The 56,281-nt window shown below is 71.6% G+C and carries 53 protein-coding genes and 2 pseudogenes (1 of these 55 cut by a window edge); 30 read left to right on the top strand and 25 right to left on the bottom strand.

The window, feature by feature from the left end:
- Positions 1–702, top strand: partial view of an enoyl-CoA hydratase/isomerase family protein gene (locus OO52_RS39115; protein WP_030655429.1) — the 3' portion only. It extends 99 nt beyond the left edge of the window; the window shows 702 of its 801 coding nt (coding positions 100–801); its start codon lies off the left edge, out of view; the stop codon is at positions 700–702.
- 113 nt (positions 703–815) lie between these two features.
- Here OO52_RS39115 and OO52_RS39110 read toward each other — a convergent pair whose 3' ends face one another.
- The 3 genes from OO52_RS39110 to OO52_RS39100 all read right to left on the bottom strand — a co-directional run bounded on the left by OO52_RS39110 (position 816) and on the right by OO52_RS39100 (position 3,539).
- A complete protein-coding gene (locus OO52_RS39110; RefSeq protein WP_030655427.1) occupies positions 816–1,715 on the bottom strand; it encodes an alpha/beta hydrolase in 900 nt (299 codons plus the stop codon).
- 39 nt (positions 1,716–1,754) lie between these two features.
- Positions 1,755–2,573 carry an enoyl-CoA hydratase/isomerase family protein gene (locus OO52_RS39105; protein WP_030655425.1) on the bottom strand — a complete coding sequence of 273 codons (819 nt, stop codon included), beginning with the start codon at positions 2,571–2,573 and terminating at the stop codon, positions 1,755–1,757.
- A 132-nt stretch (positions 2,574–2,705) separates the two neighbouring features.
- On the bottom strand, positions 2,706–3,539 hold the full coding sequence (locus OO52_RS39100) for an enoyl-CoA hydratase/isomerase family protein (protein ID WP_051818936.1): 834 nt from the start codon (positions 3,537–3,539) through the stop codon (positions 2,706–2,708).
- Between the two features lie 111 nt (positions 3,540–3,650).
- Here OO52_RS39100 and OO52_RS39095 point away from each other — a divergent pair, with 111 nt between their 5' ends.
- Positions 3,651–4,136: a winged helix-turn-helix transcriptional regulator gene (locus OO52_RS39095; protein WP_030655418.1), complete on the top strand. Its 486-nt coding sequence runs from the start codon at positions 3,651–3,653 to the stop codon at positions 4,134–4,136.
- A 62-nt stretch (positions 4,137–4,198) separates the two neighbouring features.
- On the opposite strand, the gene OO52_RS39090 is transcribed toward OO52_RS39095, so the two are convergent.
- Both OO52_RS39090 and OO52_RS39085 read right to left on the bottom strand, forming a co-directional pair.
- Positions 4,199–4,876 carry a response regulator gene (locus OO52_RS39090; RefSeq protein WP_030655416.1) on the bottom strand — a complete coding sequence of 226 codons (678 nt, stop codon included), beginning with the start codon at positions 4,874–4,876 and terminating at the stop codon, positions 4,199–4,201.
- A 40-nt stretch (positions 4,877–4,916) separates the two neighbouring features.
- Entirely contained in the window at positions 4,917–6,092 is a 1,176-nt protein-coding gene (locus tag OO52_RS39085; RefSeq protein WP_106972140.1) for a sensor histidine kinase, read from the bottom strand.
- A 172-nt stretch (positions 6,093–6,264) separates the two neighbouring features.
- On the opposite strand from OO52_RS39085, the gene OO52_RS39080 reads away from it, so the two are divergent.
- Positions 6,265–6,534 carry a hypothetical protein gene (locus OO52_RS39080; RefSeq protein ID WP_030655410.1) on the top strand — a complete coding sequence of 90 codons (270 nt, stop codon included), beginning with the start codon at positions 6,265–6,267 and terminating at the stop codon, positions 6,532–6,534.
- A gap of 111 nt (positions 6,535–6,645) precedes the next feature.
- Here the strand turns inward: OO52_RS39080 and OO52_RS39075 are convergent, their stop codons facing one another.
- The 3 genes from OO52_RS39075 to OO52_RS39065 form a co-directional block, all read right to left on the bottom strand.
- Positions 6,646–7,461, bottom strand: coding sequence for an alpha/beta fold hydrolase (locus OO52_RS39075; RefSeq protein WP_048910401.1), 816 nt, complete (start codon positions 7,459–7,461; stop codon positions 6,646–6,648).
- A 177-nt stretch (positions 7,462–7,638) separates the two neighbouring features.
- Positions 7,639–8,007, bottom strand: a complete 369-nt coding sequence (locus OO52_RS39070) for a DoxX family protein (protein WP_030655404.1) — start codon at positions 8,005–8,007, stop codon at positions 7,639–7,641.
- Positions 8,008–8,190: 183 nt separating this feature from the next.
- Positions 8,191–8,667: a MarR family winged helix-turn-helix transcriptional regulator gene (locus OO52_RS39065; RefSeq protein ID WP_030655401.1), complete on the bottom strand. Its 477-nt coding sequence runs from the start codon at positions 8,665–8,667 to the stop codon at positions 8,191–8,193.
- Positions 8,668–8,944: 277 nt separating this feature from the next.
- Here OO52_RS39065 and OO52_RS39060 point away from each other — a divergent pair, with 277 nt between their 5' ends.
- The 3 genes from OO52_RS39060 (at position 8,945) to OO52_RS39045 (ending at position 11,876) form a co-directional block, all read left to right on the top strand.
- Entirely contained in the window at positions 8,945–9,412 is a 468-nt protein-coding gene (locus OO52_RS39060) for a MarR family winged helix-turn-helix transcriptional regulator (protein WP_030655399.1), read from the top strand.
- A gap of 749 nt (positions 9,413–10,161) precedes the next feature.
- On the top strand, positions 10,162–11,259 hold the full coding sequence (locus tag OO52_RS39050; RefSeq protein ID WP_030655395.1) for a CE1758 family FMN-dependent luciferase-like monooxygenase: 1,098 nt from the start codon (positions 10,162–10,164) through the stop codon (positions 11,257–11,259).
- The gene (locus OO52_RS39045) at positions 11,256–11,876 is read left to right on the top strand and encodes an FMN reductase (RefSeq protein WP_030655391.1); all 621 of its coding nucleotides are present in this window, start codon (positions 11,256–11,258) and stop codon (positions 11,874–11,876) included. Before OO52_RS39050 ends, OO52_RS39045 begins: the two co-directional genes overlap by 4 nt.
- A 426-nt stretch (positions 11,877–12,302) precedes the next feature.
- Here the strand turns inward: OO52_RS39045 and OO52_RS39040 are convergent, their stop codons facing one another.
- On the bottom strand, positions 12,303–13,067 hold the full coding sequence (locus OO52_RS39040; RefSeq protein ID WP_030655388.1) for an SDR family NAD(P)-dependent oxidoreductase: 765 nt from the start codon (positions 13,065–13,067) through the stop codon (positions 12,303–12,305).
- 764 nt (positions 13,068–13,831) lie between these two features.
- Between OO52_RS39040 and OO52_RS39035 the strand changes: the two genes are divergently transcribed.
- From OO52_RS39035 to OO52_RS38985, 11 genes are all read left to right on the top strand, one after another.
- Entirely contained in the window at positions 13,832–14,731 is a 900-nt protein-coding gene (locus OO52_RS39035; protein WP_030655386.1) for a VOC family protein, read from the top strand.
- A gap of 185 nt (positions 14,732–14,916) precedes the next feature.
- A complete protein-coding gene (locus OO52_RS39030) occupies positions 14,917–15,624 on the top strand; it encodes an alpha/beta fold hydrolase (RefSeq protein WP_030655384.1) in 708 nt (235 codons plus the stop codon).
- A gap of 140 nt (positions 15,625–15,764) precedes the next feature.
- A complete protein-coding gene (locus tag OO52_RS39025) occupies positions 15,765–16,163 on the top strand; it encodes a Zn-ribbon domain-containing OB-fold protein (RefSeq protein ID WP_030655381.1) in 399 nt (132 codons plus the stop codon).
- Positions 16,164–16,176: 13 nt separating this feature from the next.
- Positions 16,177–16,971 carry a crotonase/enoyl-CoA hydratase family protein gene (locus tag OO52_RS39020; RefSeq protein WP_030655379.1) on the top strand — a complete coding sequence of 265 codons (795 nt, stop codon included), beginning with the start codon at positions 16,177–16,179 and terminating at the stop codon, positions 16,969–16,971.
- Between the two features lie 47 nt (positions 16,972–17,018).
- On the top strand, positions 17,019–17,801 hold the full coding sequence (locus OO52_RS39015) for an enoyl-CoA hydratase (RefSeq protein WP_030655378.1): 783 nt from the start codon (positions 17,019–17,021) through the stop codon (positions 17,799–17,801).
- A 345-nt stretch (positions 17,802–18,146) separates the two neighbouring features.
- On the top strand, positions 18,147–19,946 hold the full coding sequence (locus tag OO52_RS39010; RefSeq protein ID WP_037630594.1) for an FAD-dependent monooxygenase: 1,800 nt from the start codon (positions 18,147–18,149) through the stop codon (positions 19,944–19,946).
- Positions 19,946–20,788, top strand: a complete 843-nt coding sequence (locus OO52_RS39005; RefSeq protein ID WP_030655372.1) for a fumarylacetoacetate hydrolase family protein — start codon at positions 19,946–19,948, stop codon at positions 20,786–20,788. Before OO52_RS39010 ends, OO52_RS39005 begins: the two co-directional genes overlap by 1 nt.
- 192 nt (positions 20,789–20,980) lie before the next feature.
- Positions 20,981–22,144, top strand: coding sequence for a steroid 3-ketoacyl-CoA thiolase (locus tag OO52_RS39000; RefSeq protein WP_030655369.1), 1,164 nt, complete (start codon positions 20,981–20,983; stop codon positions 22,142–22,144).
- A 94-nt stretch (positions 22,145–22,238) separates the two neighbouring features.
- A complete protein-coding gene (locus tag OO52_RS38995) occupies positions 22,239–23,855 on the top strand; it encodes an AMP-binding protein (RefSeq protein WP_037630592.1) in 1,617 nt (538 codons plus the stop codon).
- Positions 23,856–24,078: 223 nt separating this feature from the next.
- On the top strand, positions 24,079–25,533 hold the full coding sequence (locus tag OO52_RS38990) for an MFS transporter (RefSeq protein WP_030655362.1): 1,455 nt from the start codon (positions 24,079–24,081) through the stop codon (positions 25,531–25,533).
- A gap of 111 nt (positions 25,534–25,644) precedes the next feature.
- Positions 25,645–26,832, top strand: coding sequence for a thiolase family protein (locus tag OO52_RS38985; protein WP_030655359.1), 1,188 nt, complete (start codon positions 25,645–25,647; stop codon positions 26,830–26,832).
- Between the two features lie 56 nt (positions 26,833–26,888).
- Here OO52_RS38985 and OO52_RS38980 read toward each other — a convergent pair whose 3' ends face one another.
- The 5 genes from OO52_RS38980 to OO52_RS38960 all read right to left on the bottom strand — a co-directional run bounded on the left by OO52_RS38980 (position 26,889) and on the right by OO52_RS38960 (position 32,378).
- A complete protein-coding gene (locus OO52_RS38980; protein WP_030655357.1) occupies positions 26,889–27,797 on the bottom strand; it encodes a LysR substrate-binding domain-containing protein in 909 nt (302 codons plus the stop codon).
- Between the two features lie 326 nt (positions 27,798–28,123).
- Complete coding sequence (locus OO52_RS38975; RefSeq protein WP_030655354.1) at positions 28,124–28,888, bottom strand: SDR family NAD(P)-dependent oxidoreductase; 765 nt, start codon at positions 28,886–28,888, stop codon at positions 28,124–28,126.
- Positions 28,889–29,570: 682 nt separating this feature from the next.
- Positions 29,571–30,056: a lipocalin-like domain-containing protein gene (locus OO52_RS38970; protein ID WP_051848671.1), complete on the bottom strand. Its 486-nt coding sequence runs from the start codon at positions 30,054–30,056 to the stop codon at positions 29,571–29,573.
- 85 nt (positions 30,057–30,141) lie between these two features.
- Positions 30,142–31,719, bottom strand: a complete 1,578-nt coding sequence (locus OO52_RS38965) for an aldehyde dehydrogenase (NADP(+)) (RefSeq protein WP_030655348.1) — start codon at positions 31,717–31,719, stop codon at positions 30,142–30,144.
- Entirely contained in the window at positions 31,716–32,378 is a 663-nt protein-coding gene (locus OO52_RS38960) for an isochorismatase family cysteine hydrolase (protein WP_234339906.1), read from the bottom strand. The genes OO52_RS38965 and OO52_RS38960 overlap by 4 nt, the downstream gene beginning before the upstream one ends.
- Before the next feature lie 138 nt (positions 32,379–32,516).
- Here OO52_RS38960 and OO52_RS38955 point away from each other — a divergent pair, with 138 nt between their 5' ends.
- Positions 32,517–33,116: a TetR/AcrR family transcriptional regulator gene (locus tag OO52_RS38955; RefSeq protein WP_030655342.1), complete on the top strand. Its 600-nt coding sequence runs from the start codon at positions 32,517–32,519 to the stop codon at positions 33,114–33,116.
- Positions 33,117–33,524: 408 nt separating this feature from the next.
- On the opposite strand, the gene OO52_RS54790 is transcribed toward OO52_RS38955, so the two are convergent.
- The 5 genes from OO52_RS54790 to OO52_RS54090 form a co-directional block, all read right to left on the bottom strand.
- Positions 33,525–34,211, bottom strand: coding sequence for a PEP-utilizing enzyme (locus OO52_RS54790; protein ID WP_158712620.1), 687 nt, complete (start codon positions 34,209–34,211; stop codon positions 33,525–33,527).
- Positions 34,212–34,219: 8 nt separating this feature from the next.
- Positions 34,220–34,912, bottom strand: coding sequence for a DedA family protein (locus OO52_RS38950; RefSeq protein WP_051818934.1), 693 nt, complete (start codon positions 34,910–34,912; stop codon positions 34,220–34,222).
- Positions 34,913–34,917: 5 nt separating this feature from the next.
- Positions 34,918–35,691 (bottom strand): hypothetical protein, encoded by a 774-nt coding sequence (locus OO52_RS38945; RefSeq protein ID WP_030655336.1) that lies wholly within the window; start codon positions 35,689–35,691, stop codon positions 34,918–34,920.
- Positions 35,692–35,782: 91 nt separating this feature from the next.
- Positions 35,783–36,025, bottom strand: coding sequence for a hypothetical protein (locus OO52_RS54095; RefSeq protein ID WP_267885035.1), 243 nt, complete (start codon positions 36,023–36,025; stop codon positions 35,783–35,785).
- A 127-nt stretch (positions 36,026–36,152) separates the two neighbouring features.
- Positions 36,153–36,518 (bottom strand): S8 family peptidase, encoded by a 366-nt coding sequence (locus OO52_RS54090; protein WP_280923309.1) that lies wholly within the window; start codon positions 36,516–36,518, stop codon positions 36,153–36,155.
- 738 nt (positions 36,519–37,256) lie between these two features.
- Here OO52_RS54090 and OO52_RS38930 point away from each other — a divergent pair.
- The 3 genes from OO52_RS38930 to OO52_RS51165 all read left to right on the top strand — a co-directional run bounded on the left by OO52_RS38930 (position 37,257) and on the right by OO52_RS51165 (position 39,902).
- Complete coding sequence (locus tag OO52_RS38930; RefSeq protein WP_051818932.1) at positions 37,257–38,285, top strand: hypothetical protein; 1,029 nt, start codon at positions 37,257–37,259, stop codon at positions 38,283–38,285.
- 16 nt (positions 38,286–38,301) lie between these two features.
- Positions 38,302–39,564 carry an ATP-grasp domain-containing protein gene (locus tag OO52_RS38925; protein ID WP_030655326.1) on the top strand — a complete coding sequence of 421 codons (1,263 nt, stop codon included), beginning with the start codon at positions 38,302–38,304 and terminating at the stop codon, positions 39,562–39,564.
- Positions 39,565–39,764: 200 nt separating this feature from the next.
- Positions 39,765–39,902, top strand: coding sequence for a hypothetical protein (locus OO52_RS51165; protein ID WP_158712619.1), 138 nt, complete (start codon positions 39,765–39,767; stop codon positions 39,900–39,902).
- A 286-nt stretch (positions 39,903–40,188) separates the two neighbouring features.
- Here the strand turns inward: OO52_RS51165 and OO52_RS38920 are convergent, their stop codons facing one another.
- Positions 40,189–40,842, bottom strand: a complete 654-nt coding sequence (locus tag OO52_RS38920; RefSeq protein WP_030655323.1) for a DsbA family oxidoreductase — start codon at positions 40,840–40,842, stop codon at positions 40,189–40,191.
- A gap of 369 nt (positions 40,843–41,211) precedes the next feature.
- Here OO52_RS38920 and OO52_RS38915 point away from each other — a divergent pair, with 369 nt between their 5' ends.
- The 3 genes from OO52_RS38915 (at position 41,212) to OO52_RS38905 (ending at position 43,154) form a co-directional block, all read left to right on the top strand.
- Positions 41,212–41,604, top strand: coding sequence for a hypothetical protein (locus tag OO52_RS38915; protein ID WP_030655314.1), 393 nt, complete (start codon positions 41,212–41,214; stop codon positions 41,602–41,604).
- A 110-nt stretch (positions 41,605–41,714) separates the two neighbouring features.
- Positions 41,715–42,203, top strand: coding sequence for an SsgA family sporulation/cell division regulator (locus tag OO52_RS38910; RefSeq protein WP_048910399.1), 489 nt, complete (start codon positions 41,715–41,717; stop codon positions 42,201–42,203).
- Between the two features lie 636 nt (positions 42,204–42,839).
- Entirely contained in the window at positions 42,840–43,154 is a 315-nt protein-coding gene (locus tag OO52_RS38905; RefSeq protein WP_037671276.1) for a hypothetical protein, read from the top strand.
- A gap of 375 nt (positions 43,155–43,529) precedes the next feature.
- On the opposite strand, the gene OO52_RS38900 is transcribed toward OO52_RS38905, so the two are convergent.
- Complete coding sequence (locus OO52_RS38900; RefSeq protein WP_030655308.1) at positions 43,530–44,648, bottom strand: NAD(P)/FAD-dependent oxidoreductase; 1,119 nt, start codon at positions 44,646–44,648, stop codon at positions 43,530–43,532.
- A gap of 197 nt (positions 44,649–44,845) precedes the next feature.
- Positions 44,846–45,745, bottom strand: a complete 900-nt coding sequence (locus OO52_RS38895) for an NAD(P)-dependent oxidoreductase (RefSeq protein WP_030655305.1) — start codon at positions 45,743–45,745, stop codon at positions 44,846–44,848.
- A gap of 190 nt (positions 45,746–45,935) precedes the next feature.
- Between OO52_RS38895 and OO52_RS54375 the strand changes: the two are divergent.
- The 3 genes and pseudogenes from OO52_RS54375 to OO52_RS38885 form a co-directional block, all read left to right on the top strand.
- A pseudogene (locus tag OO52_RS54375) lies at positions 45,936–46,295 on the top strand (LLM class flavin-dependent oxidoreductase); the annotation flags it as partial.
- Positions 46,296–46,446: 151 nt separating this feature from the next.
- Complete coding sequence (locus OO52_RS54370) at positions 46,447–46,743, top strand: hypothetical protein (RefSeq protein WP_051847933.1); 297 nt, start codon at positions 46,447–46,449, stop codon at positions 46,741–46,743.
- Between the two features lie 59 nt (positions 46,744–46,802).
- A complete protein-coding gene (locus tag OO52_RS38885) occupies positions 46,803–47,486 on the top strand; it encodes an NADPH-dependent F420 reductase (protein ID WP_030655300.1) in 684 nt (227 codons plus the stop codon).
- A gap of 343 nt (positions 47,487–47,829) precedes the next feature.
- On the opposite strand, the gene OO52_RS38880 is transcribed toward OO52_RS38885, so the two are convergent.
- Positions 47,830–49,194, bottom strand: a complete 1,365-nt coding sequence (locus OO52_RS38880) for an epoxide hydrolase family protein (protein WP_030655298.1) — start codon at positions 49,192–49,194, stop codon at positions 47,830–47,832.
- Positions 49,195–49,401: 207 nt separating this feature from the next.
- On the opposite strand from OO52_RS38880, the gene OO52_RS38875 reads away from it, so the two are divergent.
- The 3 genes from OO52_RS38875 to OO52_RS38865 all read left to right on the top strand — a co-directional run bounded on the left by OO52_RS38875 (position 49,402) and on the right by OO52_RS38865 (position 54,946).
- Positions 49,402–50,985: a class I adenylate-forming enzyme family protein gene (locus tag OO52_RS38875; RefSeq protein ID WP_078877371.1), complete on the top strand. Its 1,584-nt coding sequence runs from the start codon at positions 49,402–49,404 to the stop codon at positions 50,983–50,985.
- Positions 50,969–52,471, top strand: coding sequence for a flavin-containing monooxygenase (locus OO52_RS38870; protein ID WP_030655294.1), 1,503 nt, complete (start codon positions 50,969–50,971; stop codon positions 52,469–52,471). The genes OO52_RS38875 and OO52_RS38870 overlap by 17 nt, the downstream gene beginning before the upstream one ends.
- Positions 52,472–53,020: 549 nt before the next feature.
- Complete coding sequence (locus tag OO52_RS38865; RefSeq protein ID WP_030655292.1) at positions 53,021–54,946, top strand: peptidoglycan recognition protein family protein; 1,926 nt, start codon at positions 53,021–53,023, stop codon at positions 54,944–54,946.
- 148 nt (positions 54,947–55,094) lie between these two features.
- Here OO52_RS38865 and OO52_RS38860 read toward each other — a convergent pair whose 3' ends face one another.
- On the bottom strand, positions 55,095–55,739 hold the full coding sequence (locus tag OO52_RS38860) for a DsbA family oxidoreductase (protein ID WP_030655290.1): 645 nt from the start codon (positions 55,737–55,739) through the stop codon (positions 55,095–55,097).
- A 229-nt stretch (positions 55,740–55,968) separates the two neighbouring features.
- Positions 55,969–56,281: pseudogene (locus OO52_RS53335) on the bottom strand (hypothetical protein); the annotation flags it as partial.

Genomic DNA, 56,281 nt, shown 5'->3' with positions numbered 1-56,281 from the left:
TTCGCCGCGCTGGGGGATCTCCTCGATCGCATGGAGGCGGACGACGACCTCAAGGTCGTCGTCTTCGACAGCGCGGACCCCGACTTCTTCCTCGCTCATTTCGACATGCTCCCGCGCAGTGAGCCGTACACGGGCCCCACTTGGCTGGAGGTCGCGGGACGCATGGCCCGGTCCCGCGTCATCAGCATCGCCTCCCTCCGCGGCCGGGCGCGCGGGGTGGGCAACGAGTTCGCCCTGGCGTGTGACATGCGCTTCGCCGCCAGGGAGAACGCCGTGCTGGGACAGCCCGAGGTGGGAGTGGGTGTCACACCCGGGGGCGGGGCCCCGGAACGGCTGCCGCTGCTGGTCGGACGGGGACGCGCACTGGAGATCATCGCGGGCGCCGACGACTTCGACGCCGAGACGGCGGAGCGGTACGGCTGGATCAACCGGGCGCTCCCCGACGCCGAACTGGACGCCTACGTGGACCGCCTCGCCACCCGGATCGCGTCCTTCGACCGCCGGCCGCTCTCCGAGGTGAAGACCCTGATCAACCGGTCCACCCTGCCGTCCGAAGCGGACCTGACGGCTGGTCAGGACACCTTCCGCACCTCGTTGACCTGGCCGGAGGCCCACGACAGGATCGGCCGGCTGCTCCAGCGGGGCCTGCAGCGACGCGGCGACGTCGAGTACGACCTCGGCGACCACGTCGCCGGGCTGTGACCGTCCGCCGACCTGCACCACCGCTCCCACGTTCGTGACACGACAGAGGCCCACCGGACGCCCGGTGGGCCCCTGCGTGGCGTCCCGGCCGGTCACCGCCGGCCGTCGCACCCTCAGGACAGGTGCCGCGCGAACCAGTCGACGGCCGCGCTGCTGGCCGCGTCGAACTCCTCCAGGTACGGCGAGAAGTGTCCGCCCGGGATCAGCTCCAGCCGCTTGGGCTCCAGCGCGCGCTCGTACGCGGCGAGTGCCATGTCGGTCGGCGTCATGGTGTCCTCACGGCCGACGATCATCAGCAGGGGCGTGGGGGAGATCCGGTTGATGTACACCTCGGGTTCGTACATACGGCTGTTGCGGCTCGATCGCAGTGTCAGCCTGTTCTCCCACGGGACGTCGGAGTCGTACGGCCGGAGGTAGAAGTCGACGACGTCGGGAGCGTGGTACAGAGCGGGAACGGCCGGGTCCTTGCTGACGATGGTGACCGTCGCCGGGTCGTTCCCCCGCAACTGCGCGCGCTCGTCGTCGTCGTAACGCCGTTCGATCTGCGCCTGGTGCTCCGGCAGGACGCGGCGCAGGCCGATCTCCACGCCGCTGACGATGGGTACCTGCGCCACGACGGCACGCAGCCGGCGGTCGGTGGCGCCGAGCACCAGGGCGTGGCCGCCGGCGAAGCTGGTGCCCCACAGACCGATGCGGCCCGCGTCGACCTCCGGCCGTGCCTCCAGGTAGGAGATCGCCCGGCGCCAGTCCGCGACCTGCTGCCACGGGTTGACATCGTGGCGCGGCGTTCCGGTGCTGGAACCGAAGGTGCGGTGGTCGTGGGCCAGGACGACGAAACCTGCCTCGGCGAAGGCCCTGGCGAAGGGTTCGAGTCCCTGGTCCTTGATCCCGCCGAGCCCGATGGCCATGGTGATGGCCGGCAGCGGCGTGCCGGCTCGGTCGGGCACGAAGAGCCAAGCCCCGAGGGTCGCCCCCTCCGCCGGTATCTCGACGTCGTGACGGGTGAAGGTCATGCGCATACCTTTCCGGGTCCGTAACAGCCTGCGTGTGTCCTACTCGGCGACGTGGCGGCCGAGGTCGAGTTCCACGCCGTCGGGTCGCTGGAGCCCACGCTCGAACAGGGAGCGCACGCGGTGGGCGTTCTCGGGGCGTCCGGAGGTGTGGAAGAAGGCCTGCAGGCTGGCGCCGTAGGACTCCTCGGCGGGCAGGGACTCCGCGTCGACGAGGGCCTTGGTCCGGGTGATCGCCGTCTTGTCGAAGCCCGCGATGCGGCGGGCGAAGCCGTCGACGAACCGCTCCAGTTCGCCGTCCGGCAGGACGCGGTTGACGTAGCCGTACGCCGCCGCGAGGTCGGCGGGGAAGTCGTCGGCGCCGAGCAGGATCTCCAGGGCGCGCCCGCGGCCCACCAGGTGGGGCAGCCGGCCGCTGGGGTTTCCTCCGGGGACGGATCCGACGCCGACCTCGAACTGGCCGAGGACGGCGCCCGGTCCGGCGAAGCGGATGTCGGTCGCCAGGGCGAACTCGCTGCCGGCGCCACGGGCGCGGCCGTTGAGCTCGGTGATGGTGACGGCGGGAACCTTCCCGAGCCGGTACAGGTTGTCGGCGAACGGGTGAAGGCCGGAGGGGGCCGGCCGCATCGCGGCGACGCGGGACCGGTCGGCCAGCATGTCCCAGTGCGCCATGAAGAAGTCGGGGTTGGCGCTGCGGAAGACGACGGCGGTCAGCTCCGGGGCCTGCTCGATGCGGGTGACCAGCTCGGCCAGCTGCTCGATGGTGTCGGGGTCGATCAGGTTGATCTCTCCGTTGGAGAAGGTCACCCGCCAGTAGGACGGACTGACCTCTTCGACGGCGAACTGTTCGTGGGTACTCATGGGTGTCTCCTCGGTTGGGGTGTACGTGTGTTTCCGGAGCCGCGCCGTGCCGCGCCGCCCGTGCCGCGCCGGGCCGGGGCACGCGGGCAGGCGGGCAGGCGGGCAGGCGGGCAGGCGGGCAGGCAAGCGTGGTCACGACGATGGGCGGCCCTCGGGGTCGGCCGAGCGGTCGAGGCCCGGCAGGTGCCGCCCCATGCGCATCTCGAAGTCGCCGGGCCTGCCCAGTCCCTGTTCCCGCGCGGCGTCGAGCCGGCGCCGGCTGGCCGGGCGGGCCGCGGAGGTCCAGAACGCGCGGCCGGTCCGGGCCTGGAGGGCGTGGGCGGGGAGCGTGACCTCGCCGACGAAGTCCTTCACCTCGACGAGCGCGACCTTGTCGAAGGAGGCGACCCTCTCCGCGACGTCCGTGACGAAGCCGTCCAGGTCGGAGTCCGGAACCGCACGGTCGACATAGCCGTAGCGCTCGGCGAGGTCGGCGTCGTAGTCCTGGCCGGTGAGCATGATCTCCAGCGCCCGGCCGCGGCCGGTGAGGAAGGGCAGACGGTGCGTGGGGGCGCCGCCCGCGACGAGTCCCAGACCGATCTCGGGCTGGGACAGCACCGCGTTCTCCCGGCCGGCGTACCTCATGTCGCACGCCAGGACGAACTCGCTGCCCGCGCCACGGGCGCGTCCCCGGATCTTGGCGATGGAGACGAACGGGCCCTCGGCGATCCGCGCCAGTACGTCCAGCCATGGGGGAAGGCCCGTGGGCCCGGCCGGCGGCGGGCTCTGGGGCGGCGGGGCGTCGACGTCGTAGTGCGCCAGGAAGAAGTCGGGGACCGCGCTGTCGAAGACCACGACGCGTACGTCGGGATCCTGCTCCAACTCTTCGACGAGAGCGGTCAGTTCGCTGATGGTGTGGCGGTCGATGAGGTTGAGCGGCGGATGGTCGAAGGTGATCCGCCACACCCGGGGATCCGACCTGTCCATCACGAGGCGCTGCTGTGCGTTAACGGTGACCTCCGGGGATACCGAACCTGGGACCTGTTTTCCAATCTAGCATCTGGATTGGAAAAACCATCTCAGCGGTAGGATGGCGGTATGCCGAGAAGAAGCCATGCAGCCCCGACGGGTGAGGCACGTTGCTCCATCGTTCGCTCGCTGGAGGTTTTCGGCGACCGGTGGAGTCTGCTGATACTGCGGGAGGCGTTGAACGGAGCGACGCGTTTCTCGGAGTTCAGGGAACGTCTGCACGTGGCGAGCGACGTCCTCACCCAGAGGCTCGCCGTCCTGGTGGACGGCGGAGTGCTGGACAAGCGGCCCTACCGGGAGGCGGGCACCCGGTCGCGGATGGCGTACCACCTGACCCCCGCGGGGCGTGAACTCATGGTGGTCTTCGGTGCGCTCCAGCAGTGGGGCGACCAGTACTGCCCGCATCCCGAGGGCCCGCTGGTGCGCCGGGGCAGCAGGTCGAGCGGCCGTCCCCTGCGCGTCGCCTTCGTCGACGAGACCGGCCGGGAGACTCCGCTGGAGGACGTCGACCTGGCCTCACCGGTCGAGGCGGACGCCGAGCGGCCGGTGGCGTAGCGGCCGACGGGCAGGGGGCGGCCCGGGGACGTCCGGTACGTCGAGGCGAGCCGCCCGCCCGGTCAGAGCAGGCCGGCCCGGTAGACGACGAGGGCGATCTGGACCCGGTTGTTCAGTTCCAGCTTGGTCAGGACGTGGGAGACATGTGCCTTGACCGTCGGGATGCTCAGGTAGAGGTCGGCGGCGATCTGTGCGTTGGTCTTCCCCTCGGCCACGGCGAGGGCGACTTCGCGCTCACGGGCGGCCAGTCGGTCCAGCAGCGCCCGCGCGGCGTGCCCGTCCCGGGCGGGCTCCCGCCGTACCGGCCCTTCCCCGGACGGCGGCTCCACGACGCCGGCGATGAGCTGGCGCAGGGCGCTCGGGGAGAACACCGGCTCTCCCGCGGCGGCTCTGCGCACGGCGGTGACGATGTCCTGCGGGCGGGTGTGCTTCAACAGAAATCCGCTGGCGCCCGCCTGCAGGGCACGCAGGACGTACCCGTCCGTGGTGAACGTGGTGAGCATGACGATCTCGGGAGGGTCCGGGCGGGCGCGCAGGGCCCGGGTCGCGTCCAGACCGTCCACGGTCGGCATGCGGATGTCCATCAGGACCAGGTCGGGGCGGAGACGGTCGACGAGGGCGGGGAGCTCGTCGCCGTCCGACGCCTCGCCGACCACCGTTATGTCGTCGGCGGCCCCCATCATCATGCGCAGCCCGGCGCGGACCAGGGGGTCGTCGTCGGCCAGCAGCAGGCGGATCATGCCGACCACAGTAGGGCCTCGTGCCGGCCGCGACGGGGTCTCATGCCGACCACGGGAGCCAGGCCGTCACCTGGAAGCGCCCGGACGCTCGCTCGTGTCTGAACGTGCCACCCGCCAGACCGGCGCGTTCGGACATGCCGATCAGCCCTTGGCGCGCCCCGGTGGCCTCGCCGGTGGGCGGGTCGTCCGGCAGGTCGTTGACGACCCTCAGGGTGAGGCCGTCGCCCGGCGTACCGGTCAGCGTCAGGCGTACGTCCTGGCCGGGCGCGTGCTTGCGCGCGTTGGTCAGCGCTTCCTGGGCGAGCCGGTACGCCGTACGACTGGTGAAGTCGCCCAGCGAGTCCTCCCCGGTGAGGTTCGTCTCCAGGTCGATGCGCATACCCGCCGCCCGGTTCTCCTCGACCAGCCGCTCCAGGTCGCCCAGCGTGGGCTGGGGCGGCTCGGTCCGTGCGGCGGCGCCCGGGGCGAAAGGGGTGCGCAGGACGCCGAGCACGTGCCGCAGGTCCTCCAGGGCCCGCCCCGCGCTGTCGCGGATCACCGCGGCGGCCTGGCGTACCTGCTCGGCGGGTGCGTGGGGGTGGAACTCCAGGGCGCCCGCGTGGAGACTCAGCAGTGACAGGCGGTGGGCGAGCACGTCGTGCATCTCCCGGGCGATGGCCTCGCGCTCTCGTCGGCGGGCCTGTTCGGCGCGCAGTGCCGCTTCGTCCTCGGCGCGCAGGGCACGCTCCTGGAGCCCGCGGACGAACAGGCCCCAGCCGACGGCGCCGCCGACCAGCAGGGCCCCCGTCACGGCCGAGGCCACCTGGGCCGCCTGGAAGGACCAGCGCGTCGCGAGGTAGAGCACGACGGGGACCAGCGCGATCGCCGTCACCCGTCGTGTGACGGCGACGGGGCACCGTACGGCCACGGTGAACAGGGCGACCGCCGCGGCGGTGATGACGGGTGTCACCGCGCAGAGCGCGATCAGGGTCAGGGCGACCGCCGCGGGGTGGCTGCGCCGCCACCACAGCGACAGGCAGGCCGCGAGGGGCACGAGGACGTCGCTCGCCCCGTACGAGAGCCCCGGCAGGGCCACGCCCGCGAACAGCTGGGGATACAGCCACAGCCCCCGGTGGCCGGCGGCCAGGGTGCCGGCCGTCAGTACGGCGGAGGCCGCCATGACGCCCAGGTCGCGCCATACGGCACGTCGGGCGTCGTCCGTGTTCGTCTGCCTCACGCCTCCGGAACCTACGTCGGTCCACGCCGCCGGCGCCAACCCAGGGGGGCGCGGCACACGAGTTCCCTACTTAGGTATGAGAAGCCGCCCCGCACACCGCGACTTCCGTCGCCCGGTGACCGCAGACTTTCAGCCGAAGACCCACCGTGCGTCGGCGCCTAGCGTCGAGGACATGAACCGATCCACGTACGACAACGCCGTTCCACCGACCCGTCACCCCGCACGGCTGGCCGCCGGGGCGCTCGGCGCGGTACTCCTTCTGCTCGGCCTCGTGCCCCTGGCCGAACGCCTTCTCGCCCACCTGGAGGTGTGGAGCCTCGCCCTGCCCTCCCCCGCCCTGACCGACCTGGCCCTGGCCGCGGCGGGCGCCGTCGCGCTGCTCCTGGCGCTGCGGAGCCGGAGCGTCCCGGCCCCCGGCCGGCCGGACCCGCAGGAGCGGTGACCCCGGGCCCCGTCCCGCAGGCCGTCCCTGCGGGGCGGGTGCCGTCCAGCGCGGGACACTTCGCCCGCGGCGCGGGTGTCCCCGCGAGGGCACCCCTGGCAGGGCGGCGGATCAGCCCACCTCGGTCACGAACCGGGTCAGCGTGTCAGCGAAGTCTCGCGGCGCCTCCACATGCGGGGCGTGCCCGGCACCGGGCAGGATCTGCACCGCGCCACGCCAGAGCGTCGGCATGGTGAGACCGAGCAGGTAGTCCAGGCTGACCAGTTGTTCGCCCTCGCCGTGCAGCACCGCGAGGGGCCGCGTCAGCTCCGCCACGACGGCGGCCTCGTCGGCGAAGTTCCCCGACTCGATGCACGCCAGGAGGCCGGCGCGAGCCCTGCCGTCGGTGGCGAGCACGTCGGCGACGAAGGCGTCGGTGGACAGGGCGGAGCCGGGCGCGAGGAAGGCGGTGGCGAAGCCCCGGGCCGCCTCGGCGTCGACTTCCGCGGTGAAACCCACGCTCATCGCGGGGTTCGGGAGGAACGCCCTGCCCACGTCGGTCACACTTGCGACGGGCGGAGTGCCGGCGAGGACGAACCCGGTGGCGCCGGGCAGCCGCTCCGCCGCCTCCAGCGCGATGTGCCCTCCCAGGCTCCATCCGACGACGACGGCGTCCTCGGCGTCCGTCTCACTGACGAAGGACGCGAGGAGAGAGGCGTAGCCCGGCAGCGAGTAGTCCTCGGGGTGCCGGGCGGGCGCTGATCCGCCGTGCCCCGGCAGGTCGAGTGCCACGCACCGGAACCGCTGCCCGAAGGGGCTTTCCAGCAAGGGGTCCCAGACCCGGGCCGACGAGGAGTTGCCGTGCAGGAGGACGACGGTCCGTCCGGTGCCCTCCGACGTCCTGTAGGCGATGTCCTGACCCTCGATGTCGATCCGTCGTTCGATCACAGCGCTTCCCTCCCTGTATGACGATGCGTCCGGACTCCGCCCGGCCGTGCGTGGGTGTCCCGTGGGCCTGCCCGGCCCTCGCGAACGTGTGGCGCGGCGCGTCCGGTCAGGCCGGGCCCGGACCCCTCTCCAGGCACGGGCGGGCCGGCCCGGACGGCGTCGCCCGCGCCGCGGGTCTCACTGCGAGGCGGCGAGGGTGAGGGCGGTCGCCACCGCGACGACGAGGAAGAGCACCGGAGACATGGCACCGCCACGGCTCGCGCTGTCCCCGTAGTCGCCCCACTTGACGTGGTACCTGATCGCTCCCAGGAACAGGACGGCCATGCCGACGGCCGCGGCGATGCCCAGGGGCTGCCACCAGATGCCCACGACGAGTCCCACCGCCGCGGCCGTCTCGGCGAGACCGATGAAGCGAACCAGCCCGGTGCCGAGTCCCTTCGCCACGAGGCCGTTCGGGACATCGCCCTTCAGCTGCACCTTGGGCGCGCCGGCGGCGAGGGAGAAGAGGGCGAGGAGGACACTGAGAACAACGGCGGCAATGTACATGACAGTCCTTGTCGTTGAGGTGGGATGAAGAACGTTGGGTCGATATGGATGAGGGTGCGCGCGCGGTACCCCCGCACGCGCGCGAGGCGGGCGGCGGGAGCGTCCTGGGGGAGGGAACCCGCGCGCCCACGCCCGGATCGGCACACGGTGGCCTCAGCCGGGCAGGGCGGGCGCCCGCACCCCTCAGGTGCCGATCTTGCGCAGAGCCGCCGCCAGCCTGGCGAGGTCCGGGCCCGCGAGGTGGTCGAGGAAGTGACGTCGGACGGATGCCAGGTTGGTCGGCCAGGCCTTCTCCAGCCGGGCGAACCCCGCGTCGGTGAGGCTCGCGTTCCAGCCGCGGGCGTCCTGCGCCGACCTGACCCGCCGCACGAGCCCCCGCCTCTCCAGGCGGTCCACCAGGCGCGTCAGACCGCTGACCGACATCTCCACCGCGGCGGCGAGGTCGCCCATGCGCATCTGCCGGTCCGGGGCCTCCGAGAGGTTCATCAGGGCCAGGTACTCGACGAGAGGGAGCCGCCGCTCCCGGACCATGTCGACGTCGACGGCGCGCGGCATGGCGTGGATGACACGCCCGAGCGCCCGTACGACGGCCTCCTCGTCCGCGCCGAGAGGACGCGGTTCCCGCTCAGCGGGCTTCGAACGCCGTGCGTGGGAGGACATGTTCCTCACAGTACGCGGCCGAGGGACTGAGACGGCCAGGAGGCGGCGGGAGCGGCCCGGCCCGCCCGGCCGGGTGCTGTCTGATCTTTGTCATGCCGAAACCCTTCGCGAAGGCGCAGCCCGGCGACGGTCCGGGATATACTTGCTGCGACAAGCAATCTACCACTGAAAATTGTAGCGTCAAATAAAGGGTGCGATGCCCCCGTCAGCGGAGAAGACGAGTCCACCCCTGATCGGTCGGCGTAGCTTTCATCGAGCGAAACACGAGGATGTGACCATGGCACCGAAGCCCGCATCAACCACAGACGGCGTTCGGCCGCTGTCCGCGGACGAAGAGGCCGTCGTCCGGTCCCTTCCCTGCCTCATCTACGCCCTGCCGCGCGCGATCGACGCCGACATGATGCGTGAGCAGCGGATGTCCAACACGGAGTACCTGACGCTGATGCACCTGTCCGAGGCGCCCGACCGGCAGCTGCGCATGGGCGCCCTCGCCAACGCCTGCGAGATGTCGCTCAGCGGCATGACCCGGGTCGTGCACCGCCTGGAGGGCCAGGGTTACATCCAGCGCGTGCGGTGCGACCAGGACGGCCGTAGCTGGCACGCCTACCTCACCGACAGCGGGCTGGCTCGTCTGGAGGAGGCGTGGCCGAGCGCTCTCGCCGCCATTCGCCGGCACTTCCTCGACCACCTGGAGGGCTTCGACCTCGCCAAGCTCGCCGCCGCCCTGCGGAACGTCGCCGCCTGATCTCCGCGTGCCCCGGCCGGCGCACAGTCGGCCCGGCCGGGGCACGCACGCCCGCGCCGCCACGGAGGCGTACGCCCTCACGGGACCGCATCGGGTGTGTCCATGTGGCGCACGGCACAGGCTCCGGTAGGGCAGCCGGCGAGATACGTAGCTATATTTGCTTGCCGCAGCAAGTTACTCGGGGCCGCGCACCCGGTCTCGTCAGCGGCGATGGTTCACACCTGACGAGCGCACGCGGCCCGCCGACACCCGATCGTTCTCCACTGCCCAGCAGTGCACACCACGTAGGAAAATGAGATGGTTCCCAGCATCACCGACGTCCCGTCAGAGCACGCTCGGACCACGCGTGTCCTCACTTTCGGGGGCACCGGCCGGCACCGGGGCACACACGCCGACGAGGACCGGTGCGCTCCCGCCGGCGACTTCGTGGGGCATGGCCGTCACCGCCGACCGGCGGGCACGCCCCTGATGCCGCCCGCCGCACTCCTCGGAAGCGGCGACGACCAGACGGCAGGCCGGCCCGGCCGGAACTGAATGCGGCCGGCCTGAGTGCCGCCCGGCCGCCGGCAGCCGACGACGCCGCGGTCGTCACCGCGGCGTCCGCACCCCGCGGACCAGTCCCGTACCGCTGTCGCGGCCCGCACGGCGCATCGTGCGCCGGCGGAGAGCAGCCGGTGACTCAGCCGAGGAACTCTCGGTCCATCAGTGGCGGCCGACAGAGCCGTCAACACGACAGGCAGGACACACACATGCACTTCGGGATCTTCGGCGTGGGTGACGTGGCGCGCGACCCGCTGACCGGGCGGACCCCCACGGAGCACGAGCGGATCAAGGCACTCGTGGAGTACGCGAAGCTCGCGGAGGACGTCGGACTGGACGTCTTCGCGATCGGCGAGCACCACAACCCTCCTTTCGTCCCGTCCTCCCCCACCACGCTGCTCGGGCACATCGCGGCACGGACCGAACGGATCCTGCTCTCGACGTCCACCACGCTGATCACCACCAACGACCCGGTGAAGATCGCCGAGGACTACGCGATGCTGCAACACCTCGCGGACGGCCGGGTCGACCTGATGCTCGGCCGTGGCAACACCGGCCCGGTCTATCCCTGGTTCGGCCAGGACATCCGCAACGGCATCGAACTGGCGGTGGAGAACTACGCCCTGCTGCACCGGCTGTGGCGCGAGGACGTGGTGGACTGGACCGGACGGTTCCGTACTCCGCTGCAGGGCTTCACCTCCACTCCGCGCCCGCTCGGCGGTGTCCCGCCCTTCGTCTGGCACGCGTCCATCCGCAGCCCGGAGATCGCCGAACAGGCCGCGTACTACGGTGACGGCTTCTTCCACAACAACCTCTTCTGGCCCAAGGAACACGTCCGCAGGCTGGTCGACCTCTACCGGAGCCGCTTCGAGCACTACGGACACGGCCCCGCCGACCACGCCGTCGTCGGCCTCGCCGCGCACCTGTTCGTGCGCGGGAACTCGCAGGACGCCGTACGGGAGTTCCGCCCCTACTTCGACGGCTCCGCCGCGTACGGGAACGGTCCGTCGCTGGAGGACACGATGGCCCAGACGGCGGTGGTCGTCGGGAGCCCGCAGGAGGTGATCGAACGCGTCCTCGCCTACCGTGAACACGCGGGCGGCGACTACCAACGGCAGTTGTTCAACGTGGACGGCATCGGCGTGCCGCACAGGACCGTGCTGGAGCAGATCGAATCGCTGGGCGAGATCGTGCCCGTCCTGCGCAAGGAGTTCGCCAGCAGCCGGCCCGCCCACGTTCCGGACGCCCCCGTGCATCCCTCCGCCGTCGCGGCGGCCGGAGTCGCACGCGGTGAGGACGGACGATGAAGCGCACACTCGCCGTGGTCTCGGCCGGCCTGCGGCTGCCGTCCACGACCCGGATGCTCGCCGACCGGCTCGCCGACGGTGTCCGCGCGGAGCTGGAGGGGCGCGGCGCACAGGTCGGCGTCGACGTCGTCGAGGTACGCGACCACGCGCACGACCTGGTCAACCACCTGATGGCGGGCTATCCGTCACCCGGGCTGAGGCGCGCGTTCGACGCCGTGACGGCCGCGGACGGCCTGATCGTGGTGACGCCGACCTTCACCGCCTCATACAGCGGGTTGTTCAAGATGTTCTTCGACTGCCTCGAAGACACCGCTCTGGTGGACAAGCCGGTGCTGACAGCCGCCACCGGAGGCACCGGGCGGCACTCACTCGTCCTCGAACACGCGGTGCGACCCATGTTCGCGTACCTGCGCGCCGTGGTCGTGCCCACGGCGGTGTTCGCCGCGACGGATGACTGGGGCTACGGCAGCGGCGACACGCAGGACCCGCTGGCACGGCGTATCGGGCGAGCTGCTCGGGAACTCGCCGACGCGGTGGCCCGGCGTGAGGCGCCGCCCCTCGTGGATCCCCACGACGGTCTCATACCGTTCGCGCGTCTGCTGGAGGGCGGGGAGTGAGGTAAGCCCGCCGGGGCGGTGGCTGCCGGCTCCCCCGCCCTGCCGGTACGGCGGTGCCGGCCGGTTTCATGCCGTGCCGGCCCGGCCCTCGCGGGCACGGTGCCCCGGAGCGCCGAGCGCGTCCAGGGCACCGTGCGGGAGGCTGTTCCGCGACGGGGGGCACGGGACAGCGTGCCAGCTGAGAACGGACGGCAGGGCCCCGTTGGGGCGGCGCACGGTCCGTCTCTCCGCTGTCGCCGAGACTCTACGAGCCATTACTTGACCCGTCAATCGTAGGGAGCGAAGGGCGATGTCCACGGCGATGCCGGACGTGCGTGTGGCGCTGGGGACACTCCCATACGTGCCGAGTCGAGTGTGCCGCGTGTCCGACGTGCGGCCCCACTGGGTGTGCCGGTGGCTCGGGCCCGGCCGGGGCACGGCGGCGCGTCACCACGCCGCGGCGCCGCCGTCGACCAGGTAGTCCGTGCCTGTGATGTACGCCGCGCGGTCGGAGGCGAGAAAGGCCGCGAGTTCGACGATCTCCTCGGGGCGGGCGAAGCGCTTGAGGAGCGTCTTGCCGGTGATCGCGTCCCGCGCCGCCTGGTCGTCGCCGAGATCCCGCTCACTGGCCGGCGTGCTGACGGGCCCGGGACTGATGGAGACGGCGCGGATACCGTGCGGCGCCCCTTCGAGCGCGAGTTGTCTCGTCATGCCGACGACGCCGGCGTTCGCCGCGCAGTGCGCGACCATCGGCGGCACCTGCCCCGCGATCGAGCCCGCGACGGAGGCCACGTTGAGGACGACGCCTCCGCCGCGCCGGATCAGGTGCGGCCAGGCGAACTTCGTGACGAAGAAAGGGACGTTGAGCTCGCCGACTATGGTCGCGTTCCAGTCGTCGACGGAGAAGGCGGACACCGGCCCGAAATACTGCACGGCCGCGTTGTTGTAGACCACGTCGAGCCCGCCGTAGGCCGTCACGGCGTCTTCGACGACCTGCCGGGCCTGTGCGGGGTCCCGCAGGTCGACCGGGGCGACGTCCGTCACCTCACCACCGGCGCGACGTACGAGTTCGGCCGTCTCGCGGCTGGCGTCCTCCTGTATGTCGCAGCCGACCACCCTGGCACCCTCCCGTGCGAAGGTCAGCGCCGCGACACGCCCCAGTCCTCCCCCGGTCCCCGTGATCAGTACTACTTTGCCATCGAGCATTCCCATGGAAACCCTCCCGGTCGGCGGCACACCGTCACCCGGGCGGCTGGTGCGTCGGGCGATCAGGGCTGACGAAGCGCGATTCGAGGCGAGCAGACGGACATCGTCGTCTTCGATTCCATCGCGCGGGCCAAGACTGGGCAGCGGGGATTGCGTCGTCAAGACATCACAACCGGGACGTGCGGCGGGGACGGGCTTCCGTCAGACAGAGTGTGTGGCCGCGACATAACGACGGACGGCGTCGGACGAGCGCGCACCCGCCGGATCCGGCCCCGCGGTCCGGGTGGTCGTCGTCCTCCCGACCCGACAGGCCTTAGGACATCTCCGCGGCGTTGTCCAACACCGAAATGACGCACGTCTGATTCGCCTGCCGTACTCAATCGCCTCTGGTCAGGGCGGATGACGACGACGGCGACCCGCTTTCGCCCGGACGAGCCGTGCCGTGGCGCCGGTGCCTCCCGGACCGTGTTGACCTCCCCGCCCGGCCGACTCAGAATCCGACTACGCGAGTCGAGACCGGCGTCGCCGCGGCCCGGTCCCGCAAGCCGTCCGCTCGCCCACAGGAACAGGACACAGCCGTGCGCCCCCCGCATGCGGGCGGACGTCGCGGACGGCTCCCGGAGCACCGAGGCGGTCCGGAACCGTCCTCACCGCCGGAGTACGGCCCGGAGGAACCGGCGGAAGCAGACCGCAGGCCCCCGGACCATGTCCCCCACCGCGCGTGACACGCCGTCGACGCGCCTACGCTCGGCCACAAGGAGTACCCAGCCGTGTCGCTACACCGTCTGACCGACATCACACTCGGCGTCCCCAACGTCGCGGAGACGCTCGAGTACTACACCACCTACGGCCTCATCCCGCAGGAGCCGGACACCCCCGGCGAGCACTGGTTCGGCACCGTCGACGGAGGTCCGCGCCAGCTCCGCATCGTGCAGGCGCCGGTCCGCAGGCTCATCTCGCTGGGCATCGGTGCCGACGACCGCGACGACCTCGGCCGCATCTCCGCCTCCCTGTCACGTTTCGGCGTGCACAGTGACGTGGACGGCGACCGGCTCACGACCACCGAGCCGGTCACCGGCCTGAGCGTAACGGTGTCGGTCGCGCCGCAGATCCCGGCGAAGCCGGCTCCCAGGGCGCACCCAGCCAACCACCGGGCCCCCTCGGTGTTCGCCACCGAGCCCGTGCGTCCGCGCAAGCTCGGCCACGTGTACCTCGGATCGACCGACGCGGCGACCACACAGGGATTCTTCACGGACGGCATCGGCTTCAAGATCAGTGACGAGGTGCGCGACGCCGCCACGTTCATGCGCTGCTCGACGGACCACCACAACCTGGTCGTGGGTGCCTCGCCGGTGAACTACCTGCACCACAGCTCCTGGGAGGTCGCCGACGTCGACGAGATCGGCCGTGCGGCCAAGGCGGTCCTGGAGGGCCACCCGGAGCGGCACACCTGGGGGTTCGGGCGACTGGCGATCGGCTCGAACTACTTCTACTACCTGCGCGACCCCGCCGGTAACCAGTGCGAGTACTACTGCGGCATGGACGAGATCACCGAGGACCAGCTGTGGAAGCCCGGCGTGCACGAGGGCGGCGCCGTCTGGGGCCCGCCCATGCCCGCCTCGCTCATCAGCCCCGACGACCTCGCCGAACTGATGGCCGGCGCGCACTGACGGCATCGCGCCCTCCCGTGCGCGGCGCGACGTCCGCCACGAGCGCCGCCCGATCCGCACGTCCCGGCGGCACCGCGCCTGCGCCTGGCCGCACGACCGCCGGGCGCAGGTCTGCCCGGTCCGCCGGCCTCGCTCACCGTTCCACCTGCCGAGCACCTCGGCACCACCCCGGGAGACCAGTTGCCATGACCAACGACCCCCTGCCCCGGCCGGTCGACCTCTACCCCGGCCTGCCCCTCACCGTCACGAAGGCCGGTTCCGGCCGGCCGGTACTCGTTCTCCACGGCGGCCACGGCCCTGCCAACACCGTGGCGATCCAGAACCATTTCGAGAAGACGTCCACCGTGATGGCGCCGACGCATCCGGGGTGGAACGGCACGCCCCGGCCGGCCTGGTTCTCCGGAGTGGACGACCTCGCCCACGGCTACCTCGACCTCCTGGAGGACGAGCGCCTGCACGACGTCCTGGTCGTCGCCACGTCGTTCGGCGGCTGGATCGCGTCGGAGATGGCGGTGCGCGACCGCGGCCACCGCATCGGCCGCATGGTGCTGATCGACCCCATCGGGCCGGAGATCGACGGTTTCACCATGCGGCTGGACTGGGAGCAGCCGGGAGGCCGCCCCATGCCCGCCAACATGCACCTGGTGTACGCCTACGCGGGGCGGTCGCTGAGCGATCCGAAACTGCTGCGGCGGCTCGGGCGCGTCCGGACCCCCACCCTCGTGCTGTGGGGGGAGGACGACCCGGTCCATCCGCCGGAGTACGGACGTGCCTACGCCGGTGCCTTCGCCGACTCGCGGTTCGAGATCGTCCCCGGTGCCCGGCACATGCCGGTGGTGGAGGCACCCGAGGCCACCTTCGCAGCCATCGACTCCTTCCTGACGGCCTCATGAGCCGCCCGGACACGGAAGACCGCGCACGAGGCCCCGGCCGTCGCCCTGCGGCGTCCGCGCCGGGGGAGGAACCGGCCCCCGGACCCGGAGTCCCCGGGGCAGCGGCCGGGCCCCGGCAACGGGGCGGAACGGCTCAGGCCGTGGGACCCGTCGTCCGCGACAGGGACTCGGCGGAGTTCTTCGACGGAACGCGCCGGGGCGTGTTCCTCCTCCGTCGCAGCCGCACGGGTGAGTACCTCGATCCGGCCGCGGTGCCGGTCCTCTGCGAGGAGGCCGGTCTCACTTCCGTCGCCGCCTCGGGCACCGGACGGATCGTCACGTGGGCGATCCTGCACGGTCGCGGCGACGGCCGGGCGCCGGTGCGCACCGTCGTCGCCATCGTGGAGCTGGACGAAGGACCGTGGTGGTGGAGCCGGATCGTCGGAGTCGATCCCGACGAGGACCTGTCGGACCTCCGCGTCGAAGTCGACTTCGTCGCCTCCGGCCCCGACCCCCGTCATGAAGCAGTACCGGTCTTCCGGCCGGCCGCAACCGGCTAGAGAAGGAGGGGCGATGAGCGACACGGAGCCCGCAGCGCTGACCGAACGGCGCGGGCACATCCTGGTGATCACACTGAACCGGCCGCACGCGATGAACGCGGTCGACGCCGACGTCAGCGCCATCGTCGGCGAGGCACTGGCGCACGCCGACGAAGACCCCGGCGTACGGGTCGTCGTCCTGACCGGGGCCGGCCCCCGGGCCTTCTGCGCGGGCGCCGACCTGAAGGCGGTGTCCCGCAACGAGCCGGTGACGGACCTCCGGCACCCCGAGTGGGGCTTCGCCGGCTATGTCCGGCACCCCGTCTCCAAACCGACGATCGCGGCGGTCAACGGCTACGCCCTGGCCGGCGGGATGGAGCTGGTGCTGGCCAGCGACCTCGCCCTGGCGGCCGAGTCCGCGACGTTCGGCCTGCCGGAGGTCGCCCGAGGGTTGCTCGCCGCGGCCGGCGGACTCTTCCGGCTCCCCGAACAGATACCGCGGAAGGCGGCCATGGAGATGCTCCTCACGGGAGAACCCATCGACGCGCGGCGCGCCCTGAGCCTCGGGCTGGTCAACCGGGTCGTCCCGGACGGCACCGTCCTGGACGCGGCTCTGCTTCTCGCCGAGACGGTCTCACGCAACGCGCCTCTCGCCGTCCAGGCCAGCAAGCGCGTCGCCACCGGTCAGAGCCGGCGCACGGTGCCCGCCGAGGCCGATGCCTGGCTGCGTACCGGCCAGGAGACCGCCCTGGTCAAGGCCAGCGAGGACTTCAGGGAAGGCACCAGGGCCTTCGTGGAGAAGCGGCGGCCCTCCTGGCGGGCCAGGTGAGCGCAACTCCCCTGTCGCCGTCGACGCCGGACCGAACGGAGCGGACCGTGACGGCCGGACCCGGTCTGCGGGTCGCACGGGACGGCTCGGTGCTGCGCGTGACGTTCGACCGCCCCGCGGCACTCAACGCGCTCACCGCCGAGTTGCTGAACTCGGCGGCGGAAGCGGTGGAGACGGCCGGCGAGCACACCGGCCTCCGGGCGATCGTCCTCACCGGTGCCGGACGGGCCTTCAGCTCAGGCGCCGACCTGCGTGGGAGTCCGAACCCGTCACCCGCGGCCGGATCGGGCACTCTCGACGCCGTGAACCGCCTGGTGCGAGCGGTGCGGCTGGTGCCCTTGCCCGTGCTGGCGGCCGTCAACGGGCCGGCTGTCGGCGGTGGTTGCTCGATCGCTCTCGCGGCCGACATCGTCCTGGCCCGCGAGTCGGCCTACTTCATGCTCTCCTTCACCAACATCGGCCTGATGCCCGACGGGGGCGCCAGTGTCCTCGTCCCCGACGCCGTCGGACGTGCCCGGGCGGCGCGCATGGCGATGCTCGGCGAACGGATACCCGCGCCGCTCGCCGCGGACTGGGGACTGATCGCTCACGCGGTCCCCGACGAGACGTTCGGCTCCGAGGTGGAACGGCTGACCACCCGGCTGGCGCAGGGCCCCACGGTGGCCTACGCCCAGACGAAACGCGCCCTCAACGCCGCGACGCTGGACCGTCTGGAGCGGGCGTTCGCGATCGAGGCGGCAGGGCAGACGGTGCTGAAGGGCACGGCCGACTTCACGGAGGGCGTCTCGGCTTTCCGGCACAAGCGGAAGCCCCGATTTCTCGGCGAATAGCACCCACCACACCTCCTGAAACCCGGCATTCCAGCGGCTGGCTCACAGACTCACCCGCTCCGAGGCGGCCGTTCGGCGGCGGAAACAATGTCACGCGCGAATATCAGAGCGAGAGTCATTCGGAATTGGACGGGCCCGATCCGGCGGGCCTACCGTGGGGACGTCGCCGAGAACGCCCCCCCCTTCGCCCGTGAACAACGCGCTTTCCGTTCGGTGGGACCGCCGTGAAACGCGCCGGGTCACTCGGTATTCCCCGTCCGGCGGTCGCACCCGTCCGGAAAAGCAGTCCTGATCACCCCCACAGCTTCTGTTCCCGAAAGTCACAAACACAAGGGAGTGCACAACGTGACTCAGACAAGCGACGTCGATGTCCCCGTCCTCATAGTCGGCGGGGGCGGGGCGGGACTGACCTCGTCGATCCTCCTGTCCAGGCTGGGCGTCCGCTCGCTGCTTGTCACCCGTTATCCGGAGACCACGCGGCTGCCACGCGGGCACATCCTCAACCAGCGTTCCATGGAGATCTTCACCGACATGGGGGTCGCCCCGGAGATCAAGGCGAAGGGTACGCCCCCGGAGAACATGAAGGGTGTGGCCTGGTACTCGGGGCTCGGGGGCGGCGGCCCGGAGGACGGGCACGGCCGCCTCCTCGGCTTCGTGGAGGCGTGGGGCGGGGGGTACACCGACCCCGACTACATCGCGGCGAGCCCTGAGCCCTGCGTCAACCTCTCCCTGCTGCGCACGGAGCCGATCCTCAAGTCGCACGCGGAGAGCTACCCGGAAGCAACGGTCCGGTTCCACCACGAGCTCGTCGGCCTGGAGCAGGACGCCGACGGGGTGACCTCGACCATTCTCGACCGGGACTCCGGTGAGACCTACACCGTCCGCTCCTCCTACCTGCTGGGCGCCGACGCCGGCCGGACCGTGGCCGAGCTGGCCGGCGTCAAGGTGACCATGCACGAGCGGTTCCGCAAGCTGGTCAGCCTCTACCTCGCCATGGACCTGTCGCAGCACCTGCCGGGCGACGACTCCGTCCTCACCTGGGTCTTCAATCCCGAGTACCCGGAGCATCTGGACTACGGCGCCGTGCTCGTGCCGCAGGGCCCCGAACGGTGGGACCGCCACTCCGAGGAATGGCTGCTGGCCGTGTCACGCCCCGATCTGGACGGGTCGCAGCCCGAGAAGATGCTGCGCTGGGCGAGCGAGGCACTGGGCATCCCCGACCTGGACCCGGAGGTCCTGGGGGTGAGCGAGTGGTACCTGGAGCGGTTCCTCGTCGACGACTTCCGGGCCGGCCGGGTGTTCCTGCTGGGTGACGCCGCACACCGTGTCCCCCCGTCGGGCGGTCTCGGTCTCAACAGCGCGGTCCAGGACGCCTACAACCTCTGCTGGAAGCTCGCCGCCGTGCTGGCGGGGCGCGCGGGGGACGGCCTGCTCGACACCTATTCCGCCGAACGCAGACCGGTGAACCTCAACAACATCGAGGCCTCGACCAAGAGTGTCAGCGGCCAGGTCTCGATGGCCTCGGCCCTGGGGTTGTCGACCGGCAAGAGCGCCGAGGAGAACTGGGCGGAGCTGAGCCTGTTCTGGGAGGACGGTGCGCCGGGCGCCGCCGAGCGCCGGCACGCGTTCAACGAGTGGCTCGCTGCGAGCACGCTGGAGTACCACCAGCACAACCTCGACTACGGCTACGTCTACGAATCCGCCGCCGTCGTCGCCGACGGGACCGGGAAACCGGTCTCCCCGGACGAGATCCGTCTGTACCAGCCGAGTACGAGACCCGGTCACCCGCTGCCCCACGCCTGGGTGGAGCGTTCCGGTGAGCGGCTCGCGCTCCGCTCGCTCACCCACGGCGGTCACTTCGCCCTCATCGCCGGCGAGGACGGCCGCCCCTGGATCGAAGCGGCGGAGAAGATCGCCCAGGCACGGCAACTTCCGCTGCGCAGCGCACGGGTGGGTCTCGACAAGGTCGACCTCATCGACATCCGGCTGGCGTGGCAGCGCAACCGCGCGATCTCGGCCCAGGGCGCTCTCCTGGTCCGACCCGACGGGCACGTCGCCTACCGCTCGATCGGGGCGGCCGACGACCCGGTGGCCGCCCTGACGGCCGTCCTCGACCAGATCCTCGCCGTGGAGAAGGAGATCTGATGCGCATAGGAAACCTGTCGGGGCGGCTTACCGTGTTCACCACGGCGGGCGCCGTCGACGTCGAGAAGGCCAGCGGCGGGCGGTTCGGATCCGACCCCCACCACGTGTACGAGCAGTGGGAGGATTTCACCGCGTGGGCCGCCGAGGCGGTCGGGGAGGCCGACGGCGTCCCCTTCGCGGTCGAGGACCTGGCCTCCCCCTCTCCGCGGCCGGCCCAGGTGTTCGGTATCGGCGCGAACTACCGGGCGCACGCCGCGGAGGCCATGCTGGCGGCACCTGAGTTCCCCGTCGTCTTCACGAAGTTCCCCACGTCGATAGCCGGGCCCCGCAGCGAGGTCGTGCTCAGCGGGCCGAGGGTGGACTGGGAGGCGGAACTCGTCGTCGTGATCGGCAGGCCGGCCAGGAACGTGCCCGCCGGGCGAGCCTGGGACCACGTGGCCGGGCTGACGGTCGGTCAGGACATCAGTGACCGGACCGAGCAGATGAAGAACCAGATGCCGCAGTGGAGCCTGGGCAAGTCCTTCCCCGGATACAGCCCCATGGGCCCGTGGCTGGTCACCCCGGACGCGTTCGCCGACCCGGACGACCTCGAACTGAGCTGCACCCTCAACGGGGAAGAGGTGCAGCGCACGGTCACGTCCCGCCTGCTGTTCCCGGTGCCGGTCCTGATAGCGGAACTGTCGGCGAAGCTGCCGCTGCTCCCCGGTGACGTCATCTTCACCGGTACCCCCGCCGGGATCGGAGCCGCCCGCAAGCCGCCTGTCTTCCTGAAGGCGGGTGACGAACTCGTCACCACGATCGAGGGTGTCGGCGAGATCAGGCAGCGTTTCCGCACCGCCTGACGCGGGCGTTCGGCGGCGGGGTCACCTCACGGACGCCGTCGCGCCGCGGCCGGGACTCGCCCGACGGCCCCGAGGGGCCACGCCCGCCGCCGCACGGCATCGCCGGCAGCCGCCCGCACCCGGCCGGTCGCACGCCCCGGTCACGCCCGAGACGACCGCACCGTCACACACGTGCTCCCCGGAAAGGCAACCATGGGCAACCCAGTCATCGTCGATGCCGTACGCACGCCGTTCGGCAAGCGCAACGGAGCTCTGTCGGGGATGCACCCGGCACACCTGCTCGGCCGTACCCTCACCGAGATCTGCGACCGGTCGGGAATCGCGTCGGGCGACGTCGAGCAGGCCATCGGCGGCTGCGTGGACCAGGTGGGCGAGCAGTCCAGCAACGTCACGCGCAACGCCTGGCTGACCGCCGGCCTGGACACGGCCACGGCCTGCAGCACCGTCCACACGCAGTGCGGCTCGGCCCAGCAGGCCGTGCACCTCGTGGCCGGCCTGATCGCCGCCGACGCCATGGGCGTGGGTATCGCCTGCGGAGTCGAGGTGATGAGCCGCGTCCCGCTGCACTCCTCGATCAAGGCAGGGCCCGGACACCCTCGTCCGGAGTCGTGGCCGGTCGACCTGCCCACCCAGTTCGTGGGTGCGGACCGCATCGCGCGGGACTTCGGTCTCTCCCGGCGGGACCTCGACGCCTGGGGCCTTCTGTCCCAGCGACGTGCGGCCGATGCATGGCGCGAAGAGCGGTTCGTGTCCGAGGTGTTCTCGGTGGAGGTGCCGGAGCTGGACGAAGAGGGGAGGCCGACCGGGAACACCCGCGTGGTCTCCCGTGACCAGGGTCTGCGCGACACGTCCTCGGAGGCCCTGGCGGCGCTGCGCCCCATCGAGGAGGACGGCCTGCACACGGCGGGCACCACCTCCCAGCTCAGTGACGGCGCCACGGCGGTGCTGCTGATGAGCGAGTCGGCCGCCGCACGGCACGCGCTGCCGGCCCGGGCCAGGATCCGCGCCCAGGCCGTCATCGGCGACGATCCGTATTACCACCTCAACGGACCGATCGCGGCCACCGCGCGGGTCCTCGACCGGGCGGGCATGACCCTCGACGACATCGACGTCATCGAGGTGAACGAGGCGTTCGCCGCAGTCGTGCTCAACTGGGTCCGGCACTACGAGGCCGACCCCGCGCGCGTGAACGTCAACGGCGGAGCCATCGCCCTGGGGCATCCGGTGGGCGCCAGTGGAGGGCGCCTCGTGGGCACGGCTGTGCACCAGCTCGAACGCACCGGCGGAACCACCGCCCTGGTGGTGATGTGCGCCGGTGGCGCCCAGGCGACGGCGACCATCATCGAACGGCTCTGAGACGGCTGACGCGCGCGTCAGCGGCCATCACGCGGAGGACCGGACCCCGGCTGCCGGTCCACCGGCCTTCACCGTCCAGTTGACAAGGATCACCATGGAACACTCCCTCCACACCGCGCGTTCGCTGCTGCCTGCAGCCGGCACCGCACGCACCATGGACTGGCTGCTGCAGGTGCGGGCGGACGTCAGGCCCACCCACCCGTTCCTCGTCTGGGAGCCGCTGGAGGGCACCGGACGCACCTGGACCTACGCCGAGTTCGCCCGTGAGGTCGCGGCGGTCGCCGGGGGCTTGCACCGCAGCGGTGTCCGGACGGGCGACAGGGTACTGATCCACCTCGACAACAGCCCGGAGTTCCTCCTCACCCTGTTCGCGTGCGCGCGGCTGGGTGCGGCGGCCGTCTGCACGAACACCCGTTCAACCGGGGACGAGTTGGGCTACTTCGGCAGCCACTCGGGGGCCTCGGTCGTGGTGACGCAGCCCAGCCTGGCCGCGCTCGTGAACAGTGCCGTCCCGGACGCCGAGGCGGTGTACGTCACCGACCACGACGCCGGCGAACCGGCAGCCGGCCTCGACCTGCCCGCCCGCGCCGACCGCTTCGCGGCGCTGCTCGACGGCGAACCGGTCCCCGCCCAGCCGGTCGACGCCCTCGACCCGGCGGTCATCCTCTACACCTCGGGGACCACCGGCAGGCCCAAGGCGGTCATCTGGACGCACGCCAACACCCTCTGGGCCGCGAAGGTGAACGGATCGCACGTGCACCTCGGGCCTTCCGACGTCACCCAGACCTACCTGCCGCTCTACCACACCAACGCACTGGCCTATTCCCTCCTGCCCTCCCTGTGGGCAGGAGGGACGGTGGTCCTCCAGCCACGGTTCTCCGCCTCGCGCTTCTGGGGCGTCGCGCTGAAGCACAGCAGCACCTTCTGCTCCCAGATCTACTTCGCCCTCCGTGCCCTGGCCACCCGGGAAGTGCCCGGCGAGCACGGCTTCACGCGCTGGGCCACCGGTATGAACCACCACCCCACGGAGGCCCACTTCCGGATACCGGTCATGGGCTGGTACGGCATGACCGAGACGGTCGGCGCCCCGGTCGCCGGCGACCTGCTGGTCCCGAACCGGCCGGGGACGATGGGCCGCCCCACGCCGCAGTACGAGGTCGCCGTGGTCGACGACCGCGGGGAACCGGCCGGGATCGGCGTGATCGGGCACCTCCGTGTCCGCGGCGTTCCCGGGATCTCCCTGTTCGGCGGGTACCTGCACGACGAGGAGGCCACCCGGGCCGCCTTCGACGAGCAGGGATGGTTCATCACCGGGGACCGGGCGACGGTGAACGACGACGGCTCCGTCAGCTTCGTCGACCGGGACAAGGACATGCTGCGGGTGGCCGGCGAGAACGTCGCCGCGTCCGAGATCGAGCGGGTCGTCACCCGTGTCCCGGGCGTCGCCGAGGCGGCCGTCGTCGCCGCCCCGGACCCGATGCGGGACGAGGTGCCGGTCGCCTTCGTGGTGGCCAGGCCCGGTCTCTCCGATCCCGGGGATCTGGTCGCACCGGTGCTCGCCGCCTGCCGCCGCGACCTGGCGGACTTCAAGGTCCCCCGCGAAGTCAGGGTCGTCGAGGAACTGCCCCGGTCCACCCTGGAGAAGGTGGCGAAGCACAAGCTGCGCGCGATCCTCCAGCACGAGGCGTCGGAACAGCCGCCGCGCACCTGACCCACCACGGCCGGCGGCACGGCAGCACCACCTGCCCGTGCGGCGGCACGACAGCGCGGCGGCACCGCGCTCGAGGCCCCCGCGTGCGCTCCGCCGAAGCCCCGGCACGGCCCGGCCCCGGGGCGCATCCGGTCCCGCCGCCTGTCTTCGAAGGGACACCATGGCCATCCATCGACTGCGCGCGGTCACGAGCGTAAGCGCTGCCGCCGCACGGTGGCTCGTCGTGACCCTGTGTTTCGCTGCCTTCCTGCTCTCGGCGCTGCAGACGCTCGTCGTCCCCGTGGTCGGCGACATCGGCCGTTCGCTCGGCACCAGCGCGGAAGCGACGAGCTGGGTCGTCACGTCGAACCTCCTGGCGGCGGCGGTCGGTACGCCGGTGCTCGGCCGGCTCGGGGACGTGCGCGGCCGGCGCCCGGTGCTGCTGGGTGTCCTCGCGGCCGTGCTGGCCGGGTCCCTGATCGCCGCTGCCACCCACAGCCTCGCCCTCCTGCTCGTCGGCCGGGTGTTGCAGGGCGCCAGCTACGGGGTCTTCCCGATCGCCGTCGCCCTGGTCCGGGACGAGATCCCGGCGGGGCGGGGGACGCGGGCGATGGCCGGCATCAGCGGCATGTTGTCCGTGGGCGGCGGCGTCGCGCTGGCGGCGACGGGCTTGCTGACCCGGCACGGCGGGGACTACCGGCGCGTCTTCTGGCTCGCCGCGGGGCTCACCGCCGTCGCTCTCGTCCTTGCCTGGCTCACCGTCCCGGCCCGCCGCCCCCAGGCCGACGGCCGGGTCGACTGGCGCGGGGCGGCGGTGCTCGCCGTCACGCTGGTGCTGCTGCTCACTCCGCTCTCCCAGGGAAACCGGTGGGGCTGGCGCTCGGCCGGGGCCGTCGGGGGGCTGACCGGAGCCGCGCTGATGTTCGGCGTGTTCCTCCTCCTCGAAAGGGCGACACCGCACGCGCTCGTCGCGCCCGGGATGTTCAAACGGCCACCGATCGTCGTCGCCAACATCGCCGGACTCGTCCTCGGACTGTCGAACTTCACCGGCCTTCTCGGGGTGACGGCACTGGTCCAGACTCCACGAGCGCTGGCCGGCTACGGCTTCGGCGCCACCGTGCTCAGTACCAGCCTCGTCTATCTGCTCCCCGGTGCGCTGTCCGGTCTCGTCACGGCTCCGCTGGGCGGTGAACTCTTGCGCCGGCTGGGGGCGCGGGCGACCCTGGCCCTGTCGATGCTGCTCTCCGCGGTGGCGTTCACGGCGCTCGCCTTCTTCCACGAGGCCTCGTGGCAGGTCGTCCTCGCGACCGCGGGCACCTTCATCGCGGTCCTGCTCGGCTACGCCGCGCTGCCCGCACTGCTCGGCGAGCACGTCAGCCCGGCGGACACCGGCATAGCCAACAGCGTGAACTCCGTGGCGCGTACGGTGGGCAGCGCACTCGCCAGTGCCGTGCTCGTCGCCCTCCTCACCAGCGACCACGTCCCCGGCCTGCCGTTCGCCGTTCCGCCGGACCACCAGTACACCGTCGTCTTCCTGACCGGTGCGGGCGCCACCTCGTGCTGCGCCCTGCTCGTCGCCTTCGGCCCGGGACAGCGGGTCCCGGCCGGTGAAACCGCCTCCGGTCGTCCGCTCCGCGCTGCCGGGGTCCCGCTCGCGTCCGTGCCGCCCGGTCATGGCGCGGCGGAGGAGACCTCCTGACCCCGGTGCTCGACACCATGCGCGCACCGGATGCCGACCGGTGTGCCGACCGCGACCGCGATGACACACCCTCACCCTCATACGGCACGACCAAGCAAGGCGAGGACACGGATGGACAGAAGAGTGGACCAGCCGGCGGACCGCAGGGCCGCTGTCGCCGGCCTCGGCCTCACCGAGATGGGCAAGGTGTACGGGCCGACGGCGCAGCAGTTCGCGGCGGAGGCCGTACGGCGAGCCGCCGCCGACGCAGGGATGGGCCTCTCGGACATCGACGGCCTGCTGGTGTCGGCAGGGGTGACGAACGCGGTGAACCTGAGTCTCCAGGTCGACCTGGGTCTGCGTGATCTGCGGATGCTCACACAGATGCAGGCCTTCGGTTCCACGGCGGGCGCGATGGTGCAGTACGCGGCCATGGCCGTGGAGGCCGGCATGGCGGACACCGTGGCCTGTGTGTTCGCCGACGCTCCGCTCCAGCCGGGGCGCACCACTGGTGAGGCGTACACGGCCCGGTCCGAACCGCTCGGCTGGGCCGGCTTGCGCGAGGCGAGCGGATTCGTCAACCCGAGCACGCACTACGCCCTGGCCGCGCGCCGCCACATGCGGGAGTTCGGGACCACCAGTGAGCAGTTCGGGGCGATCGCGGTCGCGCAGCGCGCATGGGCCGCGATGAACCCGCTGGCGCAGTTGCGCACACCCATCACACTTGCCGATCACCAGGCGTCCCGCTTCGTCGTGGAGCCGTTCCACCTGCTCGACTGCTGCCTGGTGTCCAACGGCGGAGCCGCCGTGATCGTCACGTCGGGCGAGCGTGCCGCGGAGCTGGCCCAGCCCCCGGTGTGGGTGCTCGGCTGGGGGCAGGCGCATCCCGGCCACCGCTGGCGCCGCGACGACGCCTTCGGACTCGTGAGCGGAGCCGCCCGGTCCGGCCCCGCGGCACTGGGTATGGCGGGCATCGGCGTCGAGGACGTCGACATAGTCGAGCTGTACGACTGCTACACGTACACCGTCCTGCTGACACTGGAGGACTACGGCTTCTGCGAGAAGGGCGAGGGCGGTGCCTTCGTCTCGACGCCCGGCGTGCTGGGACCGGGGGGCTCGCTGCCGCTGAACACCGGAGGCGGCCAGCTCTCCTCGTACTACATGTGGGGGATGACCCCGCTCGCCGAGGCGGTCATCCAGGCCCGCGGCCAGGCAGGAGAACGTCAGGTGGACCGGCACGACGTCGTGCTCGTCTCCGGGAACGGCGGATTCCTCGACCACCACAGCACCTTGGTGCTCGGCGGCCAGGCCGCTTCGTGAAGTGGTCCCGGGCGTCCGTCCCGAGAAGGGCCGGCGCCCGGGATCCGGATACGGCGCTACGGCACCAAGGAAGCGTCCGCGAGCCGGGCCTGCACATCGTCCAGCAGGTCCACGAGTGACAGCAGTGCCGGATTGGTGTCGTCCTCGCGCCAGGCAAGAGCCAACGGCAAGGGCGGGATGTCGGGCACCGGAACCAGCGCGACGCCGGACAGCCGGATGTGCCCCGCCGACATCGGGGCGAATCCGATGCCCGCACCAGCGCCCACCAGCGCCAGGAGGGTGTGCACGTCGGACACCAGCTGGACGATGTGCGGGCTGATGCCGTGTCTGAGGAAGGCTCCTTGGATCAGGGTGGGAACCGTGCCGCCCAGGTCGCTCCGGTAGCCGATCACCGGCTCGTCGCGCAGTTCGGCCAGGTCCACCCTCGGGCGGTCCGCGAGGGGGTGCTCGGCCGGCAGGGCCACGGCCATCGCGTGCCGGGCGATCTCCCGGACCGCGATGCGGGAACCCCGCACCGGCAGACGGAGGAGGCCGGCGTCGATCTCGTCGCGGTTGAGCTGCTCGACCAGTTCGGCACCGTGCAACGGGCCGGCCACGTCGAGCCGGACGTCGGGACGGTGGGTGCGGTACATCTTGGTCAGCAGCATCAGCACCTCGGGCGACGCGGCGCCGCCGAACCCCAGGCGGACGCCCCCCGTCTTGCCGTCGACCACCTCCTGGGCCGCCCGGCGTGCGGCGTGCACCCCCTGCACCGCTCGCCGCGCCCGGTGCAGGAAGGCCTCCCCGGCGGGGGTCAGCGCCACGTGGCGGGTGGTACGGCGCAGCAGGACTGCTCCGACGTCCCGCTCCAGCCGTTTGATCTGCTGCGACAACGGCGGCTGAGCGATGTGCAGCCGCTCGGCGGCACGCCGGAAGCTCAATTCCTCCGCTACCGCGATGAACGCCTCGATGTGGCGAAGTTCCACAGGCGGCCCTCCCCTCTCACTTGTGTGCCGCACTGCTGCCCCGGACACCGCGACACGCCCTGCACAGGCCCCGGGGCGCCCTTGCGCGCCGGTCGGCAGGTAATTGCTGCGACAAGTGAATGACCGATGTTGTTGCAGTGTCAATGATGTAATCGAGAATGGCCGTCTATGGTCCATCGGCGTCCGCGGCTCGAGGGAGAGCAGCAGGTCCCGTACCGCTCGACGCCTGGATCCGGCGCCCTCCCCGGGGCGCCGCCGCCGGAGTGCGGAACACCGGCAGCGCGGCGCCACGGGGGACGAGTCGGAACCACCGCGAGCGGACGGTGCTACCAGGCGCTCGCGCCACCGTCGACCGGGTAGTTGGCACCCGTGATGTACGACGCCCGGTCGGAAGCGAGGAAGGCGGCCAGCTCCACGATCTCCTCGGGCCTGGCGAACCGCTTGAGGAGCGTCTTGCTGGTGACGGCGTCCCGGAGGGCCTGGTTGTCACCGAGGTCCCGGTCGCTGGCCGGCGTCAGCACCGGACCGGGGCTGATCGCCACCGCGCGTATGCCGTCCGGGGCTCCTTCGAGCGCGAGCTGCCGCGTCATGCCGATGACGCCGGCGTTGGCCGCGGTGTGCGCGACCATCGGAGGGTTGGAGCCGGCGATCATGCCGGCCTCCGACGCCACGTTGATGATCACGCCGCCGCCACGCCGGACCAGGTGCGGCCAGGCGAACTTCGACACGAAGAACGGGATGTCGAGTTCGCCGGCCTCCGTCGCCCGCCAGTCTTCGACCGAGAAATCCGGCATGGGGCCGAAGCGCTGCATGGCCGCGTTGTTGTACACCACATCGAGCCCGCCGTAGGCGTCGACGGCACCCTCGACCAACTGCCGCGCCTGCTCCGGGTCGGTCAGGTCGATCGGCGCGATCCCCGTCATCTCGCCGCCCGCGTCGCGGACGAGCCCGACCGTCTCGTCGTTGAGGTCGGTCTTGACGTCCGACCCGACGATCTTCGCACCCTCCCGGGCGAAGATCAGTGCCGCGACGCGCCCCATGCCGCCCGCGCTGCCGGTGATGAGTACTACCTTCCCGTCGAGCATTCCCATCGGAATTCTCCTTGCCTCAGAATGTCGGTCCGGTCCTTGATCGATCAATCATTTGCTTGACGAAGCAAGCTTGCGCCTGCGCCGGGCGAGCGTCAAGCGATTCATGACCGTGCGGACGCGCCGTGACCGCACTCACAGCCGGACGCGGCGCACCGGGCCCCGCAGCGCAGGGGCTCGGTCCCGTCCCGCCGCGACGGCGGCCCGGAGGTTGTCCAGCAGACCGACGACCGGAGCGACCTACCTGACGCACTTGAACGGGCTTGTCCCGCCGACGGCTTGAAAGGTGTGGCGCGCACACCGGCGTGTGTTCGGCGGTCCGGAGTCCCTCAGCCGGTCGGTGGCCTCGGCTGCGGGTTCCGCCCTGGCGGCGCACGTCCTCCTCCGGTCACCCGCCGGGTCGGCGGGCGGTCCCTGGAGCCGTGGGCGGCGGCCCTGTCCGGTCGGGCAGACGTGCGGAGAGGGCCGCCGAGGCCGTACCGGAGGCCAGGCCGGTGGACCGGACCGCCCGCACGGGGAACGGGTCGTCCGTCGTCGGGGCGTGCCGCACCGAGACAGCCGTCCGGCTACCGCCGCCCGCGTGGACGGAGGCAGCCCTCACCGGAAGCAACGAGGCGACCCGCGTCAAGGGTTCACCCGGGAGTCCGCGGCGGGGTCGGCGGCGGTCCGGCGCCGGCGCTCGTGGTCAGGTCAGCCTGTGCCAGGTGAGTTCGGCGGTGCGCTCCGCACCCCAGAGCCGGGTGGGAGTGGCGACGGCGAGCCGGAGGAACGAGCCCACGAAACGCACCTTCCGCACCTGGGAGCGCCCGATCCAGTTCGGGAAGAGGCTGGTGGTGACGTGGTGCTCCACGGTGGTGGGGTCCACGACCTCGAACGGCCCGCCGTAGGAGACGTAGCCGGCCGCCGCCCGCGCCAGTTCCTCGGTCTCCGCGTCCTCGAGACGCGCCGACCTCAGGGGCGGGCGGCCGCCGCGCCCCAACTGGGCGGACATGTAGCCCTCCGGGGTGTAGACGATCAGGCCGTACGGGGCGGGGCCGAGCGGGTGGATGACCTCTCCGTCGGAGCTTTCGGCGGTGTACGACACGAGCTGCCATGCGCCGAGCAGTCTCCGGCGCACCTCCTCGCGGGCCTCGCGCTCGTCGTCCGCGGCGGCTTGGTCGGTGGCGGTCACGGAAGGGCTCCTTTCCTTGGTGGGGGATCCCCTGTCTGGGACGGATCGGGCCCCGTCCGGTGGCGGACGGGGCCGTGGGGGCGGTTCAGTCCTGGGTGAGTTCGCCGTCGACGACCCGCCACAGGTGCAGCGGGTTCGCCTCACGCAGCGGCTGCGGCAGAAGGTCGTCGGGGAAGTTCTGGTAGGTGACCGGCCGTATGAACCGCTCGATCGCGCCCATGCCGACGGAGGTGAAGCGGCTGTCGGAGGTGGCCGGGAACGGGCCTCCGTGGGTGGTGGCGTACGTGACTTCCTGCGGGATCGAGAAGGCGTTGAACACGATGCGTCCCGTACGGCGCTCCAGGACCGGCAGGAGCTGCTCGGCCTCGGTGCGGTCGGCGGCGTCGGCGTGCAGGGTGGCCGAGAGCTGTCCGCGGAACGCGCGGGCCGCCTCCAGCAGCTGTTCCGGGCCGGCCAGCCGTACCAGCAGGAGGGCGGGGCCGAAGACCTCCTCGCGCAGGGCCGGCTCGGCCAGGAACCGCTCCCCGCTGACTTCGTACAGCTGGGACTGGCCGTCCCACGCGCCGTCCGGGGAAGGTCCCGCGGCGATCCGGGTGGCGCCCTCGTCCGCCAGGCGCCGGGCGTTGCGGGTGTAGGCGTCGTGGATGCCGGGCGTGAGCATGGTCCGCGCGGCCACCTTCTCCACCTCGGCGATCGCGGCGTCCCGCAGTTCCCGGAAGCCGGGTCCGTCGACGGCGAGGAGGACGGCGGGCTTCAGGCAGGCCTGGCCGACGTTGTACATGCCGCGCTGGACCAGGCCGCCGCCGATCTCCGCTCCGCGTGCCGCCAGGGCGGCGGGCAGGACGAAGGTCGGATTGACGCTGGTCATCTCGGTGAACACCGGGATGGGGTCGGGGCGCTGCTGGGCCCGGCGGTAGAGGGCCATGCCGCCGGTCTCGGAGCCGGTGAAGGTGACCGCCCGGACCAGGGGGTGGTCCACCAGCGCCTCACCGATCTCGTTGCCCGCGCCGCGGACGAGGGAGAAGACGCCCTCGTGCAGTCCGGCCTCGGCGACGGCCTCCTGGATGACCCGGCCCTCGATCTCGGAGGCACCGGGGTGCGCGTTGTGGGCCTTCACGATGACGGAGCAGCCGGCCGCCAGTGCCGAGGCGACGTCGCCACCCGCCACCGAGTAGGAGATCGGGAAGTTGCTGGCGCCGAAGACCACGACCGGGCCGAGGGCGACCTTCTGCAACCGGTGGTCCAGGCGCGGTGCGGGCTGCCGGTCCGGCTGCGCGGGGTCGATGGTCGCCTGGAGGAAGCGGCCCTTGCGGACGACGACGGCGAACTTCCGGAACACGCCGGCGGTCCGTACGGCCTCGCCCTCGAACTGGGCGGCCGGCAGACCGGTCTCCAGCTCGAGACGTGCGGCGAGTCGGTCCTTGACCGCCTCCAGCTTGTCCGCGACGAGCTCGAGGAAGGCGGCGCGCTCGGCCAGGCCGGTGTGGCTGTAGCTGTCGAACGCCTCGTCGGCCAGGCGGACCGCGCGGTCGACCTCGGCCGCGCCGCCGAAGGCGAACTCGGGCTCGAGGAGTTCTCCGGTGGCGGGGTTGAGCGCCTTCATGGTTCCCGCGGTCGCGGGCACCTGGGAGGCTCCGATCAGCAGGTCTCCGGTGAGGGTCATGCGTGTGCTCCCTTGAATGCGGTGGTGAGCTCGTCGGTGGTGGTGATGGCGTGGGCGTAGGTGGGGCCGTTCAGCTCGTGCGCGGCGTGCATCATCTCGGGCAGGAACGCCGCGGTGGCGTCGCGCACCAGCGTCACGTGGTAGCCGAGTTCCATGGCGAAGCGGCCGGTCGACTCGATGCACGTGTTCGCCAGCAGGCCGACGAGCACCACGTGGGTGATGCCGTGCTGCTTGAGCTGGAAGTCGAGGTCCGTGTTGGCGAACCCGCTCTGCGCCCAGTGCTCCTGGACCACGGGCTCGCCCGGCTGCGGCTGGAAGTCGGGGTGGAACTCACCGCCCCAGGTCCCGCGGGCGAAGCTGTGGCGCTCCATGATGCCGAGCTGCGTGGGGTTGGGGTGGTCCCACGTCTCGTAGTCGCCCGGCTCCCAGCGGCGGTGCGGGACGAACACGACGCGGACGCCGTTCTCTCGGGCGGAGGCGACCACGGAGCGCAGGTGGTCCAGCAGCCCCGCCTCCCGCGCCATGGGTTCCAGGCGCGGCCAGATCTTGCCGCCCTCGGAGAGGAAGTCGTTGAAGGGGTCGACCAGCAGGACGGCCGTGCGACGGGGGTCGTAGGTGAGGGTCATCGGTTCAGCTCCGATCTGGATGATGAGTAACATCCTGAAACGAGATTACGTACGTCATCCAGAAAGTCAAACGGAGAGGCTGGACGGCCCGCTTTGACAGGGGCAGGTGTATGATGTACGTCATCCAGTTGCGCGGTGCCCACCGCGTCGCTCCACGAAAGGCAGGGTCGGATGGGCCACTCACAGGCGGAGAAGGCGGCGACCCGTGAACGGGTGCTGCGGATCACCTCACGCAAGATCCGCGCCGAAGGCGTCACCCGCCCCGGGATCGCGGAGCTCATGAACGAGGCCGGGCTGACGCACGGCGGTTTCTACAAACACTTCCGGTCGCGGGACGACCTGATCACCCAGGCCGCCGCCTTCGCCCTGGCGGAGGGCACCGCGAAGATGGAGCGGTCCGCGCGGAAGAACGAGCAGGATCCGCGAGCCGGACTGATCGACGCCTACCTCGCCAAGCAGCACCGGGACGCACCGGCCACCGGCTGCGCGCTGGTCACCCTCGGTGCCGCCGCCGCACGCGGCGGTCAGGACGTCAAGGAGGCGTACGAGAAGCAGGTCCGCACCTACCTGGACCTCATCGCCGGCCTGGACGACGACGCCGAGGACGGGGAGGACGCCCGGGCGGAGGCGATGGTCACCCTGAGCGCCCTCGTCGGTGCCGTGCTCATGGCACGGGCCGTGGAAGACCAGGAGTTCTCCGACGAACTGCTGGAGACGGTCACCGCCCGGCTGACGCGGCACGCGTCACACGACAAGGTTCCGGCCCCCTGATACGTGTCCCGGGCCGGGAGGCGGTGGCGTCGGGGCGTACGACTGCACGACGCCACCCGGTTCCGGGCCGGGGGCGCACCTCCCGGGCGTGCGGCGATCCCCGGTGCTCCGCAGGCCACCCGCGCGACGGCTGCGGGCCGCGACCGCACGGAACCGGCCGCCGCGCCGGCCGGCCGAAGCGATGGCGGACCGGGTTCCTGGTCTGCTCCGGCGGGAGGCGCATGTCCTCCAGCCGGGCCCCGGACTGTTCTCACCGGCTCCGCACGCGCGAGCGAGCCGCGTGGCCTTCACCCCGCCGGCTCCTGTCGTCCGGCCGCCGGCGCGGGGCGAGCCTGGGCAGCCCGCGGACGGTGACCGCCCCGGCGCCTCCGTCGACGGCCAGGGATGTGCCCGAGGGGAAGCGGGTGGTCACGCCCGCGACGCGGACCCGGGAACGCCGTACTCGCGGGTCATGACGGCGGGGTGTGACAGGACGCTGCCCGTGTCCGCCACCAGCCCGGCGAGGTCCGGCGGCCGGGGCGCGAGGGCCGGGTCCGGCGAGTCGGTGACGAGGACCGCGTCATCGGCACACGCACCCTGTCCGTGCCAGGCGGTGCCGACGCCGAACCCGCCACCCGGCGGGCCTGGCCCCCTCTTCGGCAGACGGCCGCCGTGACGTCGGGGCCGGCCGCCCCCGCCGACTGGGCGCGCCGCGTGAACTGGTGGCCCTCCCTTTGCGTGCTGCCGTAAACGAGCCGGTCGGGAGCACCCCGCACCACCTTCACTAGCACGCGGTCGGTACGGCCCTCGACCGGATCCGCACCGAACACCCCGCCGGCGACCGACGCGAGCACAGGCTGCACGAGCACCGCCATGCCGTCGGCGGACGGGTGCTGCGCGGACGGGCGCAACGGCCCCACCCGGCGGGCGGAGTCCAGCACGGTCTACAGCACGGAGACGAACGCCTCTCAGTCCCGCGCGTCCAGGACGGATCGCACCGTCCCGCCACAAAGGACGTCTTGGTGTCCACGTACCGGGAGCAGGAACACGGGGGTACCGGAAGCCCGGCAACGGCGGCGCGCGCCGGTGCGCGGCCGTGGCGCCCCAGTCCCGCATGGCATGACTCATCCCTCCCGGGAACGGGTGGACTCACGTGCCGCGCCCCGCGCCGGCGGGCGCCGCGGCCCGCCGCACGCCACAACCCTGGACCTGGTGACCGGCCGGTGGCGCCGGCGTCGTGCGAGGACCTTGACGACGAGTGCCGGAACCGTCACGGCCGCCACCGCGGCGACGGCGACCGTGCCGGCCGCGCGCAGCAGCCCGGTCGCGGCCGCACCGGCGAAGAAGCCCAGCAGCACCGTTCCGATGCCCCAGAGCAGCGACGCCGTGGTGCTGTAGAGAAGGAAGCGCCGGTAGGGCATGCCCGACGAGCCGGCGGCGTAGGGCAGGAAGGTCCTCGCGAACCCGATGAACTTGCCCGTGAAGACCGCGGCTGCGCCGTGGCGGGTGAGGAAGGCCCGGGCCCGTCCGTCACGGTGGCCGACGAGGGCTTTGAGGGACCGTCGGCCGGGCCGCCGCGCACACCTGCGGCCCAGCGCATAGCCGAGGTTGTCGCCGGTGACGGCGCCCGCGACCACGACGGCCGCCAGAAGGGGCGCGTTCAGCTCGCCCCGGCCGGCGACGGCCGACGCCAGCAGGACGGCCGTCTCGCCGGGCACCAGAAGGCCGATGAAGGCGCTGGTCTCACCGGCCGTGAGGACGAACACCGCGGCGTACGACCACCATCCGGCCGCCTCGATCACACGGTCGAGGTGCATGGCCGTCAGCCCGCCTGCCGCAGGGCCGCGGAGGACGCGCCCGGTAGGCGCTTCCGGGTCCCGGCGCGCCTGCGCACCGGCTCGGCCCGGCCTTCCGGCTCCCAGGCGTCCGCGGGGCCGCGGGCCCGTGCGCCCCGGCGCGAGAGGCGTCCTGCGAGGAGCCAGCTCACCAGCGGCACCCCCACGGCGAACGTGACGGCGGGCCCGGTGTGTTCGGTGGTCAGGACGGACGTCGCGACGGCGCCCAGCGCGGTCGTCATGACGGCGACGCGCGCTCGGGACGACGAGACGGCGCTGATGACCCCGAGCGCGGTCAGCAGGCACCACCCCGTCAGCGCACCGGGCATCGCCAGGTAGTCGCCGAGGAGACTGCCCTCACGCGCCGGGAGGTGGTCCAGAGGCATCCAGCTGGTGTAGGCGAGCCCGGCGGCACCGGTCGACAGCAGCGCGAGAGCGGCGCGGGCGTAGGCCGCCGGCCGCTGGTGAGCCAGCCACAGCAGCACCAGGGCCGTCAACGGCCAGGGAGCGAGGAGGCGGACGACGGCCATGGTCTGCGCCGTGTCCAGCCGGTCGGGTTCCAGCGGGGTGCCGGCCGCGGAGGAGACGCCGAGGAGGGCCGCGTGGAGCAGTGCGAGCGCCGCCGCCCCGGTCGCCAGGTGCCTCAGGGTCCTGCGGGTGACGGTCTCCTGCCCCTGCCGGTCGGCACGCGGACGGTCTGCCTGCGGGTGCTCGGACACCGGGTCGGTGGAGCCGTGCGGTTTCGTGGTGTGGGTTACCACTTGGTCACCTCACTAACTTGACGCGGCAACGATGGCATTATTTGATCCGTCAAGCAAGTAGTTCACATCCATGCGTCCCGGCGGCCACCGGTCACCGGAGTCGACATGTGACCGACGTTACACATACTTGACGAGTCAAACAGATGGTGGAGAGTGGTCTGCCGCGGCGAGGTTGCCCGAGGAGGACACCATGACGGCCTCGACCTTCGAGACAGGTCTGAACTCGGGCGGCCAGGATGCCGACGCCCGGCGCGGTGATCTCCGGTTTCAGTCCGTCACCCCCGGGGCCGGGCCGCCGGCTGGAGAAGTCGGCGAGGTGGTCGGATGCGTCCACCGCCCCCACGGTCAGCGCGGCGTCCGCGGCGCCGGGCTGTTCACCGAGTGCGCGCCCGGCCCGGAGTTGTCGGCCGCGATCACGAACAGCGCGCCGGTCTCGGCGCTGAGCCCGTTCACCGCCTGACTCATCGGGTCGGTGCCGTCGCCGTATCCGCCATGCCGACGATCCTGGCGTGCCGGTCCCGGGCGGCCCACTCCATGCCGGCGATGATCCAGGACGCCTTCCCCGGGCCCCGGGGGCTGAACACCTTGCCGATCTCCAGGCGTGCGCCGGATGCGACGCCACGTTCCTTGCCGTCGGTGGTGGCGCCGGTGCCGGCGATGGTCGATGCGATGTGCGTCCCGTGCCCCACCACGTCGGTCATGTCCTGGTCGGTGGGGACGAAGTCGGCGGTGCCGTCCATCTGCCCGGCCAGGTCGGCGTGGTCGAGGTCCGCACCGCTGTCGAGGACGGCCACCTTCACGCCGCCCCGGTGTTCCCCTGCGCCCACACCCGCAGCCCCCGATCTGAGCGATCGAGTCGGCCGGGTCCGCGGTGACCCTGCCGTCGAGCCACACCTTCGCGACGCCCCGACGAAGGCGGGTTTCGGCGTTCGGGTCGGCGCGCCGCCTTCGGTGGTGAGCGCGGACCAGAACGCGGGAGCCCGGGTGTGATCTTCCGCGACGGCCGCGCCGTTGATGCTGTCCAGCGCGCGGACGGTGGTGGATCCGGCGACTTTCGCCGGGTGCGCGCCTTGGCGGCCGCGTCGGTGTAGCGGACGATCAGCGGCAGTCTGTCGGTGCGCGCGTCGTCGTAACCGTCACGCACCAACCGGGTCACATTGAACAGCTGCTTGCCCAGCAGCCCGAAGACACGTACGCCAGGGCGACGGTGGGAAACACACATGTGCTCGCGCAGCAGACCCTCGCCGGCCGCGACGGCCGACCTGCGACACCAGGTGGTCAAGGCCGCGCACCGTCGACGGTCGCGTGACATGTGTGACACATGAAACGACTTGACCAAGCGTCAGATAGTCCCATGTACTTGATCCAACAATGACTTACCGGCACGACGAGTCGTCAAAAGCGACCGAGTGAAGGCAGTGATGAACCAGGAAGACCTCTTCTCCGGCACGGAGAACCCCCCACGATCGCCCTCACCCGAATTACTTCCTGCACACGTCCACAGAATCCGTGACTATGTTCTCTCCGAGCTGCCGTCCGACCTGTCGGCCGTGTCACAGCAGGAGATGACCTACAGGGGCCTCGCCCACAAGCAGTGCCGGATCCTGGAAGAGGCCGGTGCCGGCGCCTTCCCGGTCGACGACCTGGCCGCGGCGCGGGTGACGCAGCTCGACCTGCTCTTCATGCTGAACGGCTATCTGCCCGTCGGCCCGGAGGCGTTCCCGCGGCCGCTGGTGGACGCCGTCACCGCACAGTGCGCGCGGCATCCCTCGCTGGACCCGCACATGAGTTACGAACTCCTGATCGACGTCAACAGTGAACAGTGGCAGCGCCACGGACACATGCGGGTGTTCTCGGAAGGCGAGCTCGGCCGCCTGGAACGCGACTTCTACCTGGGACACCACCTCACGGAGCCGGCCGTACGAACGGCCTACGACCGGCTGTGCTCGTCATTGTCGGAGCCGCCCTCGGACGACCTCGCGCACAGCATGGACGAGGCGTTCCGGAAACTCGATGAGTTCCGGCTCGGCATGGCACGCTACGGCAGACTGACCAGGGAGCAGTTCAATTCCTTCCGCCGCTACCACATGGGCCATCAGGGCGGCCCCCGGGGAGCCAGCGGCGCCTTCATGCCCAGCGTGCAGTTGCTGGAGCTGGTCCTCGTCCCGCCGACCGAGGAGTACGAGGTGTATCTCGACCAGTCCATGCCTTATTTCCCCACGTGGTCCCGCGAGCTCATCGCCGAACGGCGGGCGATGTCCGCACGGGGGGAGAACATCACGCAGGCGGTCCTCGACGGCCGCCTCAAACTGGACCAGGAGTCCGCGACCGCACTGCTCGGCGTCTTCGACAAGTTCACGGACTTCCGCATGGTCCATCTCGGGGTGACCAGGAAAATGATCCCGGAGGCGTTCGCGGGAACGGGCGGGACGACCCGCAGGGACATCGCCGCACAGTCCGGGGAGCGCACCGTCCTGGCCGATGAGAATCCGGGCACATCCGGTTTCGACGTGCGCAACGTGCTCACCAACGCGGTGTACCGGCTGCTGGCGGCGCGCCAGGAGATCGAGGACTTCCATGCCGCAGCGGTCTGACAAGGGAGCCGTGTTCATGGAACCACAGGTGGCTGTCGTAGACGCCTTCAAAACGACATACCGCTTCGCAGACGCGTTCACCGCCCTGGGCGCCGGGGTGATACAGGTTCAGAGCACGCCCCGGCTACTACCGGGAGTCCCGCCGGTGGACCCGTCGAAGTTCACCCACTACCTCGTGAACGACGGCGATCTCGATCGGCTCCTCGACGAACTGGCCGATCTCAAGCCGCGCGCGGTTCTGCCCGCACGCGAGTCGGGTGTGGAACTCGCCGATGAACTCTCCGAACGGCTCGGTCTGCCGTCCAACGGCACTGCACTCAGTCGTGCCCGCCGCGACAAGTACCTGCAGATCGAGCGCCTCAAAGCACAAGGTGTTCCTGCCATGCGGCAGCTAAGAACCGACGACGAGGCGGAACTGCGGGCCTGGCACGAGACACTCGCCGGCACGGCGGTGGTCAAGCCGCTCCGCAGTGTGGGTGGGGAAGGAGTCACATTCTGCGACTCCCCTGACGAGTCAGCTGCGGCTCTCTCCTCGCTCCTGCATCGTGGAAACGTCCTCGGCGAGCGCAACACCCATGTGGTTGCGCAACAATACCTGGTCGGCGCTGAGTACATCGTCAACACCGTGAGCTGTGACGGACTCCACCACGTCACCGACGTGTGGAGCACCGATCGCATCACCGCGAACGCTGTGCGGGACCTTGTCGTCGCTCAGGTGCTGCTTCGCTCGGACGACCCCACGGTCCACGAGTTGGTGCCCTACGCCCACAGTGTCCTCGACGCGCTGGGCATTCGCTATGGCGCGGCGCATCTGGAGATCAAGCTGACGCCGGACGGACCCCGGCTGATCGAAGCGGGTGCCCGCCCTTCGGGCCTGCCCTACTACGTGGCGGAAGCCGTCGGCGAGGGCCAGTTCGAGTGGTCCGCCGACGCGTACCTCAGGCCGGAGCGCTTCAGGGCCCGCGCCGGGGAGGACTACCGGCGCCGCAGCGCGTTCGCCTGGGCAGCACTCGCCTCGCCGGTATCGGGGCGGTTGGTGCGATACCGCGCCCTGGACGAGGTCAGGCGCCTGGAAAGCTTCCGGGACATGACCCTCCAGGTGCGACCCGGTGACCGCATCGTTCCCACCACGTGGGACATGGAGTACCCGGCGACGCTCACCTTCAGCCACCCCGTGGAGGCCGTCCTACGTCGCGACCTGAACACGCTCCGCTTCCTGGACGGCACGGGGATGTACGAGGTGCAGGAGGACCCGGGCCCTTCCCCCGAACGGGTGTGACCAGTCCACCGCACGGCCGGCGACCTCGCCCCGGGCCGGCGCCATCGGTTCTGCGGACCGGCCGGCGATCGCGTCCCGCCCCGGGCCGTACGGTGCGGCCGCGCCGGTGCGACGCCCCGCCCGCACGGCCCCGACCGACGTCCGCCGAACCCGCGGCGGACCCCACGCAACTGGAGAATGCCAAGACAGCCGTCCGGGAGATGATCGACTGGCTGGTGAACGACCAGCACGAGGCGTACGCCCTGTGGAGTGTGGCCGGTGACCTGAAGAATAACGAGACGGTCGACCTGCACAAGTGGCTCGTGTCGATGACCCTGCCCCGCGGCATCTTCGGCTGACTGCCGCTCCCTGCCTTCCGTCGAGGGTGGAGAGCCGGAGGTTCGGCAGCCTCGGTGAGATACATGTCTCGCTCGACACCCCGGCGACGACGCGGCCTTGACGGTGTGTCACCACCTTCCCTGGCCGGCCCGCCCTTCCTGGCGCCGGGCTGCCGCCGGAGAACGCCGGTTCCCTCGGCACCCGGGCCACGCGGGCGGAGGGCACGCCGGGGCGGAGCGCCGACACGGACCCGCGGTCCGGGCCTGGCCGGCCGGGCCGTACCCGGACCGGCCGTGGGCGGTTCGCTCAGCCGAAGTCCGGCGGGCTGGTGCGGGTGCGCTTGATCTCGTAGAAGCCCGGCGTGGAGGCGACGGCGAGCACACCGTCCCACAGCCTGGCCGCTTCCTCGCCCTTCGGTGCCGGGTTCACCACGGGGCCGAAGAAGGCGACGGGGTCGCCGCCCGCGTCCTGGCCGGGGACGGCGATGACCGGGCTGCCGACGTCCTGGCCGACCAGGGCCATCCCCCTGTGGTGGGAGGCCCGCAGCTCCTCGTCGAAACGGTCGGTGTCGCCGGCGTCGGCGAGGTCCACGGGCAGGCCGGCCTCCCGCAGGGCGTCTTCCAGCGTGGCCCGGTCCTTGGGCTGCTGCCGCAGGTGGTAGCGCTCCCCCAGGGCGGTGTACAGCGGCTCCAGGGTCTCGGGGCCGTGCAGCTGGGCGGCGGCGGTCAGAACCCGCACCGGCGCCCAGGCCTCGCCCATCAGCACCCGGATGCGCTCGGGCAGCTCGTCCAGCCTGTTCTCGTTGAGCACCGCCAGGCTCATGACGTGCCAGGACACCTCCACGGGCCGGCGCCTGGCGACCTCCAGCATCCAGCGTGAGGTGAGCCACGTCCACGGGCAGACGGGGTCGAACCAGAAGTCGACAGGCGTCGTGGACTCGTGAGAGGTCGGTGTGCGCACGGGGACCCTCCTTGAAGTAGACCGGTCGCCTAGTATGCCTCACGGAGGACGTGCCGCGCGGTGGCAGGACGCCCAGGTGGCGCCGGCGTGTGAGCGCACGTACCAGCGCGCGGTGCACTTCGCCGGTGAACTGGTGGCGGAGGGCTCGGCGAGGCCGGCGCCGACATACGACCGGCTCCCCAGGCCGCCTCCGTACGCCGCGAGAACGGTGGGCACGGCCCGGCACGGATCGCCCTGGCCGAAGGGGCGGCGCTGACCGCGGGCGAGATCCAGTTCGTCACCGGCCGCACGCCGCGCACGACGGACGTCGGCCGGGAGACCGTCGCCCTGACGCCCGGCGACTGGCTCACCGCCGACGACGCCTGCCGGGTGACCGCCGTGGCCGACGGCTGGCTCTACGCCGTCGGCCACGTCGACGGGCGCGCGTGGATGACTCGCCTGGGCGTCGGTCGTCCGGCGGGCGCCCAGCAGTACGCCGAGGACTACCGGGGCCGGGCTCGCACGCCGGTCGACGCGACGAACGGCACCCTGGCCTGGGACGCCGCCCTCGCCTTGCCGACGATCAGTGAGACGTGGCTGCGACTGCTGGAACGTAGCGGGACGCCGGTGGGCGGTGGCGGACGCGGCGCGGGCGAAGCCGGCTCGCACGGGGTGACCCGGCTACGGTGCCGCGTACGGCGACCGCTGCGCGGCCTGGCGACGTGCCGCCATGCGCCGCCGAGTGTCGGGAACCTCTTCCCGGCCGGGCCCACCGGAATCTAGACGACCGGTCACCTGTTGGGCATTACGTCCTCACGGCACCTCGCTCCCGCGGCGAGTCGGCCGGCCCGCGGGCGCCGTCGCGGCGCAGCGCCTGAGCGAATGAGCAAGATATGAGCCATCACTCCCCCCACCGTCCCGGCCCGGCGTCCTCACCCCGGCCGGGCGCCAGCTGCCGGTGCGAAGGCACCGTCCTGCTCGACGGTTCGGTCACCGTGCCGGTCACCCTCTCCTTCCACTACGCGGCCGACGAGCCGTACGCCGTGCGGATGGTGGTGGACTCGGGTGTGACGCCACCGGTGGAATGGGTGTTCGCGCGTGATCTCCTCGCGGAGGGGCTGTCGAGGCCCGCAGGTCTCGGAGACGTGCAGACCTGGCCCGCGCCGCGTCGCCCGCAGCAGATGCGGGCGGGACGGGGCGCGCTGTGCATCCGGATCAGCTCGCCGACCGGCACCACGATCGTGTCCGCGCCGGCCACCGCGCTGCGACGCTTCCTCGACCGCGCCTACGGCAGCGTGGCGGCCGGCACCGAGAGCGGCATGCTGCGACTGGACGAGTCCCTCGCCGGGCTGATGCGCGGGACCGGTCGCAGGACGGAATGACCGCGCCGGTGTCCGCGGCCAGTGCGTTCACCGACTCCGGCCGCGACGACGCCCGGGTCCGGTGAGTCCGGCCGGGGTTCTCGGAGCGCTGAGCGCGGCTGCCGTGCCCTGACGGGGGCCGGTGAGCCTCGTCGAGCCGGGCACCGTGGACACCGAACCGAGCACGTACCTGCGCGACGGCGTACGACAGGCCGTCCGGCCTCGGATCAAGGGCACGGACTGGTTGTCCGCGGGTTTCCCCGGCCACGGCCGCGCCCTACACTCGCCGGAATCCAGGAACCGGTTTCCTCGCTGCTGAAAACCTCAACGATGTCATGAGAATGCCGTCCTGGCGGACACACCCCATAGTGATGCGCCGTTACCACCCACCGGAGGCCGACGGCGCTCCCTTCGTCACCGGCGAGATCATGCACGTCGACGGTGGCCAGAAGCGGCGGTCACCCAGGGCGGCCATGGGCACCGGACACCTGGCCGCACACGTATCTCCTGAAAATCGTGAAATGTTTTTACTTTCCCCTGCAATTTAAGTCGACCGGTCGCATTCTGTTCTGCAAATTCCCTTTCCGCGACGGGAGTCCGGGATAGGAACCGGTACGCACCGGTCTGCGACAGAGTTCCGGCATTTACACTGGCGCCATGGCAGACGTGACAACCATCAAGCCCTTGAACCGCGACGAGGAGGCCTTCCTACGGGCCTTGGGGAGAGTAATCACACTTCTGCCCCGGGTCGTGGACGGGGACATGCTGGAAGAGCATCCGATTTCGGGTACTGAGAAGTCACCCGACGACGGGAGGGCCTGGCTGGCCGTTCTCACCAGCGCCGGGTGGACGCAGCTGAAGCAGGCCTGGCCCACCAATCTCGCGAGCGTACGACGCCATGTGTTCTCGCGTCTGGAGGGCTGCGACATCGCCGCCGCCGCGAAGGTTCTGGAGCGCATAGCGTCCGTCTGACGCACCGTCGCCCGAGCGGGCAGGCCGGCCCTCGGCCGGGGCCCCGGCCGAGGGCCGGAAGGGTGCGGTCCACACACCTGGCGCCCGCGTCCGGCGGAGACCGCCGCGACAAGCCGGCGTGCCACCCTCGGTGCCGTCGGCACCCCGGCGTTCCCGTCGCGGATGCGGGACGCGGCGGCGGTGAAACTCGCCGCCGACAGCACCCGGCGCGGCACCGCGGTGATCACGGCGGGGTCCTGTCCCCAGGCCGGCAGGGCGATGCCCGCCGCCGCGGCTGCGAGCGGAGCCGCCTGCCGCTCCCGCTCCGGCGGCTCGTCCTGCCCCAGGAGTCCTCGCCAGGGACCGTCGGGACACGTGGTGCTGCGCGGACACCCGTCAGCCGTCGGTGACACCCAGCAGCTTGCGGATCGCCGGCACGGCCAGGTTCCTGCTCTTGAGCGCCGACGTCGCCCTGTTGCCGAGGACCAGGGCGTCGCGGCCGAGCGCCGGGAGGAGGGTGGTGCCCCCTTCGGGTCCGAGGGGCACGGAGAAGATCCTGACCGGCGCGGGCTTGTACGGGCGTGGCCGGCCCCCGTGCTTGCCGTGGTCGAGGTACGCGCGGACGTTGTGCGCCGCGGCCTCCCCCTGCGCCACCGCCGAGGGGCTGAGCTTGGCCTCGGACACGTCGTTGACGTCGCCGACCGCGAAGACGTCCCTCTGTCCCAGCACCCTCAGGTGTGTGTCCACCTTGACGTGACCGCTGCCGTCGAGCCAGGTACCGAGTCCCGCCAGACGGAGCCACAGGGTGTTCGGAGTGGTGCCGGTCGTCCAGAACACGACGTCGGCGGAGAGGGGGCTGCCCGCCTGGTCCCGCAGCCGGGCGCCGACGCCGGCGGCGGAGGCGACGAAGGTGTCCACCAGGACCCGCACGTCGTGCCGCTCCAGCCAGGCCCTCGCCTGACGGCCCATCCGGCCGGTGCCGTGGTGGTTGAGCAGGCGGGGGCCGCGGTGTGCGAGGGTCACCGTGGCCGGCGGGTTGGCCCGCCGCAGTTCCGCCGCCAGTTCCACGCCGGAGGGGCCGCCCCCGATGACCAGGATGCTGCGAGCTCCGGCGACGCGTCGCTGGTGGCTGCGGAAGGACTCCGCCGCCTCCTCGACGGTGCTGCCGGTGAAGCGCGCCGGTTCCTGGTAGTCGGCGCCTGTCGCGATCACCAGGGCGTCGTACGGCACCCGGTGGCCGGTGGCGAGGACCACCTCACGTTCCGCGGTCGCTATGCCGACGGCCTTGTTGCGCACGACACGGCCGCGGGCGAGAAGTGAGTCGTACGGGACGAAGGGGGCGTACGTCCATTCCTCGTCGGTGCTGGCCCGTAGCGAGGCGACGCGGTGGAAGAACGCCTCCTTGAGGTCGATGAGCGTGACGTCGGCGTCCGCGTCGAGTTCGCGCGCCAGGCGTACTCCCGCGTACCCCCCGCCGATGATGACGACCCGTCGCTTGGTCGTGACTATGGCCATGATGAGCTCACTTCTTCGTACTCCTGCCGAGTCTCCTCCTCGACAGACAACCGATGCCGCCCGGCCAGGGGCCGCCTTCCGTTGCACGCCCGGAGACACGTGCGGGGTTCAGACGGGCTCCCGGGACGTGCGAAACCTCTCCATGTGGGCACATGTGTGAATATCCCGTGCGCACGGCCCCGCCCGTGGCGGCGACGTCAGCCGGCTGCCGCGCCCGGGTGGCGCAGCAGCGTACCGGCCCTCTCCTCGAGCAGTGCCACCGCCAGCAGCTCGCCGTCGACCGGCCCGTACCGTTCGAGCGCCTCCTGGTGCAGGCGCCGGACGGTGTCCGCGACGGCGTGCGGAGTGCCGCACTGTTCCGCCAGAGCGGTGATCGCCGCCAACTGGTCGTGGATGCGGTCCAGGCCGTACGCGGGAAGGTAGTCACCGGCGAGGAGCGCGGGCAGGTCCCGGCGGACGAAGGCGGACGAGGCGGGACCCGCGGCCAGGACGTCCGTGAGGACGCCCAGGTCGATGCCGGCGCGCCGCCCGAGCAGCAGCGCCTCCGCGGTGGCGACCGCCTGACCGAACCACAGGAGGTTCACCAGCAGCTTGGCGGTGTAGCCGGTACCGGGTCCGCCGACATGGGTGATGCGGTCGGCGACCGCTGACAGCAGGGGACGGTGACGCTCCAGGAGAGTCGCGTCGCCTCCCACGAAAAGCCGCAACCGCGCCTCAGCGGCGTCCGCGGGCGAGCCGCCGATGGGCGACTCCAGGAATCCGACACCGTGCGCCGCCGCCTGCTCCCGGCAGGGGCCCGCGGCCGTAGGCGCGTTGCTGCTCATGTCGATCCACGTGGCGTTCGCGGCCAGCGCCTGGAGGACGACGTCCCGCACGGCCGCCGTGACCTCGGCCGGACCGGGCAGCACCGTGAGGAGCACGTCCGCCCCCGACGCCGCGGCCACCGCCGAGTCCGACCACCGGGCGCCGCACGACCGGACCGCCGCCCGGCGCTCGGGCCGGATGTCGTAGGCCCGCACCTCGTGCCCGGCGAGGACGAGACGGCGGCACACCGGTTCGCCCATCCGTCCCACACCTATCAGGCAGATCGTCGACATGCGCGGATGCTATCCCGTCACCTCCCTGCGGACCCGGGGGGCGAACCAGCCTGTCCTGTAGGTCGGCCGGAAGGCGTGACTGAGGCCCGTGCGGCCTCACCCCACCCGCATATTTGACACGTCAATCATATTGATTGATGCTTGCTGTGTCAATTACAACGCCGGCGGTCGAGCCGGCGGAGGAGAGGTCATGAGCGCCACGCCCTTCGATATCGGAGTCAACTCCTTCGGAGAGGTCGCGACGGACGACGGCCGTGTCCTCGACGACGCCGAGACGGTACGGCTGCTCGTCGAGGAGGCCGCGCTCGCCGAGGCGTCGGGGCTCGACGTCTTCAGCGTCGGAGAGCACTACCGTGCGGGCCACGTCGACAGCGCCACTCCGGTCCTGCTCGCCGCCATGGCGACAGCCACGGAACGCATCCGGCTCGGCACGTCGGTCACCGTGCTCAGCACCAACGACCCCGTGCGGCTCTACCAGGAGTTCTCGACGCTGGACGCGGTGTCCGGCGGCCGGGCGCAGTTGGTCCTGGGGCGCGCGTCCGCCACGGAGTCCTTCCCGCTGTTCGGCTACGACATCGCCGACTACGAGCAGCTCTTCGAGGAGAAGCTGCCCGCAGCCGGTCGGCCAGCACTCCCTGGGACTCGTCGCCGACACCGACGAGGAGGCGGTCGAGACCTGGTGGCGGTACTGGCAGCCGGTCGTGACCGCACTGGCCGAGGAACGCGGGTTCTACGCCCCGACCCGCGCACGCTACGAGGCGGAACTCGCCGACGGCGCGCTCTACGTCGGGTCCCCGGAGACGGTCGCCCGCAAGATCGCTCGTACGGCCCGAGATCTGCACCTCAGCCGCTTCGACCTCAAGTACGACGTCATGCGCCTGCCCCGGCAGGCCCGCGCCCGCACGATCGAACTGCTGGGCCGCGAAGTCGCCCCGCGCGTGCGGGAACTGCTCAGCGACGAGCCCGCCGGTGTCCGGCCCGGTACGGCACCGAGGTGATCCCCCTGGTCGTGCCGGCCGGCTGACAGAAGGCCCCGAGGAAGACGCGAAGGAGCGCAATGAACATCACCGACGTCCGCACGATCGGCGTCCTGGGCGCGGGAAAGGTGGGAACCGTACTGGCCCGGCTCGCGGTGGCGGCCGGCTACCGGGTGCTGATCGCGGGTTCGGGTGAGGCCGACGCCATCGCTCTCACCGTGGAGGTCCTCGCCCCCGGCGCGGTCGCGGTCACCGCGCAGGAGGCCGCGGCCCAGGCCGACGTGGCGATCCTGGCGCTGCCCCTGGGCAAGTACCGCAGCGTCCCGGTGGAGGCGCTGCGCGGCAAACTCGTCGTCGACGCCATGAACTACTGGTGGGAAGTCGACGGGATACGCGACGACTTCACCGACCCGCACACCTCCACCAGCGAACTGGTCCAGGCGTTCCTGCCGGGCTCCCGCGTGGTCAAGGCGTTCAACCACATGGGCTACCACGACCTCGAGGACGAGGCCCGGCCGGCCGGGGCGGCCGACCGCAAGGCGATCGCCCTCGCCGGTGACGACCCCGACGACAGGGCCACGGTCGCGCACCTCGTCCACGCCCTCGGCTTCGACCCTGTCATCGCCGGCCCGCTCGCCGGCGGCATACGACTGCAGCCAGGCTCCGAACCCTTCGGCGCCAACGTGGACGCCGGGGAACTGCGCGCCATGCTCGACCGCTTCCCCGCGTCGGAGCCGGGCCACGCCGTCAGCGAGGCTCGCTGAGGCGGTGTCGTCGGCGGGGGTGGCCGAGGCGGTCTCTAGCGTCTCCAAGGATGATCAGGACGTCCGCGCCGGTCAGTCGGCCGACGCCGCCCAGCCGCGGAGGGCCGGGGTGATCGCACCGGCCTGGGCCCACCCACCGTCTTCGAATGGGTGAGCCGGTCCGGCAACCGGAGGGCAATCGGGCACGACACGCACACGTACCGGACCGCGGGCGCCTGTGGCCGGTCCGGTTCACCGGACCGGCCACAGCCCTTTCCGCGCACACGCGGCCGGCTTCGGCGCGTGCTCAGTGCCCCGCGCTCATCCCGCCGTCGACGGCCCTTTCCGCATCGCGCGGCGGGGGTCAGTGCCGCAGCGACCTGAACGACGCGCGCAGTTCCTCGGCCAGCAGGCGCGGCTGCTCCCAGGCGGCGAAGTGGCCTCCCCTGTCGACCTCGTTCCAGTGGACGAGGTTGCCGTAGGCCCGCTCGCCCCAGCTCCGCGGCGCGGGGTAGATCTCGGCCGGGAACACCGTGACCGCCACGGGGAGGTCGGGGATGTGGAACGCGTCGAACGGTCCGCCGCCGGCCTGGTAACCCTCCCAGTACAGCCGGGAGGAGGACGCCCCGGTGTTGGTCAGCCAGTACAGCGAGATGGCGTCGAGCATCTCGTCGTAGGTGAGGACCTTCTCGGGCTCACCGCCGGAGTCGGTCCACTCGGCGATCTTGTCGTAGTAGTACGCCGCCATCGCCACGGGCGAGTCGGCCAGGGCGTAACCGATGGTCTGCGGGCTCTGGTTCATCATCGCCGCGTAGCCGAAGCCGTCGTGGTAGAAGTGCAGCAGCCGGTCGTAGGCGACCTTCTCGCGGGCCGACAGACCGGCGGGAGCCGGGTCGGAGTTCCGCAGGTGGCGGAGGATGTCCGGCGGCACGGTGCCGGGCATGTTCACATGGATGCCCAGCAGCCCCTTGGGCCGCTGCGTGGCCTGGATCTGCGCGATGATCGCGCCCCAGTCGCCGCCCTGGGACACGTACTCGCCGTAACCGAGCCGGAGCATGAGCCGGTGGAACGCGGTCGCGACGCGGGCCGGGTTCCATCCGGCCTTCCTGGGCGTCCCGGAGAAGCCATAGCCGGGCAGCGTCGGGAGGACGAGGTGGAAGGCGTCCTCGGCACGTCCGCCGTGGGCCGTCGGGTTGGTGAGCGGATCGACGATCTTCAGCAACTCGATGATCGAACCGGGCCAGCCGTGCGTCATCAGCATCGGCATGGCGTCGGCGTGCGGCGAGCGGATGTGGGCGAACTGGATGTCCAGCCCGTCGATCTCGGTGATGAACTGGGGCAGCGCGTTGAGCCTCGCCTCGACCTTGCGCCAGTCGTAGCGGGTACCCCAGTACTCGACCAGCGGGCGGACCTTCCCCAGCTGGGCGCCCTGCGCCCGGTCGCCGACGGTCTCCCGGTCCGGCCAGCGGGTCGCCCGCACACGCCGCCGCAGCTCGTTGATCTCCCGCTGCGGGACCCTGATGCGGAACGGACGGACCCCGGGGACCGGACGGGGGGAAAGGGGGCGGGCGCCGGCCGCCGGTGCGGGGCCCGCGGGTACCGGCCCGCCGGACGCGGCGTGCGCCTGGCCGGAGAGGCCGAGCTGGGTGGCGGCCGCGGCGCCCGCGGCGAGGCCGAGGAACCGGCGGCGGCCGGTGGTGAGGTGGCCGGTTTCTTCGGTGGCTCCCATGAAAACTCCCTGAAAAATCACTTACTGAAGCGGTTACGCTTTGCGAATGAGTGCGATCCTGACGCCTTCTTCGTCACCAGTCAAGTCGGTGACAAGTTTATGTGGCGGAATAGGCTTCGCAATACGCCTACTTGACGTAGCAAGGAAAATGTTTAGGGTGGAGCCTGACGGCGGGGCGTCCGTCGTGACGCCGAGTCAGGAACCGTGATGCAAGCGGAAACACTCCCCCGTGCGTTCATACGTGTCGCGACGGAACACGCAGAGCGTGAAGCCTTGGTGGACGGATCCGTCCGGCTCAGCCACGCCGAAACGCTGCGACGGGCGGTGGGCGTCGCGCTCCGGCTGCGGGACCGGGGGGTCGCCCCGGGCGACCGGGTCGCCATCCTGCTCCCCAACTGCTGGCAGTACGCGGTCGGTTACCTCGGGGCCCAGCTCGCCGGTGCCGTCGTCGTCCTGGTGAACACCCGGCTGACCGGTCCGGAGCTGGACCACGTCCTCACCGACAGCGGTGCGGGGGTGATCCTCACCGACGCCGTCGAAGGGCCTCTCGGAGGACGCGTGCCGACCGCGTTCGCCGAGCGTGTCGTCCCTGCCGCCGTCCTCCTGGCCCCACCGGCGCCGGACACGGCGGTTCCCGACGCCGGCGCACTGCCCGGAGCGGACCGGACCCCCGGCGACGTGGCACACCTGCTCTACACCTCGGGCACCACCGGCAGGCCCAAGGGCGCGATGCACACCCACGCCAATCTGCTGTTCAACGCCCGCACCGTGCGCGAGCGTCTCGGCGCAGGCCCGGGAGAGCGGACCCTGATCGCGGCCCCGATGTTCCACGCGACCGGTGTGGTCTCGCAGTTCATCGGTTTCCTCACCGCCGGTGCGTGCTGCGTGCTCACCCCCGAGTTCCAGGCGGAGACCGTCGTCCAGCTGATGGTCCGGGAGCGGATCACGTTCTTCGCCGGTGTCGCGGCCATGCTCCGGCTGATCCTGCTCAAGGCCGAGGACACCGCCTCCGACCTGTCCGCCCTGCGCCTGTTCGTCATGGGCGGTTCCCCGGTCCCCGAGAGCTTCCCCGCCGAGGTCGTCCGCCGTGTGCCCGGGCTGAGGCTCGGCAACGTGTGGGGGCTGACCGAGGGGACCTCGATCGTGACCTACACCGAGGGCGACGAGTACCTCGCCCACGCCCGCTCGGTGGGCAGGCCCGTGGCGGGGCTCGACGTCGCCGTCTCCGTGGGCGGCGCACCGCCCCGGGACCTGCGGGACACCGTCGGCGAACTGTGCGTGCGCGGCCCCGTGGTGGCCGCGGGCTACTGGAACGACCCGGACGCCACCGAGGCCACCTTCGTGGACGGCTGGCTGCGCACGGGAGACGTGGGCAGCGTCGACGCCGACGGGTTCGTCAGGGTCCTCGACCGCCTCAAGGACATGATCATCCGCGGGGGCGAGAACATCTACAGCGCCGAGGTCGAGAGCGTTCTGTCCGGCCACCCGGACATCGCCGACGTCGCCGTCGTCGGTGTGCCCGACCCGGTCTTCGACGAACGGGTGCGCGCGGTCGTCGTACCCCGCCGGGGCCGTGCCCCCGGCGCGGAGTCGTTGCGCTCCTACGCCGCCACCCGTCTGGCCGACTACAAGCTCCCCGCCGAGTACCTCTTCGTCGAGGAACTGCCCCGCAACCCGTCGGGCAAGGTGCTCAAGCACCGGCTCGCCGGCCTCCCCAGCGCCCGCAACAGCGTCACCAACCGGGCGCAGCCGTCATCTCCCGCCCAGGACACCGATGGTCTCCCGCGCTGATCCCGCCGCCGGCACGGCCGCGCCGCCCGCACCCGTCGACGTCCTGATCGTGGGCGCCGGCTTCAGCGGGCTCGGTCTCGCCGCCATGCTCCGCAAGGCAGGAATCCGCTCGTTGCGGATCCTGGAGGGCGCCGACGACCTCGGCGGCACCTGGCGCGACAACACCTATCCGGGCTGCGCCTGTGACATCCCGTCACCCCTGTACTCGTACTCCTTCGACCAGAAGCCCGACTGGAGCCGGCTGTTCGCGCGCCAGCCGGAGATCCTGGACTACCTGCGGGACGTGGCCCGCCGACGCGGCCTCGTCGAGCACGTGCGGTTCGGTCAGGAGGTCCGCGGCGCCCGGTGGGCCGAGGAGGATGCCTGCTGGGAGGTGGTGACGTCGGCCGGCGAGTGCCATCGCGCCCGGTTCCTGGTCTGCGCCGTCGGACCGCTGCACCATCCCGCCCACCCCGACCTGCCCGGTGTCGAGTCCTTCGGCGGCGCGGTGTTCCACTCGGCGGCCTGGCGGCACGACGTGGACCTGACCGGCAAACGGGTCGCGGTCATCGGCACCGGCGCCAGTGCCGTCCAGTTCGTCCCGGCGATCGTCGACCAGGTCTCGGCCCTCACCGTCTTCCAGCGCACACCGCCCTGGATCCTGCCGAAGTCCGACCGCCTCTTCGACGAACGTCACCGTCGTCTGACCCGCTGGTGTCCGCCCTACCGCTGGTGGACACGCGAACGCCTGTTCCGGATCCACGAGGGGCGCGCCGCCGGATTCGTCAGCGATCCGAGGGCCCTGGCCGCGACCGAGGCGCTGGCGCGCCGGTTCGTGGAGAAGCAGGTGTCCGACCCCTCGCTGCGGGCGGCCGTCACCCCCGACTACGCCCTCGGGTGCAAGCGGCTGCTGATCTCCAGCGACTGGTATCCGGCGCTGTCCCGGCCCCATGTCCGGTTGCGGCGGGGCGGGGTGGCGAAGGTCCGGCCCGGCACAGTGGTCGGCGAGGACGGGGCCGAGGTCGCCGCCGACGTCATCGTCTACGGAACCGGCTTCGACACCCAGAACACCCTCCGCATCGACATCACCGGGCGGGACGGCGTCACCCTCGCCGAGGCCTGGGCCGACGGAAACCAGGCCTACCTCGGCACCACCGTCGCCGGCTTCCCCAACATGTTCCTGATGGCCGGGCCGAACACGGGCCTCGGTCACAACTCACAGATCGTCATGATCGAGGCGCAGGCCCGCTATGTCACCGCCCTGCTGCGCCGCGTGCGCCGCCGCGGCGCGGACTCGGTCGAGGTGCGCGCCGACGTGCAGCGGGCCTTCAACGACTGGGTGGACAGGCGCATGGCCGGCACCGTCTGGCAGACGGGGGGCTGCCGCAGCTGGTACCAGGATCACCGGTCGGGCCGCAACACCGTGCTGTGGCCCGACACCACGATCGCCTTCCGCCGGCGGACCGGTCGCGTCCGGATGGCGGACTACCGGCTGGGGCGGGCCTGAACGGAGCGCCGGACCGCTCGGCACGTGGGCAGACCTGAACGATCCGCACGCACGCGGACCCGCCGACACGTCCGACGGTCCCGCCGACTCTTCCGAGAGGAGAAACGTAGGTTGCACCCGCCCGTGACATCACACGGCCGGCCGGGGCCGGCCCCTGTCGTCGAACTCCCTTCGTCCGCCCGGAGGGTTGCCCCGCGCGGCGTCAGGTGCGTGCTCTGGGGGTCCCCCGGCCGAAGGCTGGGGAGTGCCGGGACCTGGCCGTCAAGGCCTCGTTGTCCGGCGGGAGTTCGACGCCCCGCCGGAGCAGTCCGTCCTTCCCTCGCCGCGGCGTCCGGGAACCGCTCGAAGCGGCGGATCAACGACGGGGGCGGGTCCGGGCCCCGGCTGGTGCTCCCGTAAGGTACGTGTGAACCGGGAGCCGACTGTGGAGATGCCACCCGCAGCGAGCAGGTGTGCGACCGCAGTTCACCTCGATGACCAGGCTCGGCCCATCCTGTGGCGGCTCACACCTGATGACCGCTCAACCCATCTCGCCTAAGGAACGTCATCTTGCACCAGAGGAAGAGACGGCTGCGTCTCCCTGTTTTGATCACTGCGGGAGCGCTGGCCGTCGGCGGCCTGACCGCGACGCAGCTCACCGCACTCGCCGCGACAGATTCCACCGTGGCCTCCCGGCAGCAGGACTTCGCCGCAGCCGCCGCGGAGTACCACGTCCCGGTGAGCGTGCTGCTCGGCGTCGCCTACGAGGAGTCCGCGTGGGACGCCCACGGGGCGCAGCACAGCACCGACGGCGGCTTCGGTCCCATGCACCTCACCGACGTCACCCCGGCGATGATGGCCGGTGGAGCCATGGGCGGTGGCGGCCGGAAGGACCTCGCCTCCCTGGCGGCCAAGCCGGCCCTGCACACGCTCCAGGCCGCCGCGAAGCTGACCGGGATGTCGCCGGACACCCTGCGCGAGGACCCCGCCGCCAACATCCGCGGTGGCGCGGCGCTCCTCGCCTCGTACGAGAAGAAGGTGATCGGCGGGACGCCGGCGGACCCGGCCCTGTGGTTCGGGGCCGTGGCCCGCTACAGCCAGTCGACGGACCGTCAGGGGGCGGTGGCCTTCGCCGACCGTGTCTTCGGCACCATCCGCAAGGGCGCCTCCGCCGAGACGCACGACGGCCAGCGCGTCCGCCTCACCGCGGTCCCCTCGGTCCGCCCCGCGAAGGCGCAGGTAGACCGGCTGCACCTGGCGGCGTCGGCCACCGCGGACACCGAGTGCCCGCCGGCCGTGGCGTGCACGTTCGTCCCCGGCTCGGCTGCGGGTGTGCAGGTGTCCAAGCGGCCCGCGAACGGCATCCGGATCGACACCATCGTCATCCACGACCTGGAGACCACCTACGACGCCGGCGTGAAGGGCCTGTCCTCGCAGACCAACAGCGCCGCGACCCACTACGTGATGCGGTCGTCCGACGGCGCGGTGACGCAGATGGTGCCCACCAAGGACATCGCCTTCCACGCCGGCAACTACTCCATGAACCTGCACTCGATCGGCATCGAGCACGAGGGGTACGCCGCGCAGGGCGCCACGTGGTACACGGAGGCGCAGTACGAGGCCACGGCCGACCTGGTCACGTACCTCGCGGCACGGTTCGGCATACCTCTGGACCGTCAGCACGTCATCGGTCATGACAACGTTGACAGCCCGGACGACGCTCACGCCGCCGGGATGCACTGGGACCCGGGCAACGGCTGGGACTGGGACCACTTCATGACGCTCCTCGGCCGCCCCTACAGCGGAACGCACAGCGTCCCGGCCGTGGGTTCGGTCGTGACCATCGATCCGCCGTTCGCCGACACCGTGCAGACCGTGCGGGTCTGTCCCGGTGACGACCCGACCGATCCCACGACCCCCTGCACGGAGCGGCAGCAGGCGTCGAACTTCGTCTACGTGCGCACCGCCCCGGACGCGTCCGCCCCGCTGTTCGGCGACCAGGCGCTCCACGGCGCCGGGGCGGGTACGAACGAGATCAGCGACTGGGGCAGCACGGCCCAGTCCGGGCAGCAGTTCGTCGTCGCCGATGTGAGCGGCGACTGGACCGCGATCTGGTTCAGCGGTGCGAAGGTGTGGTTCTACAACCCCGGCGGCAAGAACACCAAGATCGCCTACGGCGTGAAGATGATCCGTCCGGCCGGCTCCGCCCCGGTGGCCGTCTACGGCCGCAGCTACCCGGACGCCTCGGAGTACCCGGCGGGCATCTCCCCCTCGACGCAGGCCCCGCTCACGGTGTACACCGTCCCCGCCGGCCAGGCGTACGTCGCCACCCAGGCCCCGGCCGCGACGGACGACTACGACAAGAGCAGCGGAACGGTCGTCCTCGGCGGCAAGAAGATGTACACCATCCAGTACGGCCACCGTGTCGCGCTGGTCTACGAGAACGCCGTCACCGCGACCCCGGTGACGCAGCACTGGGAGGACGGCGGCAACTGATCACCTGATCACCGCCGCGCCACGAGGGACCGGGCCGCGCGGCTCGGTCCCTCACGCGTCTCGGGTGCACGCGCGTGCGTCGTAGGCGCTGATCGGCTGACGGCGGTCGTAGGCCCTTCTCAGCCGGAGCCCCTCTCGGCGTCACGTCTCACGCGGCGGCCCGGTCCGCCCAGGCCTGCTCCAAGGCCCGGGTGAACGTCTCGGGCGACTGGACGCCACTGACTCCGTACCGCCGGTTCAGCACGAAGAAGGGCACACCCCCGGCCCCCATGTCGGCCGCCAGTCGCTCGTCGGCCCGCACGTCCGCGGCGAACGCGGTCGGATCGTCGAGCACCTCCCGGGCCGAGGCCTCGTCCAGACCCGCCTCCACCGCGAGGGCCACCAGCGTCTCCCTGTCGTAGATCGACCGCTCCTCCGCGAAGTTCGCCCGGAAAGCGAGATCCATCATCTCGGCCTGCCGGCCGTGCGTCCTGGCGAAGTGGACGAGGCGGTGCACGTCGAAGGTGTTGCCGAAGACACGTCCGCCGATACGGAAGTCCAGCCCCACCTCACGCGCCATGGCCGCGGCCTGTTCCTCCCTGGCCACCTGCTGCTCCCGGGTCCGGCCGTACTGCGCCGCCACCGCGTCGATGATCGGCACGGTGCCGTTCTCGGCCCGCGGGTTCAACTCGAACGAACGGTGCACCACCTCGACCTCCTCGCGGTACTCGAACGCGGCCAGCCCCCGATCAAAGCGGGCCCGGCCCACGTAGCACCACGGGCAAGCGACGTCGGTCCAGATCTCGACACGCATGGGATACATCTCCTGTCACAGCTGGTCGGAGCGGGCGACCTCCGGGTTGCCCGCCTGTAGGTCCGGCCGTACGTCCCGTGGGGACGACCGGCCGTCTGTCGATACGTGGATCAGGGGCGCTTTCCGGGGCGAGCCATCTGCGCAGGCAGGGTGAAGCGGGCGGAGGCGCGGCCGGGCGCGGTTGTCCCCGCCCTGAGCCAGGCGAGAACCCGCGCGGTGACGCGCGGTGTCACCGGCGCCGACGCTGCCACCAGCGTCGCGGACCCTCCTCGCTGCCGGTGCCGGTGCCGGTGCCGACCTCGACCTCGACCTTGACCTCGACCTCGACCTCGGCCTCGGCCTCGGCCGCCGCCTTGAGCCGCGCGGCCATCTCGACGACGCGTTCGGCTTGGATGGCGGCGGCGAGGCGGGTGGTCTCGCCGACGGGCTTGGTGCCCTGGCCATCGGCGTGGGAGGTGCCGTAGGGGTTGCCGTCGACGAACTTCTGCGGGTCGGTGAAGCCCGGCGTGACGATGATGCCGCCGAAGTGGTGCACGGAGTTG

The organism is Streptomyces flaveolus (assembly GCF_000716535.1).
Classification (GTDB): domain Bacteria; phylum Actinomycetota; class Actinomycetes; order Streptomycetales; family Streptomycetaceae; genus Streptomyces; species Streptomyces flaveolus_A.
This window is presented reverse-complemented; position numbering and strand designations above follow the sequence as displayed.

Excerpts from the sequence above, each read along its gene's own strand:
- OO52_RS39050 (WP_030655395.1), top strand. The coding sequence starts at position 10,162 with ATGCACTTCGGGATCTTCGGCGTGGGTGACGTGGCGCGCGACCCGCTG.
- OO52_RS38925 (WP_030655326.1), top strand. The coding sequence starts at position 38,302 with ATGGAACCACAGGTGGCTGTCGTAGACGCCTTCAAAACGACATACCGC.
- OO52_RS38910 (WP_048910399.1), top strand. The coding sequence starts at position 41,715 with ATGAGCCATCACTCCCCCCACCGTCCCGGCCCGGCGTCCTCACCCCGG.
- OO52_RS38950 (WP_051818934.1), bottom strand. The coding sequence starts at position 34,912 with ATGCACCTCGACCGTGTGATCGAGGCGGCCGGATGGTGGTCGTACGCC.
- OO52_RS38930 (WP_051818932.1), top strand. The coding sequence starts at position 37,257 with ATGACCTACAGGGGCCTCGCCCACAAGCAGTGCCGGATCCTGGAAGAG.
- OO52_RS38880 (WP_030655298.1), bottom strand. The coding sequence starts at position 49,194 with ATGGGAGCCACCGAAGAAACCGGCCACCTCACCACCGGCCGCCGCCGG.
- OO52_RS39045 (WP_030655391.1), top strand. The coding sequence starts at position 11,256 with ATGAAGCGCACACTCGCCGTGGTCTCGGCCGGCCTGCGGCTGCCGTCC.
- OO52_RS54790 (WP_158712620.1), bottom strand. The coding sequence starts at position 34,211 with ATGCGGGACTGGGGCGCCACGGCCGCGCACCGGCGCGCGCCGCCGTTG.
- OO52_RS38985 (WP_030655359.1), top strand. The coding sequence starts at position 25,645 with ATGGACAGAAGAGTGGACCAGCCGGCGGACCGCAGGGCCGCTGTCGCC.
- OO52_RS38895 (WP_030655305.1), bottom strand. The coding sequence starts at position 45,745 with ATGTCGACGATCTGCCTGATAGGTGTGGGACGGATGGGCGAACCGGTG.
- OO52_RS39100 (WP_051818936.1), bottom strand. The coding sequence starts at position 3,539 with ATGGACAGGTCGGATCCCCGGGTGTGGCGGATCACCTTCGACCATCCG.
- OO52_RS38995 (WP_037630592.1), top strand. The coding sequence starts at position 22,239 with ATGGAACACTCCCTCCACACCGCGCGTTCGCTGCTGCCTGCAGCCGGC.
- OO52_RS39000 (WP_030655369.1), top strand. The coding sequence starts at position 20,981 with ATGGGCAACCCAGTCATCGTCGATGCCGTACGCACGCCGTTCGGCAAG.
- OO52_RS38905 (WP_037671276.1), top strand. The coding sequence starts at position 42,840 with ATGGCAGACGTGACAACCATCAAGCCCTTGAACCGCGACGAGGAGGCC.
- OO52_RS38975 (WP_030655354.1), bottom strand. The coding sequence starts at position 28,888 with ATGGGAATGCTCGACGGGAAGGTAGTACTCATCACCGGCAGCGCGGGC.
- OO52_RS38870 (WP_030655294.1), top strand. The coding sequence starts at position 50,969 with ATGGTCTCCCGCGCTGATCCCGCCGCCGGCACGGCCGCGCCGCCCGCA.
- OO52_RS39070 (WP_030655404.1), bottom strand. The coding sequence starts at position 8,007 with ATGTACATTGCCGCCGTTGTTCTCAGTGTCCTCCTCGCCCTCTTCTCC.
- OO52_RS38885 (WP_030655300.1), top strand. The coding sequence starts at position 46,803 with ATGAACATCACCGACGTCCGCACGATCGGCGTCCTGGGCGCGGGAAAG.
- OO52_RS38955 (WP_030655342.1), top strand. The coding sequence starts at position 32,517 with ATGGGCCACTCACAGGCGGAGAAGGCGGCGACCCGTGAACGGGTGCTG.
- OO52_RS38965 (WP_030655348.1), bottom strand. The coding sequence starts at position 31,719 with ATGACCCTCACCGGAGACCTGCTGATCGGAGCCTCCCAGGTGCCCGCG.
- OO52_RS38875 (WP_078877371.1), top strand. The coding sequence starts at position 49,402 with ATGCAAGCGGAAACACTCCCCCGTGCGTTCATACGTGTCGCGACGGAA.
- OO52_RS38860 (WP_030655290.1), bottom strand. The coding sequence starts at position 55,739 with ATGCGTGTCGAGATCTGGACCGACGTCGCTTGCCCGTGGTGCTACGTG.
- OO52_RS39105 (WP_030655425.1), bottom strand. The coding sequence starts at position 2,573 with ATGAGTACCCACGAACAGTTCGCCGTCGAAGAGGTCAGTCCGTCCTAC.
- OO52_RS39095 (WP_030655418.1), top strand. The coding sequence starts at position 3,651 with ATGCCGAGAAGAAGCCATGCAGCCCCGACGGGTGAGGCACGTTGCTCC.
- OO52_RS39080 (WP_030655410.1), top strand. The coding sequence starts at position 6,265 with ATGAACCGATCCACGTACGACAACGCCGTTCCACCGACCCGTCACCCC.
- OO52_RS38900 (WP_030655308.1), bottom strand. The coding sequence starts at position 44,648 with ATGGCCATAGTCACGACCAAGCGACGGGTCGTCATCATCGGCGGGGGG.
- OO52_RS39090 (WP_030655416.1), bottom strand. The coding sequence starts at position 4,876 with ATGATCCGCCTGCTGCTGGCCGACGACGACCCCCTGGTCCGCGCCGGG.
- OO52_RS39020 (WP_030655379.1), top strand. The coding sequence starts at position 16,177 with ATGAGCGACACGGAGCCCGCAGCGCTGACCGAACGGCGCGGGCACATC.
- OO52_RS39040 (WP_030655388.1), bottom strand. The coding sequence starts at position 13,067 with ATGGGAATGCTCGATGGCAAAGTAGTACTGATCACGGGGACCGGGGGA.
- OO52_RS39060 (WP_030655399.1), top strand. The coding sequence starts at position 8,945 with ATGGCACCGAAGCCCGCATCAACCACAGACGGCGTTCGGCCGCTGTCC.
- OO52_RS38960 (WP_234339906.1), bottom strand. The coding sequence starts at position 32,378 with ATGTTACTCATCATCCAGATCGGAGCTGAACCGATGACCCTCACCTAC.
- OO52_RS39065 (WP_030655401.1), bottom strand. The coding sequence starts at position 8,667 with ATGTCCTCCCACGCACGGCGTTCGAAGCCCGCTGAGCGGGAACCGCGT.
- OO52_RS51165 (WP_158712619.1), top strand. The coding sequence starts at position 39,765 with ATGATCGACTGGCTGGTGAACGACCAGCACGAGGCGTACGCCCTGTGG.
- OO52_RS39005 (WP_030655372.1), top strand. The coding sequence starts at position 19,946 with ATGCGCATAGGAAACCTGTCGGGGCGGCTTACCGTGTTCACCACGGCG.
- OO52_RS39030 (WP_030655384.1), top strand. The coding sequence starts at position 14,917 with ATGACCAACGACCCCCTGCCCCGGCCGGTCGACCTCTACCCCGGCCTG.
- OO52_RS39110 (WP_030655427.1), bottom strand. The coding sequence starts at position 1,715 with ATGACCTTCACCCGTCACGACGTCGAGATACCGGCGGAGGGGGCGACC.